The following is a 57,671-nucleotide window of genomic DNA, read 5'->3' as shown; positions in this document are numbered from 1 at the left end:
TGTCAACGCCGGCACCGTCGAGTTCCTGCTCGACACCGTGGGCGAACGCGCCGGGCAGCACGTATTCATCGAGATGAACCCCCGCATCCAGGTGGAGCACACCGTGACCGAAGAGGTCACCGATGTCGACCTCGTGCAGGCGCAGATTCGCATTGCTGCGGGGGATACGCTCGCTGAGATCGGCCTCACCCAGGGCGAGATCCGCCTGCGCGGCGCAGCCCTGCAGTGCCGCATCACGACCGAAGACCCCGCGGCGGGGTTCCGCCCCGACACCGGCAAGATCACCACCTATCGCTCACCCGGTGGCGCCGGCATCCGCCTGGACGGTGGAACCATCAACACGGGCGCGCAGATCAGCCCACACTTCGACTCGATGCTCGCCAAGCTCACCTGTCGCGGCCGGGACTACGCCGCCGCCGTTGTGCGCTCCAAGCGAGCGCTGGCCGAATTCCGCATTCGCGGCGTGTCCACCAACATCTCCTTTTTGCAGGCCGTGCTCGACGACCCCGACTTCGCTGCCGGCGACCTCAGTACCTCGTTCATCGACGAGCGCCCGGAGCTGCTGCGCGGCCGCGAATCCAAGGACCGCGGCACCAAGATTCTCAACTGGCTCGCCGAGGTCACCGTCAACCAGCCCAACGGCGCCCCGCCGACCATGGTGCACCCGCGTGACAAGCTGCCACAGCTCGACATCACCCAGCCCGCCCCCGACGGCTCGCGGCAGAAGCTGCAGCTGCTCGGCCCCACCAAGTTCGCCGCCTCCTTACGTGCCCAGACCGCGCTGGCCGTGACCGACACGACGTTCCGGGATGCGCACCAGTCGCTGCTGGCGACGCGGGTACGCACCAAAGACCTCGTCGCCGTTGCACCCTATGTGGCCCGGCTGACGCCGCAGCTGCTCTCGGTCGAGGCCTGGGGCGGCGCCACCTACGACGTGGCGCTGCGTTTTCTCGGTGAAGACCCGTGGGAGCGCCTCGCGAGCCTGCGCGAGGCCCTGCCGAACATCAACCTGCAGATGCTGCTGCGCGGCCGCAACACAGTGGGCTACACCCCCTACCCGACCGAGGTCACCGACGCGTTCGTGCGCGAGGCGACCGACACCGGCGTGGACATCTTTCGCATCTTCGACGCACTGAACGACGTGTCGCAGATGCGGCCGGCTATCGACGCGGTGCTGAATACCGGCACTGCCCTGGCCGAGGTCGCCGTCTGCTACACCGGAGATTTGCTCGACCCGGCCGAGAACCTCTACACGCTCGACTACTACCTGCGCCTGGCCGATCAGATCGTTGAAAGCGGCGCGCACGTGATCGGCATCAAGGACATGGCGGGGTTGCTCCGCCCGAGCGCCGCCGAGAAGCTCGTGGCCGCGTTCCGGGAACGCTTCGACCTGCCCGTCCACGTGCACACCCACGACACCCCGGGCGGCCAGCTCGCCACGCTGCTGGCCGCAGCTCGGGCCGGCGCCGACGCCGTCGACGTCGCATCCGCTCCGATGGCCGGCACGACCAGCCAGCCGTCGGCATCCTCTCTCGTGGCCGCCCTCGCCCACACCGAACGCGACACCGGCATTTCGCTCAAGGCAACGACCGACCTCGAGCCGTACTGGGAAGCCGTGCGCACCCTGTACTCCCCGTTCGAATCGGGCCTGTCCGCACCGACCGGCCGGGTGTATTCGCACGAGATCCCCGGCGGGCAGCTGTCGAACCTGCGCACCCAGGCCGTCGCGCTCGGCCTGGCCGACCATTTTGAACTGATCGAAGACATGTACACCGCCGCGAACACGATTCTTGGACGGGTTCCCAAGGTCACTCCCTCGTCCAAGGTGGTCGGCGACCTCGCCCTCTACCTCGCCGCGGTGAAGGCCGATCCGGCCGACTTCGAGCGAAACCCGGGCAACTACGATGTCCCTGACTCGGTCATCGGCTTCATGGCGGGCGAGCTCGGCGACCTGCCCGGTGGCTGGCCCGAGCCGTTTCGCACCAAGGTGCTCGCGGGACGTGACGTGCGCGTCGGCGTCACCGAGATCACCGCGGGGGAGCGCGCCGCGCTCGGCGCCTCGAGCGTCGAACGTCGTGCCATGCTCAATCAGCTGCTGTTCCCCGCGCCGACCCGCCAATTCGAACAGGTCAGAGAAAGCTACGGCGACCTCTCGGTTGTCGACACCGTCGACTACCTCTACGGCCTTCAGCAGGGCCAGGAGCACGCCGTCGAAATTGCCAAGGGTGTGCGGCTCTACGTGGGTCTTGAAGCGATTGGTGAGGCCGACGACAAGGGCATGCGCACCGTCATGACCATTCTCAACGGCCAGCTGCGCCCGGTGTTCGTGCGTGACACGAGCATCACCGTGCAAACCAAGGTCGCCGAGAAAGCGGATGCCAACCAGCCCGGCCAGATCGCTGCCCCGTTCTCCGGCGTGGTCACCCTGCAGGTCGAAGAGGGTACGCACGTCGAAGCCGGCCAGAGCGTCGCGTCGATCGAAGCCATGAAGATGGAAGCGGCGATCACCTCGCCGATCGCCGGGACCATCGAACGCGTCGCCATCCCGCTCACCCAGCAGGTCGATGCGGGCGATCTGCTCGTCACGGTGCGTCCACGCTAAGATTAGTGCCGTTATCGACCAGTTGAGGATGTACCGTGCCAGACAAACGTATTGACGACCAGAGCGCGCCCGCCCGCCCGGTGTCTGCTGCAAAGCGAACCCGCGACGAGCGCGACAGTTTGGACACGCGCGGTGACGATTACCACAGTGAGCTGCCACCGCACACCATCGACAACCTCGCCGCGTCGTTGCCCGAAAGCCTGAGCGTTCCGATCGAGGTGACGGTCGGGCCCCGCCGCTCGGTGGCCGCCGCCGTTCGGCCAGCATCCCTCCCGAGCAACGGGATCGAGACAACGCGGATCATGTCGACCCCGGCCACCCACACCGTCGAAATCTCAACGCCAGCACCGGCCAGGACAGCCGGCGCCAGTTCCGCCATCGAATCACTTTCGAGAGCGGATGCCGCCTCCTCCGTCCGGCGCGACCGCATCCGCACCGAAAACAGCACGGCCCCCGAGTCTGCAGCCATGCTCACGTCTGATCGCCTGCTCGCGGTCAACCGCAAGACCCGCAAGGCGCCGCAGGGAGTCTGGCCTGAATTCGTCTATGCGCTGACCCTGCACCTGGTCAACCTCGGCGACTCGGCCAAGGTATGCGCGTATAAAGAAATGGACGAACGCATTCGTCGCCAGTTTGAAGGCGGCACCCGATTCGTGCCGATCCTCACCCGCAAGGGCGGCGTGGGCAAGACCACTGTCACGACCCTGCTCGGCATGGCCCTGGCCGATGCTCGCGATGACCGTATTATTGCCATCGACGCCAACCCCGACCGCGGTACCCTGTCTGAGCGCGTCAGCAAGCAGACACGCTCGACCGTGCGCGACGTCGTCTCCAAGGCCGCATCGATCGGCAACTTCACCGACTTCTCCGCGTTGGTCTCCCGCGACGAGACCCGCCTGGACATTCTCGCCTCCGACACCGACCCGCTTCTCTCCGAAGCATTCGATGAGAACGACTACAACGTCGTCGCCGACCTCGCCGCCCGGTACTACTCGATCGCGTTGACCGACTGCGGCACCGGTATCGTGCACTCGGTTATGCGAGCGACGCTGCAGCGTGCCGATTCCATCGTGATCGTCTCCGGCGGCAGCGTCGACGAGGCCCGATTGGCGTCGGAAACGCTGACCTGGCTCGAAGCGAACGGCTACGGTGAGCTGGTACGCAACGCGATCGTCGCGCTCAACACCGCTACCCAGGGCACCAATCTGGTTCGGCTTGAAGAGATCGAGTCGCACTTCCGCTCCCGTGTGCGCGAAATCGTGCGGATTCCCTACGACCCGCAACTCGCTGCCGGCAGCGTCGTGTCGTACAAGGACCTGAAGCCGATCACCCGGTTGGCCGCACGCACCCTCGCCGAGCTGGTCGTCGAGGGCCTCCCCGCCGACCGCAACCTGTAGCCAGGCGAGCCCCGAGCCGCCGACTCACTCGCCTGTCACCATCCGCCCTACCGAGGAGCTTCCCCGTGCCCGAACGCCAGATCCGTCTCTTCGGAGATCCGGTGCTGAAAACCGTCTCCGATCCCATCGACGGGATTGACGACCGGGTGCGTGGTCTCGTACAGGACCTGGTCGACAGCGTGCAACTGCCCGGTCGGGCCGGCGTTGCCGCCTCGCAGATCGGCGTCAACCTGCGCGCCTTCAGCTACAACGTCGACGGTGTCATCGGCTACATTTTGAATCCGACGGTCGTTGAACTCTCCGGCGAGCCCGACCTCGTCGACGAGGGCTGCCTCTCTGTTCCCGGCCTCTGGTACCCCACGAAGCGCTACCCTTTCGCTCGGGTCACCGGCATCGACCTCGACAACAATCCGGTCGAACTCTTCGGCACCGGCATCATGGCGCAGGCCCTCCAACACGAAACCGACCACCTCGACGGCTTTCTTTACATCGACCGCCTCGACACCGTCAACCGCAAGGCCGCGATGAAGGAAATCCGCGAGTCCACCTGGTTCTGACCGGCGGCCCACTGGCCCTTCCCCCTGAGGGCGCAAGCGCAGTCCGACACGCCCATTACCTGTGGACATGGGCGGAGTGTCCTTTACGTACGGGCGCGGGCGGAGTGTTTCGCGGGGTGGCGAGTTTCGAGGTCTTCTGGGGAGATCCGAACGCACTTCTCGGATCTCCCCAGAAGACCTCGATGTCTGAGCGAGGAGCGGAATGCTCTGCCCGGGCCCGCCTCACCTCGCTCGGTGCGGCCGATCATCCAACTACTCGCGCAGCGAAATCCCCTCGGTGATTGGCGCCCCCGAATACATGTCCTCGATCTCGCCGGCGAAGTCCCGCATAATAATGTTGCGCTTGATGCTCATTTTCGGTGTCAGATGCCCGCTGTCTTCGGTGAACTCAATAGCGAGCACCGAGAATTTGCGAATCGACTCCGCCCGCGACACGCTCTCATTGGCGTGGTCAACCGCGCGCTGGACTTCGGCGAGCACGGCTTTATTGACGGATGCCTGCGCGAGCGACATCCCGGCGTCCTCGTGGTTGTTGTTGAGCCAGACCGGCAGCATGTCGGGGTCGAGGGTGATGAGCGCGCCGATGAACGGCTTTTGGTCGCCCACAACGACGACCTGGCTGATGAGCGGATTCGCACGGATGGGGTCTTCGAGGGCGGCCGGTGCCACGTTCTTGCCGCCGGCCGTGACGATGATCTCCTTTTTACGCCCGGTGATGGTGAGATAACCGTCGGAATCAAAGTCCCCGATATCGCCGGTCTTCAACCAGCCGTCGTCAAAGGTGTCTGCGGTGGCCTGTGCGTTGTTCCAGTACTCCTTGAAAATGTTGACGCCCCTGACCTCAATCTCACCATCGTCCATCACGCGCACCGAGACGCCGGGCAGGGGAGGGCCGACGGTGCCGATCTTGGCCCGCGTGGCCAGGCCCACATTGGCGGGGGCAGTCGTTTCGGTAAGGCCGTAGCCTTCCAAAATGACGATGCCCAGGCTCTTGAAGAAGTGACCGAGGTGGGCGCCGAGCGGAGCGGAACCGGAGACCGCCCAGACGACCTTGCCGCCCATGGCGGCACGCAGTTTGCTGTAAACCAGCTTGTCGAACAGAGCGAATTTGATCTTCATCCCGAACGGAATCGATGTTCCCGCCTGCACCAGCTTGGAATGCTCCACCGCCACATGTGTGGCGGCATCAAAGATTTTGCCTTTGCCCCCGGCAACCGCCTTCTGCTGGGCCGAGTTGTAGACCTTTTCGAATACCCGCGGTACCGCCAGCAGAAAAGTCGGTTGAAAGCTGCCCAGCGCGGCGAGGAGGGTCTTGGTGTCGGCCTGATGACCGACGCGCACACCCGCGTGCACGCACAGCACCGAGATGAAACGAGCGAAGACATGGGCGGTGGTGATGAACAACAGGGTCGAGGCGCCTTCGGGGTGAATCAGCACTTCCTTGAGCGCGACCGCGGCATTTCGACTGGTCTCGAGAAAATTCGCGTGGGTGAGCACGCAGCCTTTGGGTTTGCCCGTCGAACCGGAGGTGTAGATGAGGGTAGCCATGTCATCGCCCACGGCGAGATTACGGCGACGTTCGATCTCAGCGTCTGTCACGACGGCGCCCCCGGCGACGAGCTTGTCGAGGTCGCCCAGATCAATCTGCCAGACCGAACGGATTGCGGCCAGCTCCGGATGCACTTCATCGAAGCGGGCGAAATGATCGGCGGTTTCGACGATGACCGCCATGGCGCCGGAGTCGCTGAGGTTCCACTGCACCTGCTTGGGCGAGCTGGTCTCGTAAACGGGCACCAGAATTGCTCCGGCGAACCATACGGCGAAGTCGATCAGGGTCCACTCGTAGCGGGTTTTGCAGATGAGCCCGATCTTGTCGCCGGGCTCAATGCCAGCGGCAACGAACCCCTTGGCCAGCGCTACGACCTGCGCGTGGAACTCCCGAGTGGTGACGGGAAGCCATTGGCCGCCACGCGGCAGCGAAAAAAGTACAAGATCAGGAGTCGCGGTCAGGCGGTCCATCAGCAGGTCGGTGATATTGGCGCCTGGATCGGCGGGAACGACGGCGGGCATATCAAACTGTTTCACGGCAACTCCTTCGGTACCGGCTGAACGTGCCAACTGCGCAATCGCAAGGGAATTCAGCGGTGAGCGGGTGTTTCGTCCAGCGGCAAACTGGTTTACTACACTCTAGAGGGTGTCCTGCGTGGCCGTCCGGCTGACGGACGCGACTTTTCCCAGGCCGAGAAAGAAAGGTGGCCCGTGCACGCCATAGGTATCGATATCGGGGGCACCAAGATTGCCGGAGCGCTGGTCGACGAGGCGGGCACCATCATCCGCTCTGATCGACAGCCAACGACGCCGGGCAACCCGGACGCGATCGAGGATGCCGTTGTTGCGATGATTCGCGGCCTCTCCGAGGGCGAAGAGGTTGTCGCGGCCGGGGTCGCTGCGGCTGGTTTCATCGACTCCGCCCAGTCGACCGTGTACTACGCACCGAATATCAGCTGGCGCAACGAGCCGTTCCGCGACAAGCTCGAGGCTCGACTCGACCTGCCCATCGTGATCGAAAACGATGCCAACGCGGCCGGTTGGGCGGAGTTTCGCTTCGGTGCTGGTCGCCCGTACACCGACATGGTCACCCTGACCGTCGGCACCGGCGTGGGCGGCGCGATCGTGACGGGCAATGCCCTGTTCCGCGGTGGCTTTGGCGCCGGCGCTGAACTGGGTCATCTCCGGCTCGTGCCCGACGGGCTTCCCTGTGGCTGCGGAGCCCATGGCTGCCTGGAACAGTACGGCTCAGGTCGGGCACTGCTGCGTATCGCCAACGAATTCGCGGATGCCGGCGGTATCGGCCTGGGCCTGGCCGCCGTCCGTGAGCGGCGCGGCAAACTCACCGGTAAGGAAGTGGGGCGGCTGATCCAAGACGGTGACGGCGGCGCTCGCGCGGCGCTGCGCCAGCTGGGCAGCTCCCTCGGGCAGGGCTGCGCGAGCCTCGGTGCCGTGCTCGACCCGCAGGTGTTCGTGTTCGGCGGGGGAGTGGCGGCAGCCGGAGACCTGCTGCTCGAACCGATTCGTGCCGCCTACCTCGAATATTTGCCGGCGCGCGGCTACCACCCGGAAGCGGAGTTCGCCATTGCCCAGCTCGTCAACGATGCCGGTGTCGTGGGAGCGGCCGACCTGGCCCGAATACACGCGGTGCGCTGAGCGGATGCCGTGGGCGCCGGCCGCGCGCGGCATCCGCTTTGCCGGGGCAGGCGGACTAAGCTTTCGTAGTCGGATAAGGGAGTGCGAATGTTCTATTGGTTCATGAAGAACATCGTCATCGGCCCGCTGTTGCTCACGCTGTTTCGACCGTGGATCATCGGCCTGGAGAACATTCCGAAGACCGGCCCGGTCATTCTCGCCAGCAACCACCTCTCGTTCATCGATTCGGTTTTTCTGCCGCTTGTCGTGCCGCGTCGCGTGGCGTTTCTCGCCAAGAGCGACTATTTCACCGGCAAGGGTCTCAAAGGCTGGGCCACACGGCAGTTTCTCACCGCGGCGGGACAGCTCCCCATCGATCGCTCAGGCGGTCAGGCCTCGGAGGATTCGCTGAACACCGGCCTTCGAGTGCTCGGCGAGGGCCGCATCCTCGGCATCTATCCCGAGGGGACGCGCAGCCCTGACGCCCGCCTGTATCGCGGACGTACCGGTGTGGCCCGTATGGTGCTGGAATCGGGAGTGACGGTCATTCCCGTCGCCATGATCGACACCGAGAAGGCCATGCCCACCGGCACCAGGATTCCGCAGGTGCGTCGGATCGGCATTGTGATCGGCACACCGCTTGACTTCACCCGGTTCACGGGCATGGAGGGGGACCGGTTCGTACTGCGCAGCGTCACCGATGAACTCATGTACGAGTTGCAGCGACTCAGCACGCAGGAGTACGTCGACGTCTACGCTTCCTCGGTCAAGGAGAAGCGGGCCAGCCTTTCGCGATAAGCTGCTGGAAGTGCTGTCTGCGCGTGTGACGGTGCAGCACCTCATCCATTTCGGGTCGGTACGCCTTGTACAGCCCAGCAGAGAAAACAGGAATCATCCCGTGGTAGACCCCACCGAGCCCATTGTTGCCGCAGAAGCCTCTGTCATCACGGGTCTCGACCACTGGCGCACGCTGCCGATCAAGCAGCAGCCGACCTGGCCCGACGCCGCCAAGGTGGCGGCGGCATCCGCTGAGCTGGCGACCCAGCCGCCGCTGGTCTTCGCCGGTGAGGTCGATATTCTGCGCGACCGGCTGGCTCAGGCCGCCGGTGGGCAGGGTTTTCTGTTGCAGGGCGGCGACTGCGCCGAGACGTTCAGCGGCGCTACGGCCGATCAGATTCGCAACCGGGTCAAGACCGTGCTGCAGATGGCCGTTGTGCTCACCTACGGTGCGTCGATGCCGGTGATCAAGATGGGGCGCATGGCCGGCCAGTTCGCCAAGCCCCGCTCGAGCGATTTCGAGACCCGCGACGGTGTAACGCTTCCGGCGTACCGCGGCGATATCGTCAACGGTTACCCGTTCACGCCCGAGTCGCGCGAGGCCGACCCTGACCGGCTCGTCAAGGCCTACCACACTTCTGCCTCAACCCTCAATCTCATTCGTGCGTTTACGCAGGGTGGCTTCGCCGACCTGCGCCAGGTGCACAGCTGGAACCAGGGCTTCGCCGCCAACCCGGCCAACCAGCAGTATGAGAAGGTGGCCAAGGAGATCGACCGCGCGATCAAGTTCATGATCGCCTGCGGTGCTGACTTCGAAGCGATGCGGCGCACCGAGTTCTACACCAGCCACGAGGGCCTGCTGATGGACTACGAGCGCCCAATGACCCGCATCGACTCCCGCACCGGAACGCCGTACAACACCTCAGCCCACTTCATCTGGATCGGAGAGCGCACCCGTGACCTCGACGGCGCTCACGTGGACTTCTTGTCGCGGGTACGCAACCCGATCGGCGTCAAGCTCGGCCCGACCACCTCGACGGACGACATGCTGCGACTCGTTGACAAGCTCGACCCGAACCGCGAACCCGGCCGCCTCACTTTCATCACCCGCATGGGCGCCGGCAAGGTGCGCGACGCCCTGCCCCCGTTGCTCGAGGCCATCAAGGCCAGCGAAGCCACGCCGCTGTGGGTCAGCGACCCAATGCACGGCAATGGCGTCACCACCCCGACCGGGTACAAGACGCGTCGTTTCGACGACGTCGTCGACGAGGTCAAGGGCTTCTTCGAGGCACACCGTGCCGTGGGAACGCACCCCGGTGGAATCCACGTCGAGCTCACCGGAGACGATGTCACCGAGTGCCTCGGCGGCTCTGAGCACATCGACGAGGCCGCCCTCGCGACCCGGTACGAGTCCCTCTGCGACCCGCGCCTGAACCATATGCAGTCCCTTGAGCTGGCGTTCCTGGTGGCCGAGGAGCTAGCCGCCCGCTAGCCCCCTCGTCGACGGGGCCCGGGCCCGGGCTCTGGGCCCAGTTTATAAACTGGGCCCAGAGTCGTAAGGTGGGCCCGAGATGCTGGGGGTGCTTTTCTGCCAAGTTCTGGCCAGTTAGGGTCAGGAGGAGCGGAGGCCGCGGGCATCCGTTCGGCCACGGCGTGCTTCGCGGTACTTGCGCCAGTGCGCCGGAGTCGCGGACTGGCCAGAAGTCCCGCGTAACTCGTTGCGCGGGACCTACGCCAGTGCGCGGGAGTTGGACCTCCCGCGCACTGGCGCAGCTCCCGCGCGTCGTGAATTGCTACGGACAATGAGCTGAGACTCGCACTGCGGTGAACGACATTTACGACCCAATGCACGGCAACGGCGTCACCACCCCGACCGGGTACAAGACGCGTCGTTTCGACGATGTCGTCGACGAGGTCAAGGGCTTCTTCGAGGCACACCGTGCCGTGGGGACGCACCCCGGTGGAATCCACGTCGAGCTCACCGGAGACGATGTCACCGAGTGCCTCGGCGGCTCTGAGCACATCGACGAGGCCGCCCTCGCGACCCGGTACGAGTCCCTCTGCGACCCGCGCCTGAACCATATGCAGTCCCTTGAGCTGGCGTTCCTGGTCGCCGAGGAGCTAGCCGCACGCTAGCCCCCTCGTCGACGGGGCCCGGGCCCGGGCCCGGGCTCTGGGCCCAGTTTATAAACTGGGCCCAGAGTCGTAAGGTGGGCCCGATATTAGCCGAACGGGTTCGTCGGCTTGAGCGTGATCGTGCTGCCCTTGGCTGCTGCCGTACCAGCGACAGGGTTCGTGGATGCAACGTCGAGGAGCGCGGCGATCGCGTCAGCGCCAAGGTTGTAACTCAAAACGAAACCGAGCGCGGTCAGGGTGTCTTTGCCCTCGTTCCAGGACATGCCAACGACATTGGGCACTGTGACCGGCTCGGGCCCGCGGGAGATGACCAGGGTGAGGGTGGCACCCTCGCGAATTGTGCCATCAGGCACCTGCGCAGTGATGACGTCGCCCTCTGCGACCGTGTCGCTGTACGACTGCTCGCCCGAGACCACGACCAGGTTCTTGCCGACCAGAATGTCGGTGGCCTCGGCCACGGTCTTGCCGTCGACGTTTGGAATGGAGCCGAGCGACACGACGAGATTCACGGTGAGGCCTTCGAAGTACTCGCCGCCAGCCGAGACGTCGGCGCCGTCGGATTCCTTGCTGGCAGAGATGACAGAGCCTGCGGCCACGTCACCGTTGAAGATTGGGTCGACGCTGCCCAAGACGGCCTTCAAATCGGTGATGGCAGCGGATGCCGCCTCCTGCGCCAAACCGGCCAGGGCCGGCAGCGTGATGGGCTGCAGGCCTTGGGAGACGATGATCGTGACCGTGCTGTCCTGCGGAACCCGGCTGCCGGCATCCGGATCAGTGCCGATGACGAGCCCCTCGGCGATCGTGGCGCTGAAGGCACCACCAAGCTCGGGCGTGAGGCCGAGCTTGGTCAGTTGTGTCGACGCGGCCTCGGGGGAGGCCGACGCGACGTCGGGCACAGACACGTCTGACCCGGGGCCGGAGCCGAAATACCAACCGGTACCGCCGAGGGCAGCAGCGATGAGGAGAACGAGGGCGAAAAGCCAGAATCCACGGCCCTTGCGCTTGTCCACTTTTTTGCTCAGTAGATCACCGTTGTCGACCGGACCGACCGGACCGGTACCGATCGGGTGAATTCCGAGCAGGGTTGCGGCGGGAGGTTTTGTGGGAGCGAGCTTGGCACCGAGAACCTGCGTTTCGGCATCCGCGACCGGGTTCGCGCCGGTGCGCAGGCTGACGGGTAGCACCATGGTCGACTGCAGAGCCAATTCCTGAGTACCGCCGCGCACCAGGGCGCTTACGTCATGCAGTTGATCGAGCATGACTCTGGCGTCACGGGGGCGGTCTTCCGGGTCGCGCGCAGTGGCCCAGAGCACGAGTTCGTCGAGTTCGTGGGGAACGGAGGCGACCTTGCTGCTCGGCATCGGCACAGTGTCGTTGGCGTGCTGGTAAGCAATTTGCATCGGTGCCTCGCCCACATAGGGTTGCTCACCGGTAAGCATTTCGAAGGTCATGATGCCGAGGGCATAGATATCGCTGCGTGCATCGGCGATACCGCGGGTGACGAGCTCGGGGGAAAGGTACGCGATGGTTCCCAGCAGGGCCTGGCCGGTCGCTGTGTTGTTGTTGACCGCGCGCGCCAGGCCGAAGTCGCTGATCTTGATGCGGCCGTCATCGGCGAGCAGCACGTTCTCCGGCTTGACATCGCGGTGCACGATGCCCGCCTTGTGGGCGGCCGCCAGCCCGCTGAGCACGGCCTCGAGAATATCGAGTGTCTGCTCGGGGGTGAGGCGACCGTAGTCCTTGAGCAAGTCACGCAGGGTGATCCCGGGAAGATATTCCATCACGAGGTAAGCCATGTCCGCGTCCTGGCCCTGGTCGAAGACGTTCACGACGTTCGGGTGGGCGAGTCGGGCAGCCGACCTGGCCTCCTGAATGAACCGGACCTTGAACGCGCTGTCGTCGGCGAGGTGGCCGTGCATGATCTTGATGGCGACCCGGCGTTCGAGGCGCAGGTCAGTGGCAAGATAGACCGTGGCCATGCCGCCGCGCGCAATGCGCGAGCGCACTTGATACCGGCCGTCGATAAGACGGCCTATCGTCGGGTCGGTCGAAGGAACGGTCACTCCTAGATTCTACGGAATTCGGCGGCGGCACCGGCGCGCGGCGCGCAGACGGGGACCATCCAGGTCGGGGCCCAGGGACTCAACTGCCGGGCTAGCCGATTTCGCTCAGCCAAGATTGCGCTGACGTTTCCCACTTTGCGTAATAGTCGGGGTAGGCCGAGATTTGCACGGCCTGGGCAGCCTGGGTCACAGTCATCGACTCCCAGCCCGCGATATCGAGCAGACCGCGGGTCACGTTGAGGTTCGGGTTGCTCGCGCCGCCGAAGAAGGCGAGGCTGGCCCGCACGGGATCCATCACCTGCTCCGGCGTTCCCCAGCCGGCACTCGGGCGCTGCTGGAACAGGCCGAGGGAATCCCGATCGCCGTAGTTCACATTGCGCAGCCCGGATTCCTGGGCGGCCGCGGCCAGCGCGATGACGAGACCGGCATTGCTCACACCGGCGCCCCGGCCGACGGCCACGATCGTCTGGGCGTTCTGTCGCATTTCCTCCGACATCGGAGTTACCACACCCGCTGTCGCCACTGGAATAATTGCGGCTAGAGAAACGGAGGCCGGTGCCGGGGGGGTCGGCAGGGTCAAGACCTGTCCGGGGTAGATGATGCTCGACCAGCCAAGGCCATTGGCGTCGAGCACGGCCTGCACGCTCACCCCGGCCGCGTTGGCCACGGCGGTGATGGTCTCGCCGCTGGCGATGGTGTGGGTGGCTGCAGCAGCGATCTCGGCGACCGGCACGACGTATGCCGCCGACTCCAGTGCTGGGGACGCCGACAAGAGGATGACCTGTCCGGGGTGGATAACACTGTCCCCGGTAAGTCCGTTGGCAGTGAGAATGTCGACGGTCTTCAGCGTGTGAGCAGCAGCGATGCCACTGATGGTGTCGCCGCTCTGCACCGAATACGAAGCGGATGCCGCCGGCGCGGCCACGACGGTCGCCGCTGTTGCCGCTGTCAGGGTTAGAGTCTGGCCCGGAAAGATCAGAGCCCGGGAATCGAGACCGTTCAATGCCAGCACGGCCGCCGTCGACAAACCGAACCGGGCAGCGATACCACTGACGGTGTCACCGTCCACGACCGGGTACTGGGCTGGCGCAACTTGGACGGCCGCCGCGGCCACCGTCGCGACGGGAGTGGTCTCGACGAGCTTCGACTTGAGCGGCTTCTTCGCCAGAACTTGAGCCTGGGCCGGAACAGCCAGATTGAGGCTGATCGCGAGGGTGCTGACCAGCACGATTGGCACGGTCAGCGATGCCGGCAGGGAACGCAGATCACTGGGCTTCTTCGCACGCCGCTTCGCCGCGGTGCTGATACCGGAGAAACCAGCACCAGAAAAAGCGACGCTGACCGCCTCGTCAACGGTCGTATTTCGAGCGGCGGACGCCGCAGCATCCGCCGTATTCGTTTTCACCCTGATCGACATGGTGCTCCGTTCATTGTGCGCACACGCGCGATCCAGCCAGCAGGGTCGTTCAGTATCGGGTCGAATGCAGCAATCCCCACTGCGAGGTTTCCACAATTAGGACACGGAGTCAATTGATCAGGCGCGCTGAGTTGGTCCGATCACGCGTGCAAAGTGCCGGGAAGTTTTGTCGCGGCACCAAATTATGGGAGGCTACAGGAGTGAGTGATGTGTCTTCAGAGCCCGAGTGGCTTACTATCCCTGCCCTAGTCAACCTGCTCGGAATGAGCCAGAGCCGCGTTCGACACCTGATCGACGACAAATACCTCCTGGCCATCCGGCGCGACAATGTCGTGTCGGTTCCGTCCCTGTTTCTGCGTGACGGCGCTCCCGTCCCCGAACTTCGCGGCACGCTGTTCGTGCTGGCCGACGACGGCTTCACGGACATGCAGGCCATGACCTGGCTGCTCGAAGTCGATGACAGCCTGGGGGTACCCCCGATCGAAGCCCTTCGGGCCGGTCGCAAGGCCGAAGTACGACGGGTCGCACAAGCCCTAGCCTGAACAGGCGTTCGCCGAAGCAGGCGATCGCCTAAATCGGCCGAATCGCCGTCGATCAAAACGCTCGACGTGTCACCCGATCGGTCAGGTCCAGCAACTTTTGCCGGGCAACGACGCTGATCGGCGCGCTGTGCAGAGCCGTCAGTGCCTCGGCAACCTGGGATGCGATGAGCGCCTCAACCCGGTCGACGGCGCCACTGGCTGTGAGGAGCTGCTGGAGGGCACGAATCTGTGCGGCATCGAGCGTTGCGTCACCGAGCTGCGCATCGAGCGATGCTCGGTCGGTGGTGCTCAGGCGTTCCCGCGCTAGTGCGATCAACACCGTTCGCTTGCCCTCCGTCAGGTCGTCGCCGCTCGGCTTGCCGGTCACGGCGGCGTCGCCGAACACTCCAAGCAGGTCGTCGCGCAGCTGATACGCCATACCGAGCGGCAGGCCAAATGCCCGCAGCGAATCCAGCTGAGCGGTCGAGGCGCCTGCCAGCGCCGCCCCAATCACGAGCGGAGCCTGAACGCTGTACTTCGCCGACTTGTAGACGATCACGCGCAGGGCCCGATCGAGTAGTTCCGCCTCCGGCTGGGCCAGCCAGGCTCGTTCCTCGAGAATGTCGAGGTATTGGCCAGCGGTGACCTCGGTGCGCATGAAGTTGAATTCGAGCCTGGCACGCCGGGCCGAGGATCGATCGGTGAGTTCATCGAGCCCCTCATCGAGCAGCTCATCGCTCCAGCCCAGCAGCAGATCGCCGAGCAGAATGGCCGACGCGCGGCCGTACGAGACGGGGTCACCAGCCCAGCCTTCACGCTCGTGTAAGCGTTCGAACAGCTTGTGGGCGCTCGGCGCACCTCGACGGGTATCGGAATTGTCGATGATGTCGTCGTGTACGAGTGCCGCCGCGTGAAAAATTTCGAGAGCGCTGGCGGCTGATACGACCGCGGCCAACCCTGCTGGGGCTGGCAAGCCCGTCGTTTGCATAACCGATTCCAGGCCGGAATCAGGCGGTAAAACACTCTGCGCCCCCCAGTAACAAAATTGGGCGCGGAACCGTTTTCCACCGCTGAGAAACTGCCGTGAGTAGTCGATGAGAGCAGTCAAATCGGAGCTGATCAGAGTCACAATTGGTTCGCGGGACATGAGGTACGCGTCGATGCGAGATTGAACCAAGTCGACCAGGCGTTTGCTTTCAGGCACGCGTATAGCCTAGCCATCCCGGCGGGGCTAGACTGAGGCTAGACGAGCTTGCCCGGTCCGACTTTGTCAAACCACCCGCTCGATCCCGAAACTGGAGGGAATGAGATGCCGCTTTCGGAACAAGAGCAGCGACTCCTTGAAGAGATGGAGCGCAGCCTCTATCACAACGATGCCGATTTTGTGGCCAGCGTTGGAGCGTCGAGGCTTCGCCCGAATTATCGTTCCATAGCGATTGGTGTGTTGCTCGCCGTCGCTGGCATCGTTGCACTCATCGCCGGTGTAGCGATTGCGCAATTGTGGCTCGGCATTCTCGGCTTCGTCGTCATGTTTGGCGGCGTACTCATTGCCGTGACGCCCGGCAGGGCCATTCGTTCGGTACCCGGACCGTCGTCGCCCGGTCGTCGCCCGGCCCAAGCTAAGTCCAACCAGGGCTTCATGGACCGATTGAATGATCGTTGGGACCGCCGGCAAGACGGGCAGTAACTCGACCGATTTCGAGCCCTCTACCGGGCGGTTATAACTCAAGAATTCGTAGTTCCGCAGGGCCGATCATTTGATCGGCCCTTTTTTGTACCCAAAAACGCACCGGCAAACTGCATTCTTAGAAATATTGCTCCATTTTCCTCCACCGTGATTGTTCAATAGCGTGCTGCATTCTTGGCGCCTAATTTAGAACATTCGCCGAAAAAACTTAGGTTGGTGGTTGAAGGTGGAGTAAAGTGGAGCTACACCTGAATCTGGCCGGAAGAAAGGGGTGAGCGTGTTCCTTGGCACCTACGCCCCTCGGCTCGACGAAAAAGGTCGCATTATTCTTCCCGCGAAGTTTCGGGATGAGCTCTCCACCGGTGTGGTGATGACGCGGGGGCAGGAACACTGCATCTACGTGTTCAGTACCCGCGAATTTGAAACCCTGCACGACAAAATCCGCCAGGCACCCGTCACGAGCAAGCAAGCTCGGGACTACCTCCGAGTGTTTTTGTCGGGCGCGAGTTCAGAAACACCGGACAAACAAAACCGCGTCACCATCCCCGGCAACCTCCGCAGTTATGCGGGGCTTGACCGGGAATTGACCGTCATCGGTGCTGGCAGCCGAGTCGAGATTTGGGACAGCGAAGCGTGGGCCACGTACCTCGCCGAGCAGGAAACCTCGTACGCCAACACGACGGAGGAGGTGATTCCGGGACTCTTCTAGCCCCTGGTGCCTGACTCCCAGCCGTTTTTGCCCTGACACACTTCCCCCGTGCCAGGTCAAAATGGAGGGGAATCAGGCCTCAGGGCCTAGCCCGGTATTATGGTCAGCAACGAAATTCACACCCCGGTACTGCTGGAACGCTGCGTTGAGCTGCTCGCTCCGGCCCTCACCAAGCCCGGTGCCGTTCTCGTCGACGCGACACTCGGCATGGGTGGCCACGCTGAAGCTATCCTGAAGCGTTTTCCCGAACTCATCCTGGTTGGCCTGGACCGCGACACCGAGGCTCTCGCCATCGCCGAGGATCGCCTCAAGAGCTTCGCAGACCGGGTACACCTGGTGCACACCGTCTATGACGGCATCGGCGAAGCCCTCGACGACCTCGGCATCAGCGAGGTTGCCGGCGTACTCTTCGACCTCGGCGTCTCCAGCCTGCAGATCGACCGCGTCGAGCGGGGCTTCTCCTATTCAAAAGATGCGCCGCTCGACATGCGCATGGACGGCACCGCTGGCCTGACCGCTGAGAGCATTCTCGCCGATTACAGCGAACGCGACCTCAAACGCATCTTTCAGGACTACGGCGAAGAGAAACTTTCCGCCCGCTACGCCAAGGCCATCGTCGAAGCCCGCGAAGCGACTCCCTTCGTTCGGTCAGCGCAACTGGTCGACGTCATCACCAAGGCCACCCCGGTCGCCGTCCAGCGCCTCGGTCACCCGGCCAAGCGCGTGTTCCAGGCCCTGCGCATCGAGGTCAACCAGGAACTGGCCGTACTGGAACGGGCCATCCCGGCCGCGCTCGAGCGCGTGCAAGTCGGCGGCCGCATCGTTGTCATGGCGTACCAGTCCCTCGAGGACCGCATCGTCAAGCGGGCCTTCGCCGCGGCATCCGGCTCAACAGCCCCCGCCGGTCTTCCAGTGGAACTGCCCGAACATAAACCGCTCTTCACCCTTCTGCTGCGTGGCGCCGAATTGGCCTCGGACGAAGAAAAAGCACTCAACCCCCGCGCGACGCCGGTTCGGCTGCGCGCTGCTGTTCGACTGAGAAGGGCCGCCGCATGAGCGACAACCTGGCACGCGTATCATTTTCCATCGAACGCGAACCTGTCGAGGCGCCGGCGCGGCGTGGATTTCGCCTTGTCTCAGCAGCTCCGAACCGCCGGGCGCGCCCGCGCATCTTCTACGCCCTCACCGCGGTGGCCGGCATGGCAGCCATCATCCTGGCCCAGCTGTTGCTCAGCGTCGGCATCTCCCAGGGTGCCTATGAAATCTCCAGCCTGCAGTCCAGCCGGTCTGAGCTTGGCCGCACGGCCGCCAGCGTCAGTGAAGACCTCGTGCGGCTATCCTCCCCACAGAGCCTCGCCTCCAATGCCGAGGGCCTGGGCATGGTCAGCAATGCCAACCCCGTCTTCCTCCGCCTGTCCGACGGCGCTGTTTTGGGCGCTCCGGCGTCAGCGTCTGGCTCGCAGGCCGGAGCGGCCAGTCTTGTTCCCAACGCCTTGCTGGCCGGTAGCACCCCGCTCTCGGCGCTTCCGGATGATGCGGCGAGGACCGGCGGAACCGTGGCGATTACGAGCGCACCGATAGTTCCGGCGGGACTCGCGGCGCCCACTACCCGATAGTTACCTCGAGTCGACAATGATGGGCAGATGAGCGTGCGCAACAGTAGTGCCCGAACCAGCAGTGCCCGAAGCAATCCGACCAACTCTCGGTCCAGCCGCCAGCGTACTGTTTTCACCATCCTTGTGCTGTTCGCTGTGATCGCAGTATTCCTGGTGCGCTTGGTGGATATCCAGGTCGTACAGGCCGATTCGCTCACCAAAGACTCCGTGGGAAACCGCTCGGTCGGCCAGGTGGTCTACGGTTCGCGCGGCGAGATCATCGATGCCGACGGCGTCGTGCTCGCTGCAACGGTTATGCGCTATAACATCACGATGTCCCCGGTGAATGCGACGCCTTTCAAGCGCACCGTCGACGGCAAAACGATTGAGATTTCGGTGGCTGACGCCGCTGCCGAAATCGGCGCAGTAACCGGTCAAACCGGTGATGCCATCCTGCAGACAATTGGGGCCGCCCTGACGGCCAATGCTGAGGCGAACTTTGCCTATATCGCCCAGAAGGTCGACGTCGATGTGCTGCGTGCCGTGCAAGACCTGCACATTCCCTGGACCTACTCCGAGAACAGCCCGAGCCGGGTGTACCCGAACGGCGCCGTAGCCGGCAACATGCTTGGATACCTGTCGGGGGAGGGTGTTCCGCAGGCTGGGCTCGAATCCGGGCAGGACGCCTGCCTCGCGTCCACCGACGGCTCGGAAACCTACGAAAAGGGCGCCGACGGCGTACGTATTCCCGGCAGCAGCGTCACGAGCACCGCCGCCACCGATGGCGGAGACGTCGTCACCACCATCGACTCCGACCTGAATTGGTTCGTGCAACAGACTCTCGCGGCCCGGGCGCAGGAAACGGGCGCCGCTTGGGCGACCGCGGTGGTGCAGGACGCCAAGACCGGCAAGCTCCTCGCCGTGGCCGACTACCCCTCGGTCGACCCGAACAACGTCGGTGGTACCGAGAACCCGGATGATCGCGGCTCCCGCGCCTTCACCCAGTCCTTCGAACCCGGCTCGACTTTCAAGGCGCTCACCGCGGCATCCGTTCTCGATGCCGGCGTGGCCACCCTGGAAACCGGGATTGTCGCGCCCTACCGATACCTGCCGGCCAACGGCGCCAATATCAACGACAGTCACTCCCACCCCGACCAAAACATGACCATGACCGGTGTGCTGATCGACTCCAGCAACACCGGCATGTCCAAGTTTGGAGAGATGCTCACCGACCAGCAGCGCTACGACTACATGAAAGCGTTCGGTGTTGGCACACCTACCGAGACCGGCTTTCCCCGTGAAGACGGCGGCATTCTGCATCCGTTCGACGAGTGGGACAACCAGACCAGCTATGCGACCATGTTCGGGCAGGGCCTGACCACGACCGCGCTGCAGGTCGCGAGCATCTACCAGACCATCGCCAATGATGGCGTGCGCATGCCGGTGCAGCTGGTCGCGGGCTGCAGGCAGGCCGACGGCACCATGACGAACGTGCCGGACCAGGTCGGCACGCGGGTGCTGTCAGAGAAGGCAGCAAACGAGACCAGCGATGTACTCGAAATGGTTTATCAAAAAAGTTGGGTGCATAGCAAGTGGAACATCCCCGGTTATCGGGTCGCCGCCAAGACCGGAACAGCGCAGATGCCCGACGGTCAGGGTGGGTACTCCGACGGGTATCTGGTGTCGGTGTCGGGCTACGCTCCGGCCGACGATCCGCAGTACGTCGTTTCGGTGAGCATCGCCGACCCTGTTAAACTGAACACATCTGCCGCACCGGCTCCGGTCTTCCAGGAGATCATGAGCCAGGTGTTGAAAAAGTACCGGGCGGTTCCCTCAGGCGCGACTGCGCCTGACCTCCCTTCCACCTGGTAAGAAAGCGAGCCCTGCGTGTCTGAATTGGCGCCGTCGGCTCTCCGTCCCGAGCATCCCGTTCCGCGGTCGTTGTCGGGATTGGTTGCCGAATTTGATCTAGAACTTCGTGGAGACATCGACGGTCTCGAAGTCACCGGAGTGAGCCTGAGCTCGCGCACGGTGCAACCCGGCGACCTCTATGTCGGCGTTCCCGGTGCGCACCTGCACGGCGCGACTTTTGCTGCCGCCGCCTCCGAGGCCGGGGCGGTGGCCATTTTGACCGACGAGGCCGGAGCAGTGCTCGCTGCGGCCAGTGGTCTGCCGGTTTTGGTCACACCGGATGCCCGCGCCGCGCTCGGCGCCGTCTCCGCCTGGATTTATCGCACCGACGACAACCCGGCGACCCTGTTCGCCGTCACCGGCACCAACGGCAAAACCAGCGTCGTTTACCTTTTGTTCGGCATCCTGAACCAACTCGGCGTCGTCTCGGGGCTCACCTCGACCGCCGAACGCCGCATCGGTGATCTCGCCGTCACGAGTTCGCTGACCACGCCAGAGGCCAGCGAACTGCACGCCCTGTTGGCCCGTATGAACGAGGCCGAGGTGCGCGCCGTCGGCATCGAGGTATCGGCGCAAGCCCTCAGCCGCTACCGGGTCGACGGCCTCGTCTTCGATATCGCTGCGTTTACCAACCTCAGCCACGACCACCTCGACGACTACCCGGCGATGGACGACTACTTTCAGGCCAAGCTCGAATTGTTCCAACCCGACCGCTCGCACCGTGGCGTCGTAACCGTCGACACCGACTGGGGGCGCCGACTCGCCGACGAATGCCGCATCCCGGTGACGACCATCAGCAATCGGGCAGACGTCGATGCCGACTGGCACATGACCGTTGTGGGGGAGTCCGCCACGCACACCGACTTCGTGCTCGACGGCCCCGATGGCCGTCGCCTGCACACCCGGGTGCCGCTGCTCGGCTGGTACATGGCCGCCAACGCCGCTCTGGCCATCGTGATGCTTGTGGAAAGCGGATTCGACCTCGGTGCCATTCAGCACACGCTGACCCGCGACGGCGGCATTGTCGCGTTCATCCCCGGTCGCGCTGAGCGCATCTCCGGTGATCGAGGGCCGCTCGTCTACATCGATTACGGGCACAGCCCGGATGCCTTCCTCAATACGCTCGCGGCCCTGCGCAAATTCACCCCGGGTAAATTGATCATGCTCTTCGGCGCCGACGGCGACCGCGACACCACGAAACGCGCCGATATGGGTCGGATCGCCGCCCAGGGCAGCGATATCGTGGTCGTGACCGACTTTCACCCGCGGTTTGAAGACGCTGCGAGCATCCGTGCCGTTCTATTGAAAGCAGCGCGCGAAGCCGTGCCGGACGGCGAGTTCTACGAGGTGGCCAACCCGCGTGCGGCATTCCGCACGGCGTTGTCACTCGCACACGAAGGAGACACCATTTTGTACGCGGGCCCCGGTCACGAGGACTACCACGAGGTACAGGGCGTGAAGCTGCCGTATTCGGCCAGGGACGACTCCCGCCAGGCGCTGCGCGAAGCGGGGTGGCTGTAAATGATCGCACTCTCCCTGGCCGAAATCAGCCAGGTCGTCGATGGTGCCCTGCACCTCGCCGGCGCGTGCGCGCCATCGGATCTCGTCAACGGATCAGTGCAGACCGATTCGCGCCTGATCGAACCCGGCTCGATCTTCGTCGCCAAGCCCGGCGCGGTCACCGACGGGCACCTGTTCGCGCCGGTCGCTGCAGCCCAGGGCGCCGCGGTGCTCGTCGTGGAACGACTGCTTGACCTGCCGGTCACCCAAATCGTCGTCGTCGACGCCGTCGCAGCGCTCGGCGCCCTGGCATCCACCGTTGTCGCCAGGGTGCGCGCCGCCGGGACGCTCAAGATTGTGGCCGTCACCGGGTCCAATGGCAAAACCACGACCAAGAACCTGCTGCGCAGCATGCTTGAACGGGTTGGCCCCACCGTCGCTCCTCGAGGATCCTTCAACAACCAGGTCGGGGCGCCGATGACGATGCTCGAGGTCACCGACGACACCCGTTTCCTGGTGATCGAGATGGGCGCCAGCAGCGAGGGCGCCATCGCTAACCTCGTGCGCCTGGCCCGACCCGACGTTGGCATCGTGCTCACCATCGGCCTCGCCCACGCCGGTGAGTTCGGCGATCTTGATGGCACCGTGCGGGCTAAGTCCGAAATGGTCACCGACCTGCTTCCCACGGATGTCGCGGTGCTGAATGCCGACGACCCGCGCGTCGCGCAGATGGCCGCGATCACCCCGGCACGCGTCGTGCGGTTCGGCCAGTATGGCCAGGTCGACGTGCGCGCCAGCGATGTGCATTCTGGGCGCACCGGAACGACGTTCACCCTGCACCTCGCCGACGGGCAGAGCGCCCCGGTCGTGTTCCCGGTGCTCGGTGAGCACCATGTCATGAACGCCCTCGCCGCCGCCGCGGCCGCGGAAGTCCTCGGGGTGTCGCTTCGCGATATCGTCGCTGCACTGCAAGCTACTACCAGGGCTGAACGCTGGCGCATGGAGGTGCTCGGCGGAAAAGACGACGTCACGATCATCAATGACGCCTACAACGCGAGCCCCGACTCGATGAGCGCAGCCCTCAAGACGCTCGCCCAGATCGGCATTCCCGGCCGGAGAACCATCGCAGTTCTCGGGGAGATGGCCGAACTCGGCGAACTGGCCGGTGAAGAGCATGATCGCATCGGGCTACTCGCTGTGCGGCTGAACATCTCCCAGATGATCGTGGTGGGCCAGCGGGCCCGCCGCATGCACATCAGCACCATCAATGAGGGATCCTGGGACGGCGAGTCGGCCTATGTCGACACGCCGGACGAAGCCTTCGAACTGGTGCGCAACAGCGTGAATCCGGGGGACACCGTGCTCGTGAAGTCATCCAACTCCGCGGGTCTGCGATTCCTCGGCGATCGACTGGGAGACTTGTTCTCGTGAGAGTCCTGCTGCTGTCCGGAGCGTTTTCGCTCGCGTTCACCCTGTTTCTGACGCCGCTGTTTATTCGACTGTTCAAAAAGCTCGGCTGGGGCCAGTTCATTCGTGACGACGGCCCCAAGAGTCACCATGCCAAGCGCGGTACCGCCACCATGGGTGGAATCATCATCATTCTGGGCGTGCTGATCAGCTATTTCACAGCCATGCTGATCGAGCAACGGCCATTCACCCCGTCACCGTTGCTTGTCTTGTTCATGATGGTGGGCCTCGGGCTGGTTGGTTTTCTCGACGACTTCCTGAAGACGCGTCACCAGCGCAGTCTCGGGCTTGGTGGCTGGTCCAAGGTTCTCGGGCAGGTCATCGTCGCGGGCGCTTTCGGTGTCCTGTCGTTGCAATTCGTCGACCGCAACGGCCAGACACCCGCCTCGACCAGCATCTCGTTCATTCGCGATCTACCCCTCGACTTTCTCAAATTGGGCACGTTCATCGGCATCGCCGTGTTCCTGCTCTGGATCTGCCTGATTGTGGCCGCGACGTCGAACGGCGTCAACGTCGCGGATGGCCTTGATGGCCTCGCCACCGGGGCATCCATTTTTGCCATCGGGTCTTTCGTGGTGATCGGCTTCTGGCAGTCCAACCAGAGCTGCTTCGGCGGATCGGATGCCGCCGACCAGTACAAGTGCTACCTCGGCCCCGACTCCTTCGACCTCGCCATCGTCGCGGCGACCATCGTCGGTGGCCTGATCGGCTTTCTCTGGTGGAATACCTCGCCGGCCAAGATCTTCCTCGGTGATACCGGTTCGCTCGCCCTCGGTGGGGCGCTGGCTGCCCTCGCCATTCTCAGCCGCACCGAACTGCTCCTGGTGCTCATCGGCGGACTGTTCGTCATGGAAGCCGGATCGGTGATCGTGCAGCGTGCCTACTTCAAAATCACCCACGGTAAACGCATCTTCCTAATGAGTCCGATCCACCACCACTTTGAGCTCAAGGGCTGGGCCGAAGTCACGGTCGTCGTGCGGTTCTGGATCATCGGCGGACTGCTCGTCGCGGCCGGTGTCGGCTCGTTCTACCTCGAATGGCTGAGCCGCTAATGAGCGATGACGCCGCTACGAACAACCGCCTGGATGACCTCACCAGCTGGCACGCGGACTGGAAGGGCCTGCGCGTTGCCGTGCTCGGCCTCGGAGTGACCGGTTTCGCCGCCGCCGACACCCTCGCCGAACTCGGCGCCGACGTGCTTGTTCTGGCGTCTGTCGGCCCCGACGAACGCTTCGACCTGCTCACGGTGCTTGGAGTGCCGTTCGTGCAGGCTGACCTGCGGGAGGTGCCCGCGGAACTCGCAGCGCAGATCCCGGAATTGATCATCGTGTCGCCCGGCTTCCATCCCGACCATCCGCTGCTCAATTGGGCGGCGGAGAATCGGATTCCGGTCTGGGGTGACATCGAACTTGCCTGGCGGCTGCGCGACAAGGTCGGTGTTCCTGCCGAGTGGATGCTCGTCACCGGCACCAACGGCAAAACCACCACCGTGCAACTCACCGCCACCATGCTCGCCGCCCACGGCAGCCGCGTTGCCCCCTGCGGCAACATCGGCGTGCCCGTGCTCGACGCCATCCGCGATCCTGCCGGGTGGGACGTGCTCGTCGTCGAACTCTCCAGCTACCAACTGCACCACCTGCCAAAGAGCGGTCCGGGCGCGCTGGCGCCGTGGGCGAGCCTCTGCCTCAATGTCGCTGACGACCACCTGGACTGGCACGGTTCGGCCGCCGCCTACCGCGCTGCCAAAGCCAAGGTCTATCTGAACACCGCCGTTGCCTGCGTCTACAACACAGCGGATGCCGCCACCCGGGAAATGGTGCAGGAAGCCGACGTACAGGACGGTGCGCGGGCGATCGGTTTCGGCCTCGGCGTGCCAGGACCGAGCGAATTGGGTATCGTCGACGGCATCGTCTGCGACCGCGCCTTCCTTCCGGACCGGTTCGAACGCGCCCTCGAACTGACCACCGTTCCGCACCTCGTATCGGCCGGCCTCGGCGCCCCGCACGTGATCATGGATGTGCTCGCCGCGAGTGCCCTCGCGCGGTCGTTCGGCGTGGCGCCGGCCACCATCCACACGGCGCTGGAGACCTTCCACCTCGACGCGCACCGCATCGAGACGGTCGCTATCGGGGACGGCGTGGAGTGGGTCGACGATTCCAAGGCGACTAATCCGCATGCGGCCGATGCTTCCCTGGCCGCCTATGAGTCGGTCGTCTGGCTGGTCGGCGGGTTGCTCAAGGGGGTCGACATCGATCAGCTCGTGCGCAAGCACGTGGGCCGCCTGCGCGGCGCGATCATCATCGGCGTCGATCGCCTGGCATTACGCCAGGCATTCGCGCGACACGCCCCCGACTTGACCGTGTTCGAGATCGACCCGGACGACACTGTATCCAACGGCGCCGAACAGGTGATGACGGTGGCGGTCCGGCTCGCTGCCGAAATCGCCAAGGCTGGGGATACGGTGCTGCTCGCTCCGGCGGCCGCGTCCATGGACCAATTCGAGAGCTATGCCGAACGGGGCCGGCTTTTCAATCAGGCAGTACACGATCTACTAGGCAGGTGACGCGGATGGTACAGGTGCCGCGTAACCCCGCTTCCCGCACCACGTCACGCCCCGTCACCCGCACCGCGCCTGTTTCCGGGCGCCCGACGCTGGCATCCGTGCAGCGGCCCGAGGCGCAAACGCCGGGCGGACCACAGGTTCGAATCCACCTCGGTCGGGTGTTCAAGGCTGAGGGCGGCAACTACTTTCTACTGCTGGGCACCACCCTGTTTCTGGTCATCTTCGGCCTCGTCATGGTGCTGTCGTCGTCGTCGGTCGACTCCTTTCTGGCCGACATGGGATTCTTTGGCGGGCTGCTCCGTCAGGGCATGTTCGCGCTGATCGGCATTCCCCTCATGCTCGTCGCCAGCCGGCTGCCGCTCGCGTTTTGGCGGCGCATGGCCTGGCCGTCACTGCTGCTCACCTGTTTCTTTCAGTTTCTGGTGGTGGCCACCGGACTCGGCCGCGGCACCGGAGGCAACACCAACTGGCTGAACATCTTTGGCATCCAGTTTCAGCCGTCTGAGGGCATCAAGGTGGCACTGGTCATCTGGCTCGGCATGATCCTGTCGAAAAAACAGCATCAACTCGACAACTGGAGGCACGTATTCATCCCGGTGTTCGGGGTGGGCGGCGGCGCCACGATGCTCGTCATGATCGGCGGCGACCTCGGAACCACCATGATCATGGCCGGCATTTTGTTCGGCGCCCTGTTCTTCGCCGGAGTCAAACTGCGTCTGCTCGCCGTCCCCCTGTTGGTCGGTGTCGCTGGCGCTATCGTGCTCGCCGTCGCGAGCCCCAATCGTCTGACTCGCATCATGAGCTTTCTCAAGGAGGGTTGCACCGAGCTGAGCGGGGAAATCTCCGCCAGCTGCTGGCAACCACTGCATGGCACCTGGGCGCTGGCTAACGGTGGAGTCTTCGGCGTGGGCCTTGGCAATTCGAAGGCCAAATGGTCTTGGTTGCCGGCCGCCGACAATGACTACATCTTCGCCATCATCGGCGAAGAGCTCGGATTGATCGGCTGCATCGTCGTGCTCGGCATGTTCATTCTGTTGGCCTTCGCCTTTTTGCGCATCATGCGAACGGCCACGACCGTGCAGGCCAAAGTCTCCACGGCCGCCGCCATGGTCTGGATCATCGGCCAGGCCTTCGTCAACATCGGCGTGGTGCTCGGAGTGTTCCCCGTGCTGGGCGTACCGCTGCCGCTGATTTCGGCCGGTGGCACCGCTTTGCTCACTACCCTCGTGGCGATCGGCATCGTGCTCTCTTTTGCGCGCGGCGACCGCTCAAGCCAAGCAGAGAATGATTTCGACGACAACGAGGCTGACCGGGCATGACCACGTACTTACTCGCGGGCGGCGGAACCGCCGGCCACGTCAACCCCCTACTCGCCGTCGCCGACCGCATCCGCAGTGTCGAAGCGGATGCCACGGTGCTGGTTCTCGGCACGGCTGAGGGTCTCGAGGCACGCCTGGTTCCGGCCCGTGGTTACGAACTTATCGTCGTGCCCAAGGTGCCGTTTCCGCGCCGCCCAAATCGGGCAGCCCTCGATTTTCTGCCGCAGTTCAACGCCGCCGTCCGCAGGGTGGCCACAATCATTCGGTCTCGAAAGGTCGATGTCGTCGTTGGTTTTGGCGGCTACGTTTCGACGCCGGCGTACCTCGCCGCCCGCCGTGTCGGTGTGCCGATCGTTATCCACGAGGCGAACGCCAAGCCGGGCCTGGCCAACAAGCTGGGCGCACGCCTGACTCGGCACGTCGGGGTCGCGTTCGCCGGCACCCCGATCCGGCATGCGCGGTTCGTGGGCATGCCGCTGCGCCCCGAGATCGAACACCTCGACCGCGCGGCGACCCGGTCAGAGGCCCTGGCCTTTTTCTCGCTCGCCCCTGAGCGTTCCGTACTGCTCGTCACCGGCGGGTCACTTGGTGCACGCAAGCTCAACGCCACCATGGTGGCTGCCGCGCGGGACCTCGTCGCGGCGGGTTGGCAGGTACTGCACATTACCGGGTCGACGGCCGAGGTCACCGACCCGCACCTGCCGAACTATCACCTGGTCGCGTACTGCGACCGCATGGATCTCGCCCTCGCGGCGGCTGATTTCGCCGTGACGCGGGCCGGATCGGCGACGGTGAGCGAGCTGTGTGCGCTCGGTATTGCGGCCGTGTACGTGCCCTACCCGGTCGGCAATGGCGAACAGCGTTTTAACGCTGGGCCGGTGCTGGCGGCCGGTGGGGGCATCCTGGTCGACGACGAGGACTTCGTGCCGGCCTTCGTTCAGGGTGAGTTGGTGACCCTGTTGGGTGACCGGGCAAGGCTGGCGGCAATGGGGAGAGCTGCGGCATCCGTTGGCGTGTTGGACGGCACCGCGCAGATGGTCGATCTTATTCACGAGGCGCTCACGACCTGAACGCCGGTTGGCACGCGTAACGTAGTGCCCGCACGAACTGTTTTTTTAGCTTCAATCGAGAAGAGCGCACCACGGTGATCAAACCAGACCTCAACCTGACCATTCCCGACAAGCTCGGAAGTGTGCACTTCGTGGGCGTCGGCGGATCCGGCATGAGTGGCATTGCTCGGCTGTTCCTGAACCGGGGCTACACGGTCACCGGGTCGGACGCGAAGGATTCACCGAACGTGAAGGCCCTGCGGGAACTCGGCGCGACCGTGTACATCGGGCATGCTGCCGCCAACGTCGGCACCGCCGACTCGCTCGTCGTCACCGGCGCCCTCTGGCAGGACAACCCCGAGTACGTGCTCGCGAATGAACGCGGCCTGCCGGTGCTGCACCGGGCGCAGGCCCTGGCCTGGCTCATCCGCCAGCACCGCCTGGTATCGGTCGCCGGCGCACACGGCAAGACCACCTCCACCGGCATGATCGTCACCGGTCTGCTCGGCCTCGGCCAGGACCCGAGCTTTGTCAACGGTGGCGTGATCGAATCGCTCGGGGTGAGCTCCGCGAGTGGCGCCGACGACCTGTTCGTGGTCGAAGCCGACGAATCCGATGGTTCTTTTCTGCTGTACCACACGGCAGTTGCCCTGGTCACAAACGTTGACCCCGACCATCTCGACCACTACGGCTCGCTCGAAGCTTTTGAGGCCGCTTTCGTCGAATTCAGTCGGAATGCCAGCGAACTCGTCGTCATCTCCTCCGACGACGTCGGCGCGGTGAGGGTCACCGCGGCCATCATTGCCGGCCTGAGCGACGCGGATGCCGCTGCCCGCGTGGTCACGTTCGGCGAGCACCCCGATTCCACAGTGCGCGTGCACTCCATCACCACGACCGGTCCGGTCAGCTTCAGCGTTGCCTGGCGAGGCCAGGATTACAGCGCCACTCTGCGCATCCCCGGCAAACACAACGCGATCAATGCGGCCGGCGCCTTCGCTGTGCTGGTCGGCCTCGGCTTCGATCCCGCCGCCAGCCTCGACGCGATCGCCGGCTTCGGTGGCACCCAGCGTCGGTTCGAACTACACGGTACGGTCGGCGGCGTCAGCGTCTACGACGACTACGCCCACCACCCGACCGAGGTCGCCGCCGCTCTCGCCGCAGCCCGCACCGTCGTCGGTACTGGCCGCATCATCGCCGTGCACCAGCCGCACCTGTACAGCCGCACCCGCCTGTTCGCCCAGGAATTCGCCGAGACCCTCGAGACCTTCGCCGACCAGACCATCGTGCTCGGCGTTTACGGCGCCCGCGAAGACCCAGAACCCGGTGTCACCGGTGCGCTTGTCTCCGAACGGTTCCGCGACCCGTCGCACGTGGCCTACGTGCCCGACTGGCAGGATGCCGCCGACTACCTCGCCAGTATCGCCCGCGACGGTGACTTCGTCGTGACCCTCGGCTGCGGCGACGTGAACCGTATCGTGCCCCAGCTGCTCGCCTCGCTCGAAAAAGTACGCGGATGAGGCGGCGGTGAGGCGACCGGCCAGCTTCGATCGGCCGGGCCAGCCGCCTACCGAGTCGGCTCGCCCGGCCGCTTCTGCCCCGAAACGGGCCGCGGACTCGCCGCGAGCTAAACCGACGTCCACGCCGCCGACGGATACTGACGCGGCGCGGGCGCCACGGAAGCAGCTTTTCTCGTCGAGAGCGCCGAAGGCTGCGCGCGGAGGGGGCGCCGCTCCAGCGCAGCGTGCGCCGAAGCCGTTCAACGTGTCCGACACGACGACGGAGCCGATCGTCCTCCCTGGGGGAGACGCATCCGCTTCGCCCGTCCCTGCGCCCGTGTCGGTTTTGCCTCACGCGGTGCCTGCTGTTTCGATGCAGGCAGGCGGGCCCCAGGAGCCCTCCGGCGGCAGTGCAGGTGCCCGCGCGGCCCGGTCGTTGCTGCGGGCGGCCCAGCGCGCTCGTAAACGGTTCGAACGGGCCGAAGTGCGGCGGTTCACCGGGCGCGCGCGTCGTCGGCGCACCGCGTGGATTCTCGGTGTCGGTTCAATTCTTCTCGCTTTCGCGCTCATCATCGGGGCGGCCTATTCACCCCTGATGGCTCTGCGCACCATAGAGGTTGTCGGCACGAGCCGCATTGCGGCAGCGGATGTGGTGGCAGCGCTTTCCGAGGAGCTCGGAACCCCGCTGCCCCTGATCGACAGCAACCTGGTCAAGCGTGAACTGTCTCAGTTCACGTTGATTCAGAGCTACGTCACCGAGAGTCGTCCGCCGGGCACACTCGTGGTGCGCATCGTCGAACGGGTACCCGTGGGTGTGCTCGCCGGTTCGACCGGGTTCGACCTCGTCGACGCCGCCGGGGTGATCATTGAAACGACGCCGGAGCGCACGGCGGGCTACCCGCTCATCGACGCGCCGGACGGAAGCTCCAGCGCCGGATTCAAGGCGGCCGCCGCGGTTCTCGCAGTGCTGCCCGAAAGTATCCGTACCCAGTTGGACGCGGTGACTGCCGTTACCACCGACGATGTCACACTGAGCCTGCTCGGTGGTGAGCGGGTGGTCTGGGGCAGCCCGGAGAAATCCGAGTACAAAGCCGTCGTGCTCGCCGCCCTGCTGGTCGGGCACCCCGCCGGCACGGTCAATGAGTACGACGTGTCGTCGCCCGACAGCGCGGTGTTGCGCTAGTTCGCCACGGATTCTCTGCGTTCTTCGCGACACGCGGGCGCGCCTCCCCAGCGACAAGCCGCGCCCGCATACTTTCGTAATCAGGAATTGCATACTCAGCATAACTTTAAACCTCGACTAGAGGTTTAGAGTTCCACCCGGAGGCCGGACGTGTCAAACAATCAAAATTATCTAGCCGTCATCAAGGTTGTCGGTATCGGCGGTGGCGGTGTCAACGCCGTCAACCGCATGATCGAATTGGGCCTCCGCGGTGTCGAGTTCATCGCCATCAATACGGATGCTCAGGCCTTGCTCATGAGCGACGCTGACGTCAAGCTCGACGTCGGTCGTGACCTCACCCGCGGCCTCGGTGCCGGCGCAGACCCTGAGGTGGGTCGCCGCGCCGCCGAGGATCACGCCGAGGAGATCGAGGAAGCCCTCGCCGGGGCCGACATGGTCTTCGTCACCGCCGGCGAGGGTGGTGGCACCGGAACCGGTGGCGCCCCCGTCGTCGCCCGTATCGCCAAGTCGATCGGCGCGCTCACCATCGGTGTTGTCACCAAGCCGTTCGGCTTTGAGGGCAAGCGCCGCCAGGCACAGGCCGAAACCGGTGTGGCCTCGCTCAAGAACGAGGTCGACACCCTCATCGTCGTGCCCAACGATCGCCTGCTTGAAATCAGCGACCGCGGCATCAGTATGCTCGAGGCCTTCGCGACCGCTGACCAGGTGCTTCTCGCCGGTGTGCAGGGCATCACCGATCTGATCACCACTCCCGGCCTGATCAACCTCGACTTCGCCGACGTCAAGTCGGTCATGCAGGGCGCTGGCTCGGCCCTCATGGGCATCGGCTCGGCTCGCGGAGCCGACCGTGCGATCAAGGCAGCCGAACTCGCCGTCGCGTCGCCCCTGCTTGAAGCCTCGATCGACGGCGCACACGGCGTGCTCCTGTCAATCCAGGGCGGATCCAACCTGGGAATCTTCGAGATCAACGATGCGGCCCGCCTCGTGCAGGAAGCTGTGCACCCCGAAGCCAACATCATTTTCGGTGCTGTCATCGACGACACCCTGGGTGACGAGGTACGGGTCACCGTTATCGCTGCCGGCTTCGACGGTGGTGAGCCCGGCGCCAAAGCGGTCGAGGTGCGCCGTGCCGACCTGGTGGCCGCTGGAATTGCAGCCGGGGCCGGGTCTGCAACGGCCGGTGCGGCAGCATCCGCGCTCAGCGCCACGGGAGCCCCGGCGACCGACTCTGGCAGCTACAGCGACGGCGAGCTCGCGGCCTCTGTCTGGGGAGGGTCTGACGCTGGTAACGGCGTGACCGTTGCCGACCCGGCCTTTGAAGAAGAGGCCGACGACCTGGACATCCCCGACTTCCTCAAATAAGTCGACGTCAGGTACTCCCGGAGCCGAGCACGTCGGCTCCGGGATACACCTTTTTCTTCAACACTCGAACCCCACGCATCGGCCGCACGCAACGGACAGAGCAGTATGAGCCTGGAATTTCCTAACGGAGCACCCTTGGAACCGGCATCGAACACGTCAGCACTGAGCGATCTGGCAACCCGTTTGGACACAGTGCGCGTTGGTGTCGTCGAGGCTGCCCGAACAGCGGGCCGCGAGCCGGCGGACATCACCACGATCGTTGTCACCAAATTCCACCCGGTTTCACTGCTCGAAGAGCTCTACGCGCTCGGTGTGCGCAACATGGGGGAGAACCGGCACCAGGAGGCGCAGTCCAAGGCCGCGTCGCTTTTTGATCTCGACCTTGTCTGGCATTTTGTCGGGCAGGTACAGGGTAAGAAGGCGCGCCAGGTGCGCGCGTACGCCAACGTCATCCACTCGGTCGATCGCGAGTCTCTCGTGACCGCACTGGCCTCTGAAGAATCGACGATTGATTGCTTCATCCAGGTGAATTTGACGGATGACGCGGCGCGCGGAGGCGTTCCTCCCACGAACCTGTCGGCCCTGGTAGACAGCGCTCTGGCCGCCCCCGGCGTGCGTCTGCTCGGGCTCATGGCCGTCGCTCCGTTGGGCGAAGAGCCGCGGCGTGCTTTCGCCCACGTTCGCGAACTCAGCGAACAGATCCGTAAGCAGGCCCCGTCGGCCACCGCGCTGTCGATGGGCATGAGCCAGGACTACGCGGCTGCCGTGCTCGAAGGGGCGACACACCTAAGAATTGGCACGGCAATCACCGGCAATCGCCCGGTGCTCTAATAATCTCGAAGTAGCAAACCAACACGGAGGTCGACATGTCCAACCCGCTCAAGAAAACCATGGTCTACCTGGGTCTGGCAGACGAAGAGCTGGAGTACCAAGCGCCCGCCAGCGCCCAGAGTGCTGCCGCTACCAACCACGTGAGCGCCGTTCCATCCCGCGGCCACGACAACGCGCCGCACGGCAACGGCGCACCCTCCAACGCGAGCCAGAACTCTGCCGGTCGTGCACCGGTCACCCCCCTGCGCAAAACTTCGACCCCCCAGAATGTGGCTGCGTCTGAAATGAACGAAATTCTCACGGTTCACCCGCGCGCCTACAAAGACGCCCAGATCATCGCTGAATCCTTCCGTGAAGGCATACCCGTCATCATCAACCTGTCACAGATGAGCGATGGTGACGCTCGCCGCCTCATCGACTTCGCCAGCGGTCTGTCGCAGGGCCTCTATGGCAAAATCGAGCGCGTCACGGCCAAGGTCTTCTTGCTCTCGCCGTCCCACGTCGTCGTCTCCGGCGACAGCACCACCGAAGAGGGCGCTGAGGATAGCTCCTTCTTCGCGCAAGGCTAGACTTCAGCGTGGCTGGTTTATCAATTCTGGGGAATCTTCTCTATTTCCTCTTCTTCATGTACTTTCTCGTGCTCTGGGGCCGATTCATCATCGACCTCGTGCGCGGTGTTAATCGGGCCTGGCGTCCTCAGGGATTCCTGCTCGTTCTGATCGAACTCGTCTACACGCTGACGGACCCGCCGGTACGTTTCTTCCGTCGCTTGGTCCCCCCACTTCGCATCGGGCCAATCGCGCTGGATTTCGGCTTCACGCTGACGATGCTTTGCTGCATCGTCGGCATGACCGTGGCCGGAATAATACAACGGGCCTAGGGAGGCATGTATCCTTGTCGGATGACTGGTTCGCCCCGAGCCTGCACTCGCTCGTCGGTAGCCCGTAGTCAAGCCAACACTTGAGGCACTCATCGCCTCGAGTCAGTCAAATGTTCACAATAAATACAAGTTTTGAGGGTGGAAAGCCATGGCGCTAACTCCGGAAGATGTAGTCAACAAAAGGTTTCAGTCGACCAAGTTTCGTGAGGGATACGACCAGGACGAAGTCGATGACTTCCTCGATGAGGTCGTTGTCGAACTGCGTCGTCTGACCAAGGAAAACGAGGAACTGCGCGGCCAGGTCGGCTCCGGTGCTGCTCCCGCAGCCGAGTCGGCTCCAGCGCCTGCCGTATCGAACGAACCCGCTGTCGTCGAACCCGTTGTCGTCGAACCCGCAGCCGCTCCGGTTGCCGCTGTCGCCGCGACGCCGATCGACGAGACGGCCGGCACGACCAATCTGCTGCAGTTGGCTCGCCGCCTACACGAAGAGCACGTCAAGGAAGGTGCTGAGAAGCGCGACGCCCTGATCGCTGAAGGCCACGCCACCGCGGCACGCGTCATCGCCGAGGCCGAGACCCAGCAGCGCGTTCAGCTGCAGAAGCTCGATCAGGAGCGTTCGACGCTCGAAGGCAAGATCGACGACCTGCGCACGTTCGAGCGCGAATACCGTCTGAAGCTCAAGAGCTACATCGAGGGTCAGCTGCACGACCTCGACGCGAGCTCGGTCGGCTCTGCGGCTGACGCCGGCAACGCGCCGAAGCCCAGCTTCCAGGGCTTTGGAGCCTAGCGCCGGAACGAAGAAGCGTTCGCGAGCGCTCATCGTTCTAGCCCTCGTCGCGCTGGGCGTTTACGCGCTCGATCAAATCAGTAAGTACCTCGTCGTCGCCTCGATGCCCGAGGGTTCCGTGATCCGGGTTCTAAACGATCTGCTGCAATTGCACTTCGTTCGGAACCCGGGGGCGGCGTTCTCCCTCGCGAGCGGGTCCACCTGGATCTTCTCCATCATCGCCGCCGCCGTTGTGGTATTCATCCTGTGGTTCGCCCGCCGAATCCACTCATTCGCCTGGGGGCTCGTCTTCGGGCTTCTGCTCGGCGGAGTGCTCGGCAACCTGACCGACCGGCTGCTGCGCGAACCCGGCTTCGGGGTCGGGCACGTCGTCGATTTCATTTCCACACCGTGGCTGTTGCCGGCGATCTACAACGTCGCCGACATGGGCATCGTGAGCAGCATGGTCATCTTCATGATTTTGACCATCCGCGGCATCGGCCTCGACGGACGTAAGGTCGTGGCCGAAAGCAAGACCGCCACCACCCCAACACTGAAACAAGCCGATGCTGTGACTCCCGATTCCTCTACCAGCGACTCCGTTACTCCCGATTCATCGACCAGTGACCGTCCAACCCCCGGGGCCGAGGCCCGGCCGTGACCGGTTCCCCGGAGCTGTCCAGCCCTCCGGAGCGGCGATCGCTGCCCCTCCCGGACGGGTTGGAAGGTGTGCGCGTTGACGCCGGTCTGGCCAAGCTGTTCGGGTTCTCCCGCAGCTTCGCCGCCGAGGTGTCCGAGGCAGGCGGCGTCGTGCTTGACGGCACCGTCGTCGGTAAATCGGATCGCCTGCGGGCGGGCAGTTGGATCGAAGTCACCTGGCAGCCCAAGCAGCCGGTGCGCATCATCCCCATCGCTGTTCCCGATCTCACGGTGGTGCACGACGATGAAAGCATCGTCGTCATCAATAAGCCGGCCGGCGTCGCCGCCCATCCGAGCGTCGGCTGGACCGGTCCAACCGTTCCGGGCGCCCTGGCGGCGGCGGGGTATCGCATCGCGACGTCCGGCGCTGCTGAACGGGCGGGCATCGTGCACCGCCTCGACGTTGGTACCAGCGGGCTCATGGTCGTTGCCAAGTCGGAGACAGCCTACGTCGCGCTAAAAAAAGCGTTCCACGACCGCGAGGTGGAGAAGATCTACCACACGGTCGTGCAGGGCCACCCCGACCCGCTCGCCGGCACCATCGACGCGCCCATCGGACGCCACCCGCGGTCGGACTGGAAGTTCGCGGTACGGGCCGACGGCAAGCACTCGATCACCCACTACGAGACCCTCGAAGCCTTTCCGTCGGCCTCGCTGCTCGAGGTGCACCTGGAGACAGGGCGCACCCACCAGATCCGCGTGCACATGAGCGCCCAGCGGCATCCGTGTGTCGGCGACGCCATGTACGGCGCCGATCCATCGATCACCGCGCGGCTCGGACTTAAACGCCAGTGGCTGCACGCCAAGCAGCTGGCTTTTACTCACCCGGACAGTCACGAGTGGGTCACCTACAACGCCGATTACCCGGCCGATCTCATCCACGCCCTTGCGGTGCTGCGCGGAGACTGATCGCGGCCGACTTTTTTATAACCGTTTCATCAACTCGTCGGAGTCATTGTGAGTAACCCGGAAACCGCCACCGATTCGTTCGTGCACCTGCACGTGCACAGCGAATATTCCATGCTTGACGGAGCGGCCCGGGTGAAACCCCTGATCAAAGCCGCCGTCGAGCAGGGGATGCCGGCGGTGGCCATCACCGACCACGGCAACGTGTTCGGTGCCTTTGATTTCTGGAAGAGCGCGACCGACGCCGGCATCAAGCCGATCATCGGCACCGAGGCGTACATCACCCCCGGCACCGACCGCCGCGACAAGACCAGGGTGCGCTGGGGGACCAGCGGGCAGAACCGGGATGACGTCGGTGGCGCCGGCTCGTACACCCATATGACGCTGCTCTCCGAGAACACCGCGGGCATGCACAACCTGTTCCGGCTGTCGTCGAAGGCGAGCCTCGAGGGCTACTACTTCAAACCGCGCATGGACCGCGAGCTGCTCAGCCAGTATTCGACGGGTCTGATTGGCACGACCGGCTGCGTCGGCGGGGAAGTACAAACCCGTCTTCGGCTCGGCCAGTATGAGGAAGCCAAGAAGGCTGCCGGAGATTTTCAGGACATCTTCGGCAAGGAGAACTTTTTCTGCGAAATCATGGATCACGGCATCGACATCGAGCGCCGCACCATGACCGACCTGCTCAAGCTCGCTAAAGAGCTTGATCTGCCCCTGCTGGCCACGAACGACCTGCACTACACGCACGCCCACGACGCTACCGCCCACGCCGCTCTGCTCTGCGTACAATCGGCGTCCACCCTCGACGACCCCAATCGGTTCAAGTTCGACTCCAGCGAGTTCTATCTCAAAACGGCCGCGCAGATGCGCCACCTGTTTCGCGACCACCCGGAAGCCTGCGACAACACACTGCTCATCGCCGAGCGGTGTGAGGTGGAATTTAACACCAAAGCCAACTACATGCCCCGCTTTCCCTGCCCGGAGGGCGAGAACGAGGAAAGCTGGTTCATCAAGGAGAACGAGATCGGGCTGGCCAAACGCTACCCGAAAGGCATTCCGGACGACGTGCGGAAGCGCGCCGACTACGAAGTCGGCATCATCGTGCAGATGGGGTTTCCCGGCTATTTTCTGGTCGTCGCCGACTTCATCATGTGGTCCAAGCAGCAGGGCATCCGCGTGGGCCCTGGCCGTGGCTCGGGGGCCGGCTCCATGGTCGCTTACGCCATGGGCATCACCGACCTCGACCCGCTCGTGCACGGACTCATCTTCGAGCGGTTCCTCAACCCCGACCGCGTCTCCATGCCCGACTTCGACGTCGACTTCGACGAGCGTCGCCGCGGAGAGGTCATCAAATACGTCACCGAAAAATACGGTGCGGAACGCGTCGCGCAGATCGTTACCTACGGCACAATCAAGGCCAAACAGGCACTGAAAGATGCCTCCCGTGTGCTGGGCTTCCCCTTCGGAATGGGTGACAAACTCACCAAAGCCATGCCGCCGGCCATCATGGGTAAGGACGTGCCCCTCACCGGCATGTTCGATAAAGACCACCCGCGCTACCGCGAAGCGGCCGACTTTCGCGCGGTGATCGAAAGCGACCCCGAAGCACGCACGGTCTTCGACACCGCCCTCGGCCTGGAGAACCTCAAGCGTCAGTGGGGCGTGCACGCCGCCGGCGTGATCATGTCGAGCGACCCCCTGATCGACATCATTCCGATCATGAAGCGTGAAGCGGATGGCCAGATCGTCACGCAATTCGACTACCCGGCTTCCGAAGCCCTCGGGCTGATCAAGATGGACTTCCTGGGGCTGCGCAACCTCACCATCATCGACGACACCCTCGACAACATCGCGGTGAACCGCGGCCACCGGCCCGTACTCGAAGACCTCGGCCTCGAAGACCCCGCCGCCTACGAACTACTGGCGCGCGGAGACACCCTCGGCGTGTTCCAGCTCGACGGCGGCCCCATGCGAGCGCTCCTGCGCCTCATGAAGCCCGACAACTTCGAAGACATCTCGGCCGTGATCGCCCTCTACCGCCCGGGCCCCATGGGCGCCAACTCGCACACCAACTATGCGCTGCGTAAGACCGGGCAGCAGGAGATCATCCCTATCCACAAGGAGCTCGAAGAGCCCCTCAAAGATGTTATCGGCAACACCTACGGCCTGATCGTTTATCAGGAGCAGGTCATGTCGATCGCCCAGGTGCTCGCCGGCTTCACGCTCGGTGAAGCCGACCTGCTGCGCCGAGCCATGGGTAAGAAGAAGAAGTCCGAGTTGGACAAGCAGTTCGAAGGCTTCTCAAAGGGCATGCAGGACCGCGGCTACTCCATGGATGCCGTCACCACGGTCTGGAACATCCTGCTGCCGTTCTCCGACTACGCCTTCAACAAGGCGCACTCCGCCGCGTACGGGGTGCTCTCCTATTGGACCGCCTACCTCAAGGCGGTCTACCCGGCTGAGTACATGGCCGCCCTGCTCACGAGCGTCGGCGACTCCCGCGACAAGCTGGCGCTTTACCTTAACGAGTGCCGCCGCATGGGCATTCAGGTGCTGGCGCCCGACGTGAACGAGTCGATCGGGTTTTTTGCGGCCGTGGGTACGGACATCCGATTCGGCCTCGGCGCTGTGCGCAACGTCGGCTTTAACGTTGTCGAAGCTATTCGCGGCGCCCGCGAGGAAAAGGGACGCTTCGAGTCGTTCCACGACTTTCTGCGCAAGGTGCCGCTGCCGGTGGCGAACAAGCGCACCATCGAGTCGCTGGTCAAGGCCGGGGCATTCGATTCGCTGGGCGCCACCCGGCGCGGCATGGTCGAAATTCACGAGTCGGCCGTTGAATCGGCCGTCAAGATCAAGCGTGAAGAGAGCAACGGCAATATCGGGTTCGACTTCGACAGCCTGTTCGACGAACCGCAGGACACCGAGCAGGTGCCTGACCGCCCCGAGTGGAGCAAGAAAGAGAAGCTCGCCTACGAACGGGACATGCTCGGACTCTACGTGTCTGACCATCCGCTCGCCGGGCTCGAGATTCCGCTCGCCAAGCACGCCAGCACCACCATTGCCGACCTGATCGCCTCGGAATCAACCGAAGACGGTGACACGGTAACCGTGGCGGGTCTGATCACGAGCGTGCAACATCGCATTGCCAAGAAGTCGGGCAACCAGTACGGCATGATCCAGGTCGAAGACTTCGGCGGTGAGATCACCGCGATGTTCATGGGTAAGGCTTACCTCGAGTTTGCACCCGAGTTGATCAGCGACTCGGTCGTCGTCGTGCGCGGCCGGGTCAGCCTGCGTGATGACGGAATGAACCTGCACGCGTTCAGCGTGTTTCAGCCGGAGCTCGGCCAGGGCTCAGACCAGAGCATGGTCTCGATCACGGTGGGGGAGGCCCGCGCGACAACGGACACGGTCGGTGCGCTGGGCGAGATCCTCCAGCGCCACGCCGGGGACGCCGAGGTACGACTAAAACTGGTCAAGGGTGATGTGGCGCGGGTGTTCGAGCTGCCGCACCGCGTGAAGGTGAGCGCGGATCTGTTTGGCGAGCTCAAGAGTATCCTCGGCCCGAACTGCCTGACCTGATTACCGGCGCGCGAGCTGCGAAAGATTGACAGCTCGCCAGCCTAGGCTGGTTACATGCACAAACCAGAGCCGATTTATTCGACCGCTATCGGCGCCGGACGCGCCCTGTTTGGACTGCTCCGGGTGCGCCCGACCGTGACCGGCCTCGAACATCTGCCGGCCACCGGCGGCGCGGTGCTCGCAATCACCCATTTCGGCTACCTCGACTTCGCTCTGGTCGAGTGGATCACCTGGCGGCACAATCATCGCCACATTCGCTTTATGGTCAAGAAGGGCGCCTTCGACCAGCCACTGGTCGGACCGCTGCTGCGCGGCATGAAGCACATCTCGGTCGACATGGAGAGCGGCGGGGAAGCCTACGCGCAGGCTGTCGGTGCCCTCCGTGACGGCGAACTGCTCGGTGTTTTTCCCGAGGGCGGCGTGAATGCTTCATTTACGGTGCGGGAGCTCAAAACCGGCGCGGTGCGCATGGCGCAAGCCGCGAACGTGCCGATCATTCCGGTCGCTGTGTGGGGCGGGCATCGGCTGATGACCAAGAACCACCGGTCGACACTCCGAGAGCGGGTCGGCGTGCCGGTCAGCATCCGCTTCGGCCAGCCGATCGCAACGGATGCTGCAGCCCCGGCCGGCAGCAACGTCGCGGTGCACACGGCGGAGCTCCACAACACCCTGCAGTCCCTGGTCGACGCAGTGCAGACGGAATACCCGGTGCCCGGCGCCGGAGCCTGGTGGCAGCCCGCGCACCTCGGCGGGACCGCGCCGACACCGGCCGAGGCTGCAGTCGTCGAGGCTGAACGCCGTCGTCGCAAGGCCGCCAGCAAGAAGCAGAGAGCCTGACAACGCCGGCGTCGTCTCCAAAGTGGGCGCCGACAGGCCAGATCCGAGCGCCCCTATCAGCGGCGCTCTGCGGCACGAAGGTGGCGGATGAGGGGGATCGTGACATCTTTCTGTTCGACGGTGAGTAACGTATGCCCAGCGCCGGGAAGCATCACGAATGCGGCATCGGGTATCAAACGCGCGACGGCCTCGCCGTGGGCCACCGGCAAAATTGAGTCCATTTCGCCGTGCATGACGAGGGACGGGACCGACACGGTGCCAAGGTCGCCGTGTCGCGGGTGTGTGAACTCCATGGCAGGAGGATTGGAGATTGTGGCGGCGATATCGTCGGCTCGATCCACGTCGCTGGTGATGAACCGGCGGATTCGATCCTCGTCGAATCGGGGCGATAGGCCATCGCAGGCGCGAGTGTCCTCGAGCAGGTAATCGATAGCGGCCACTCTCGAATCGAGATCATCAGGGAGAACGGGGAAGGTGCCGGTTCCGGAAGGAAGGTCTGGCGCCCCGGTGGTTGCCCCCATCAATGTCATAGAGCGCAACCGGTCGGGGTGGTCAACCGCCAGAATGGTCGCGATCCCTGACCCCAGGGAGTGGCCGACGATGTGCGCGGAACGCAAACCGAGCGAGTCGCAGATACGCAAGGCATCGGCCGCCAGGTCGTGGGTCGAGTAGCCGGGACGCCCGCGTGGAAAACTCGTCGAACGACCGGTGTCCCGCTGGTCGTAACGGATCACGAAGAACCCCGAGGCTGCGATCTCCTCGCAAACCTCGCCCGCCCACCACAACATAGACGCTGACATCCCGGCGATCAGAAGCACGGGAGGGTCATGTTGCTCTCCGAACATCTCGACGCAGAGCTCAACGTCGTCGAGGGTCACAATACAGTCGGTCCGGGTCGTCATGGGACAAGCCTACGAACAGTTCGCCGAGACGTTCTGTGACCTATAGAGCTGCCAGCCCGGAGAGTCGGTCTAGACGGCGGCGCCCGGAACCCGGTAGGTGCGCTCGTGGTAGAGCAGGGCCTCATCGTCGGGGCCCATGCCGCCACCCTCGATCTGTACGACCACGACGGCATTGTTGTGCACCGACACCCGTTCCACGATGCGACCGACCATCCAGCTGGTCACGCCCTCCAACACCGGTAGCCCGTAGGGACCGGGCTGCCAGTGCTCACCGATGAAGCGATCGCCGTGCGGCCCCGCCAGTTTCTCGGCGACGCCTCGGTTGTGCGCGCCGAGCATGTGAATGACGACGCGTTCGGCGGCGGCGATCGAGGTCCATGAGCTGGCCGACCGGGCCATGTTGAACGTCGCGAGCGGTGGCACCGCGGACAACGACGCGAGAGAGGTGGCGGTGAAGCCGACCGGGCTTCCGTCGGGGGCGAGGGTCGTGATGGCGGCGACCCCGGCAGCATGACGGCGGAACGCGTGTTTGAACGCGGCAAGGTCGTCGGGGGCATTGGGATCGGCGGCGAGCGGGGGGGCGACTGGCAGAGTCACGGAGGATTTAACGTTGTTTTGCATACTCAACCAACAATCTGTTTCACCCCCAGCCTATTCCCGTGCGCTGATGGTCACCCCTCGTGCCGGATAGGCTGGGACACGATGATTCAGACTATTGACCTTCGCGGGACCGAGCCGACACCGGCCTCCCTCCTGGCTGCTGTACCGCGCGCCGCCACGAGCGTCGCCGTCGCCTCCGACATTGCAGCCGAGCTCATCGCCGATGTGCGCGAGCGTGGCGAGGTCGCCCTGCTCGACCAGGCCGAACGCCTCGACCGGGTGCGCCCGGGCCAGGTGCGGGTTCCCGCGAGCCATATCGCCGACGCCGTCGCTGGACTCGACCCGGCCGTGCGCACCGCCATTACCGAGACCATCCGCCGGGTGCGCCTGGCCAGTGCGGCGCAGGTACCGCCGCGTCTGACGACCACGATCGAGGCTGGAGCCACCGTCACCCAGCGCTGGCAGCCGGTGAACCGGGTCGGCCTCTACGTACCGGGCGGCAAGGCCGTCTACCCCTCGAGCGTTGTGATGAACGTAGTCCCCGCGCAGGTATCGGGTGTGCGGTCGATCGCCCTCGCTTCGCCGGCGCAGAGCCACTTCGACGGCCGGGTGCACCCGACCATCCTCGCCGTTGCAGGATTGCTCGGTGTCGATGAGATCTACGCCATGGGCGGCGCCGGCGCGATCGGTGCCCTCGCCTATGGGGTGGCTGGCATCGGTCTCGAGCCCGTGCAGATCGTCACCGGCCCCGGCAACGTCTACGTCGCCGCCGCCAAGCGGCTTATTCGTGGGCAGGCCGGCATCGACTCCGAGGCCGGTCCCACCGACATCCTGGTGATAGCGGATGCCGCTGCCGACCCGCTGCTCGTCGCCGCCGACCTGGTCAGCCAGGCCGAGCACGATGAACTCGCCGCCGCCGTGCTCGTGACCGATTCGCCCGAACTCGCCGACGCGGTGGCGGCGCGCCTCACCGAGCTGGCGGCATCAACGACCCACAGCCAACGGGTGACCGCAGCGCTCGACGGTCGCCAGTCGGCGATCGTGCTCGTCGACAGCCTGCAGGTCGCCGCAGGGTTCAGCAACGCCTTTGGACCGGAGCACCTCGAGATTCAGACGAGTGACCCCGATGCTGTGCTGGCCGACATTGAAAACGCCGGCGCCATTTTTCTCGGCCCCTATTCGCCGGTGAGCCTCGGAGACTACGTTGCGGGTTCCAACCACGTGTTGCCAACCGGAGGACAAGCGCGGTTCTCGTCGGGACTCGGCGCGTACACCTTCCTTCGACCGCAGCAGGTCGTGCGATACAGCCGCGAGGCCCTCGAAGCGGTCGCTGATCACATTGCGGCGTTGTCCAGCGCCGAAGCGCTGCCGGCACACGGCGACGCCGTGGCTGCCCGTTTTTCGGCCGACCGCTAAGCTGATAGAACTATGTTCTGCCCGTTCTGTCGCCACCCCGATTCCCGCGTCGTCGACTCGCGCACGAGCGACGACGGACTATCGATTCGCCGCCGCCGGCAGTGCCCGGAATGCGGCCGCCGCTTCAGCACCACCGAGACAGCGAGTCTGAACATCATCAAACGCAGCGGGGTGGTCGAGCCGTTCAGCCGCGAGAAGATTGTCTCCGGGGTGCGCAAAGCGTGTCAGGGACGACCGGTCACCGACTCCGATCTGGCAATGCTGGCCCAGAAAGTTGAAGAAGCCATCCGTCAGACGGGCGTCTCCCAGGTCGATGCCAACGACATAGGCTTGGCCATTCTGCCGCCGCTTCGCGACCTCGACGAGGTCGCGTATCTGCGATTCGCGAGCGTCTACCAGGGCTTCGACTCGCTCGATGACTTCGAGAGCGCCATCGCCGCGCTGCGCACCGAGCACTCAGGACCATCGAAAATCGCGAGGGCAGCATCGTCCGCTGCTACGCCCGTGGTCGACGCTGTCACCAAACGGTAGGGCCAGATGTATCCGCTGTTATTCAAGCTCGTGCTCACCCGGATGGATCCCGAGCGCGCTCATCACCTTGCTTTCACCGTCATTCGGCTGCTGCCGGCGCTGGGCATCGGCCGTCTTGTGCACCGATGGACGCGTCCGCGCACCGACCTTGGCGTGAATACCCTTGGCCTGCACTTTGCGTCACCGTTCGGCGTCGCGGCTGGCTTCGACAAAGACGGCGAGGCCGTGATCGGCCTTGGCCAGCTCGGGTTTGGTCACGTCGAGGTCGGAACTCTGACCGCCGTAGCCCAGCCCGGAAACCCGAAACCGCGCCTGTTTCGACTCGTGTCTGACCGCGCGGTGATCAACCGTATGGGTTTCAATAACCACGGCGCCGCCGCTGCCGTTGCCCGACTGACCCGGGTGCGGGCACGTGCCGGGCGCCCGGTGCTCGGCGTCAACATTGGCAAGAGCCGCGTGACCGCCGTCGAGAACGCCACGGCCGACTACCTGCAGAGCGCCGAAACCCTCGCCGCTCTCGCCGACTACCTCGTGGTCAACGTGAGCTCCCCGAACACCCCCGGGCTGCGCGGACTTCAGGAGCTGGACCAGCTCGCCCCGTTGCTCACCGCGGTCAAGCGAGCTGCCGGCGCCACCCCGCTGCTCGTCAAGATCGCGCCAGACCTGGCGGACGCCGAGGTCGCGCGCATCGCGACCCTCGCCGTCGAACTCGGCCTCGACGGCATTATCGCCACCAACACCACAATCTCGCGCGCCGGCCTGAAAACGGATGCCGCCACCATCGTCGCTGCCGGAGCCGGCGGCCTGTCCGGCGCTCCATTGCATACCCGGTCGCTCACCGTTTTGAAACAGATCCGTGCTGTCGTACCCGCCTCCTGGTGCGTCATCTCCGTTGGCGGGGTGGACACGGCCGCTCAGGTCGCCGAGCGACTCGCTGCGGGAGCCACCCTGGTGCAGGGCTACACGGCGTTTTTGTACCGCGGTCCGCTCTGGGCGCGCCAGATCAATCGCGGACTCGACCGTATCCTGGCCGGAACCAACCATTAAGCGCAGGCACTCGCGCCGGCCGCGCATCAAACTTGTTCGACAAAACCACAGCGGCTGTATCTCCACAGCGCCCTTGCACCCGACAGGAACCCCGCAATGACAGCATCCAGAGGCACGTTCATTCATCGATCGGCAACCCGGGTGGCGCGCGGAGTCGCGGTCGTTGCTCTACTCGCGCTCTCCCTCTCTGCGTGCGCGGGCGGCGACGCGAACGTAGCAGGGGCAGACGGCGCGACAGCATCCTTCGGCGACGCGAGTATTCAGTTCAGCTGGATCAAGAACGCTGAGTTTATGGGCGAGTATCTCGCCGACGAGAATGGCTACTTCACCGACGCCGGGTTCGACACGGTCGACATGATCGAAGGCCCCGCGTCCATCGAAGCTGCCGTCCTCTCCGGAAATGCTGACATGGGCATCGGAAACGCGATCTCTACCGGCACCATCGTCGCCAACGAGGGCGCACCGCTCAAGATCATCGGCGCCACGTACCAAAAGAACCCCTACACGATTTTGTCCCTCGCCGACAAGGGGAACATTGCCACCCTCGACGACCTGCAAGGCAAAACCATCGGCGTGCAGGCGAGCAACCTGAGCCTGTGGGAAGCCTTCCTCAAGGTCAATAACATCGACGAGAGCTCATTGACGACCCTGCCGGTGCAGTATGACCCGACCGCGCTGTTCACCGGCGAGGTCGACGGTTGGTTTTCCTATCTCACCAACGAATCCATTGACGCGGAACTCAACGGACTCAACCCGGTAAACCTGCCGCTGGCCGACTTCGGCCTGCCGTTCGTCTCCGAAACCTTCACGGTCACCGACGACGCGATCAGGAATGACCGCGAAAAGCTCAAAGCCCTTCTCGTCGCCGAGATTCGCGGCTGGACCGACGCGATCAACGACCCTGCTGCCGCTGCGAAACTGACCGTCGACACCTACGGGCCGACCTTCGACCTCTCCATCGAGAAGGAAACCCGGCAGGCTGAAATTCAGTCCAGAGACCTCGTTGTGAGCTCGGAGACCCTCGCCAACGGCCTGTTCTCGATCAGCACAGATTTGCAGGAGCAGAGTATTGACACGCTCGCTGCGACCGGCCTGACGATCACGGCGAATCAGCTGTTCGACCTGAGCCTGCTGGCAGAGGTCTACGCCGAGAACCCGGACCTGCTCGCCTACGGCAACCAGCCGTAGCACGCAGCAGCCTGACGCACACCAGTGGAGCGCGTCAGCGTTCCAATGGTGCGGCGCCAGGACGTGCGCTAGGCATCTGACCCTGCACTCCACACCACCCCAGTCTTGCCATCACCAAGGAGCGAAGCACGTGAACAGTACTGATGCTGGAGTTCGTGATTCGGTGACCCGCCCGAGTTCCGGGAACGAATCCGCGGGCACCGGCCTGCACATCTCCCAGCTGCACAAGGTCTTCGCGGTCGGTCGCAAAGAAGTCGTGGCCCTGGACAACGCCAACCTGCACACCGACAAGGGCAGTTTTCTCTCGCTGCTCGGGCCGTCCGGTTGTGGAAAATCCACCATTCTGCGCATCCTGGCCGGCCTGGAACAACCCACGAGCGGCACTACGAGGGTCGACGGCAAGAGCCCGCAGCAACTCCGGAAGGGGCACCAACTCGGGATTGCCTTCCAGGATTCCGCCCTGCTGCCTTGGCGCAGCGTACGTTCGAACATTCGCCTACCGTTCGAGGTGGCCCGCATTCCCGTAGACGATGCCTACATTGACGAACTGGTTGCACTCGTTGGCCTGAAGGGGTTTGAGAATGCCAAGCCGGCGCAGCTTTCCGGCGGCATGAAGCAGCGCGTGTCGATCGCCCGGTCGCTCGTGCTCAAGCCCTCGGTGCTGCTGCTCGATGAACCCTTTGGCGCTCTCGATGACATGACCCGGCAACGGCTCAACCTCGAATTGCTGCGTATCTGGACCCAGAAGCCGGCCACGACCCTCATGGTCACCCACGGCATCGCCGAAGCCATCTTCCTCTCTGACCACGTCGCGGTCATGAGCGCACGTCCCGGCCGGGTGAAGGAAGTCATCGACGTCGACCTTCCGCGGCCCCGGTTGCCCGAGATGATGCGATCGCCCGAATTTCACGCTCTGCACGACCGCGCTTCCGACCTGCTCTTCAGCGATGCCGCCGTGGCGGGCGACGACCAATGATCCGAGCTTCACTGCGCGCGCTGCCCACCTGGGCGACCGGCCTGGTTGGCGGAGGGATCATCATCGCCCTGTGGTGGATCAGTGCCGTCACTGTTTTCGCCGGGGTCGGCTCCCTGCCCGGTGGAGCCGTGCCGACCCCGCTCGATGTGCTCGTGCAACTCGTACGCGATGGTCCAGGGTTCTATCTGCCCCACGTGAGCGTCACCGTTCTTGAAGCACTCCTCGGCTTTGCCTGGGGAAACGGACTGGCCCTGGCCCTGGCGGCTCTCGTTCTGCTCCTGCCGCGCATCGAGAAAATCGCGCTCCAGATCGCCGTGATCACATACTGCGTTCCGATCGTCGCGATCGGCCCGATCGCGTACATCGTGATCGGGGCACCCGGCCCGGGCGAGCCAGCGGGCACGGCGGTCTTTCTGGCCGCGATGTCGGTGTTTTTCACCACCGTGATCGGTTCGCTCGTCGGCCTCAGGGCAGCGGATGCCGCGAGCCTTGATCTCATCACTGTCTACGGCGGCGGCAAGTTCACCCAACTCCTCAAAGTGCGACTGATCGCCGGACTGCCCGGCGTGCTGACTGCGCTGCAGATCGCCGCGCCGGCCGCCTTCATCGGGGCCATTCTGGGGGAGTACCTCGGTGGCGTCAGTCGCGGGCTGGGAATCGCCATGCTCGTGGCCGGTTCAACGGCCAACGTCGACCGGGTGTGGAGCCTCGCGCTCGTCGCCGGCGTCACGGCCGGGCTTGGCTACGCGATTTTCGCGTTGGTCCTGCGTTTCGCGACGCCGTGGGCGACCGGACGGAGCAGCCGATGAGCTTTGCCCGGATAGCGCTCTCGACGGTGTGGCGTGGTCTTCTGACCGGACTCATCACGCTGGTTTTGGTTCTGCTCGCCTGGCAGGGACTGCTGCTGCTGCTAAACATTTCGCCGTTCCTGGCCAAGGGGCCCTTCGACGTGTGGACCTGGCTCGTGATCGCACCCGATGCCGCCGACAATCGCGCTTTGATTCTCGGCAACCTTGTGGTCACCCTCGGCGACGCCTTTCTCGGCTTCGTCGCTGGCCTCACCTCTGCCCTGCTGCTCGCTGTGATCTTCACCCTGTCGCGGGGGATCGAGCATGCCCTCATGCCCATAGCTCTGCTGCTGCGCTCGGTGCCGCTCGTGGCTCTCGCGCCGATCATCAGTCTCATTACCGGTCGCGGGCTGACCACCGCCGTGGTGATGGGCGCCATCGTGGTGCTGTTTCCGGCGCTGGTCAACATTGCTTTCGGGCTGCGCTCATCGTCACCGCAGATCAGCGACGTGATCACCGTCTACGGCGGCAGCGCATTCACGAGCCTGCGCATGGTGGCGCTGCCCAGCTCATTGCCGGCCTTCTTCGCGGCGGTGAAGATCTCGGTACCCGGAGCTATCACCGGCGCGCTGCTGGCCGAATGGCTCACGACCGGTCAGGGGCTCGGCAACTCGATTGTCGCTGCGGTCGCCAAGGTGCAGAATTCCGAGGTGTGGGCATCCGTCGTGGTGATCACCATTGTGTCCCTCGTTCTCTACGGCCTGGCCCAGGTCGTCGAGAACCTGGTACTGCGTCGTATGAGCATGGAGGTGAGCACAGCAAACTGACGCGCTGTACTGTCGAAGATTTTTTAGCGTGGCTACATCAGCCCGTGCTCGGCGAGCTGATTGGAGAGGCTGGAGCCGTCCGGGCCGTAGACCCAGGGGCCCTCAGGGCCGCCCTCGATGAGCACGGCATCGCGCGAGCGACCGCCGGCGAGTACTGCTTCGCTCGGGGAGAGTTGACGGATGGCCACGGCCGCTACGCTGCCTGGATAGTCGCGTTGAAAGTCGCTGTAGATGGCCTCATCGTGCTGGCCGTCGTCGCCGATCAAAATCCAGCGCATCTGCGGAAACTGCTCGGCGAGTCGGCGGAGGTTGTCGCGCTTGTGGGCACTGCCGCTGCGGAACCAGCGGTCGTGCGTTGGTCCCCAGTCGGTCAATAACAGCGCCCCGGCGGGATACAGGTTACGGGAAAGAAAACGTGACAGTGTGGGTGCCACATTCCAGGCTCCGGTAGAGAGGTAGATGACCGGGGCACCGGGGGTGAACGACGCCAGACGCTCCAGAAACACTGCCATGCCGGGGGTCGGCACCCGGGCGTGCTCGTCGAGCACAAACGTGTTCCAGGCGGCCAGCAGGGGGCGGGGGAGGGTGGTGACCATCACGGTGTCATCGACGTCGGAGACGATGCCGATGCCGACCGTGGGTGCCACGATGAAGATCGGGGCTTCCACCACGTGCGAGGACTCGGTGTGCAGTCGGGCAACGTGCCAGCCCGCGGGCAGTGACACCGGAACCACGGTATCGACGACCCCGCCGCGATCGGCCTGAACGCGATGCGTCTGCCCGTCGATCTCAATCGTGACGGTGACATCGTTGACGGGCACACTCGTGAAGCTCCGCCAGCCGCGAATGCCGGCGTCGCGGCCATCTGCCCGGGGGCGTTTTTGACGTTTCGCGGGCTTTTCCGGTTTGGTCAGGAGCACGCGGCAGAGGATGCGTGCCCACGCGGTCGAGCCATAACCGGTATACGGGATGACGGTGGGTTGGTAGCCGCGGCGGCGGGCGGAATGCTCACGATGTTCGTGGAGCCAGTCTTCCACGCGCGCTGCACGGTGCATCATTCGCTCGGGACTGGGCGCACGCGGAGTGGCGTCTGGGGACTCTGACACTCCTTCATTCTGCCATGTTTGCTGTGCATCCCCCGATCAGGCCTGTGTAAAAGGGGTTTTACCCCGTAGGATGGTGATTTATCTTCAAGGGGGATAAATGTCGCTTGGTGGCCTATTAGGTGAAGGAGCCGGTGCAGCACTACAACAGGTGCGCACCGAGCCGATTCAGCAGCGCAGTGCTGCACGTCTGTCCGGTTTGCTCGATGCGGCCGCCGCCGTCGTGGACGAGGTCGGTTTTGACCGCATCACGACCGCGATGGTCGCGGAACGCGCCGGTGCCTCCATCGGCACCGTGTACCGCTACTACCCCGACAGGGTGGCTGTTTTACACGCCCTGCACGAGCGTGCCGTTGTGCGCTTTCGGCAGCGGGTCGTCGACGAACTCAGTGCCAGCACCCTCACCTCCTGGTGGGACGCCGTGGACTGCGTCGTCACCGCCTTTGTCGGCCTGTACCGCACGGAGCCCGGCTTTCGCATCGTGAACTTCGACGACCGCGACGGCGCTCCCGCCGCCGACGCCGCTGCGGACGCTGACTTCTTCGCCCGCCGCCTCGCCGACGTTCTCGTGAACGAGTTCGATCTGCCAGCCGGCGATGATTTGATCTTCCGACTCGGAGTCGCCGTCGAGATGGCAGACGCGCTGCTCGCCCGCGCCTTCCACAGCGATCCGGTCGGTGACGAGCGGTTCATCGCCGAGTGCCGCTTGGTGATGCGCGACTATCTCGACCGCTTCTACAGCCCGCAGGCGCTGGATCTCCTCGCCACCGCACCCTGATACCCGCTGAACTGCCGGGCGCCCCACTGGGGTGCCCGGTTTTTTCGTACCCGGGGGCCGTGCCTGTTCGCTCATAGATAAATCTTTGTTTACGGTGTGTTTTGCCTGTCGCTCTAAATAGTGATTGGGTTAGCATCTGGTTGTATTGACCCGAAAAAACGAGGAGCGAGCCACCAGGATGATTGAATTCCACTCGGTGACCAAACGGTTCCCCGACGGCACCCTTGCCGTCGAAGACTTCAGCCTCGTGCTGCCTTCCCGCAAGACGACCGTCTTCGTCGGCTCGTCAGGCTGTGGCAAGACCACACTGCTGCGCATGATCAACCGCATGATCGATCCCTCGAGCGGCTCGATCGAGATCGACGGAGTCGATATCGCCAGTGGCTCGGCCGTCGCCCTGCGCCGCAGTATTGGCTATGTCATGCAGAATTCCGGACTTCTGCCGCACCGTCGCGTGATCGACAACATAGCGACCGTGCCATTACTCAAGGGCGTCAAGAAAGCAGATGCCCACACGCAGGCCATGGAATTGCTCGACACCGTCGGGCTCGATCGTGCACTGGCCTACCGGTATCCCAGCCAATTGTCCGGCGGGCAACAGCAGCGCGTAGGCGTCGCCCGCGGCCTGGCGGTGAACCCGAACATTCTCCTCATGGATGAACCGTTCGGTGCGGTGGATCCGATCGTGCGCGACGATCTCCAGCGGGAGCTGCTTCGCCTGCAACACGACCTGGACAAGACAGTCGTGTTCGTGACGCACGATATCGACGAGGCGTTCCTGCTTGGCGATCAAGTCGTGATCCTGGAGAAGGGTGCACAGATCGCCCAGGTCGGAACCCCGAAAGAGATCCTGGCCAACCCGGCAAGCGATTTTGTCGCCTCGTTCATCGGAGCAGACCGCGGAAAGCGACGACTGGCCGTTGATTCGACTGTCGCTCGTTCCGGCGACGATGTTGTGCTCGTAGACGGCGCCGGCTACGTTGCCGGTGTAATCGAGGCACCGGGGGGCGTTCTGCCCGCCTCCGGTGTTGGAGTGAGCACAAATTCCCGGGCGCGCAGCGTATCGAACAAGACGGACCAGGCGGGCGATGCCTGATGCTCTGGCTGTGGGACAACCTCGATCTGGTACTCAGGCTGACCGCCGATCATGTGCGTCTGAGCATCATCCCGATTGTGGTTGGTTTCATTGTCTGTATCCCGTTCGGTTGGCTCGCGAACCGCTACACGGTTGCGCGTACCATCCTGCTGACCTTGGGCGGAGTCCTCTTCAGTATTCCGTCGCTGGCCCTGTTCGTGACCCTCCCGGCTCTTCTTGGCACTCGCATCCTCGACGAGGCCAACGTTGTCGTGGCGCTCAGCATCTACGCGATTGCGGTGATGGTACGCGGGGCAGCGGATGCGTTCTCCTCGGTGTCGAGAGACGTCATCTCCTCGTCCACCGCCGTCGGGTTCTCGGCCGTGTCACGGTTCTGGACCGTCGAATTCCCACTCGCTGGTCCGGTGTTGCTTGCGAGTCTCCGTGTTGTCTCGGTCAGCACGGTCAGCCTGCTCAGCGTCGGATCTCTGATCGGAGTCCAGAGCCTGGGCTATCTATTCATCAACGGCTACCAGCGTGACTTTCCTGAAGAAATCCTGATCGGTATTGCATTCACCGTTATTGTTGCCGTGCTCTTTGACACGATTCTGGTACTGGTCGGCCGTCTGTTGATGCCCTGGACGCGCGCGACGCCACGCCGCCGTTCGGTGACTTCGGCCGCGGCTCCGGTGACCGCATGAACCTTTTTCTGGACGCTCTCAATTTTCTGTTTGATCCGGCCAACCTGACCGGTGCCAATGGCATTCTGTCGCGCCTTGTCGACCACCTCTGGTACACCGGCCTGAGCATGGCCGTCGCCATCGTCATCGGCATCCCACTCGGGCTGCTCGTCGGACACACCGGGCGCGGGCGCAACGCGGTCGTCGCGCTCAGCAGCGCAGCTCGTGCACTTCCCACGCTCGGACTGATCTTCCTCATTATTCTCTACACCGGTCTGGGCGTCGGGCCGCTCATCGTGGTGCTCGTCATCCTTGCCGTTCCGCCGCTTCTGGCCGGTGCCTATTCCGGGCTCGAAGCCGTGAATCGCGCGACAATCGACGCGGCTCGAGCGATCGGCATGACCGAGTGGCAGATTCTGCTCAAGGTCGAGATGCCCCTGGCCATGCCGCTCATTTTCGGCGGCATTCGTTCAGCGACACTTCAGGTGATCGCGACCGCCACAATCGCCGGCTACGTGGGCCTGACCGGCCTCGGCCGTTTCCTCATTGAGGGTCTCGCGCTGCGCGATTACAAGCTCGGCCTCGCCGGTGCAATACTCGTCATTGCCCTGGCGCTTTGCGTCGATGCGATTCTCGCACTCGCCCAACGACTCGTCGTTCCGCACGGGGTTGCCCGCGGACTGACGCGACACCCCGATGAATCCGCCGCGCCAACTCCAAGGCAGCACGGGCGCGTCTCAACAGCACCATCCAACCCTTAAGGATATGTCGCATGTTCACACAGCACCGAACATTTACCCCGCGTCGTGGTCGCCTCGTTCTGGGCGCAGCGCTCGCACTGTCCGTCACGGTAGCCCTCGCTGGATGCAGCTCGGGCGACCCTCTCGGCGCCGATTCCGCCGCCCCCGCCGATGCCACGACCATCACGATCGGTTCGCAGGCGTTTCCGGAGAGTGAAATTCTCGCGCAGATCTATGGCCAGGTCCTCGCCGCTAACGGTTACACGGTCGACTACAGTCCGGGAATCGGTTCGCGGGAAGCGTTTATCCCCGGCTTGAAAGATGGCTCCATTGACATGATCCCGGACTACTCGGGCAACCTCCTGCAGTCTTTCGATCCCACAGCAGCGGCGTCCACGTCGGAAGTCATCAGTGCAGCCCTGCCGGCAATCCTTGAACCTGAAGGTCTCACCGTGCTCGACGCCGCACCGGCCGAAAACGCAGACTCACTCGTTGTGACACCCGAATTTGCCGCGGCGAACAATCTCGTCACCATCGCCGATCTGGCTCCGATTGCTTCAACGATTACCCTCGGGGCCAACACCGAGTTTAAGATTCGTCCTTACGGCCCGAGCGGACTTGAGTCCGTCTACGGCGTGACCGGCTACACCTTCAAGGCAATCGACGATGGCGGTGGAGAGGGCACGCTCAAAGACCTGTTGGACGGAAAAATTCAGGTAGCCGACATTTATACGACGACCCCATCGATCAAGCAGAACAACCTCGTCATCCTCGAAGACCCGGAGAATCTTATTGCGGCCCAAAACGTGGTGCCACTGCTGAACACCTCGGTCTATTCAGATGAGCTGGCCGCGCTGCTGAACCCGGTATCGGCCAAATTGACGACGGCGGGGGTGCTCGACCTGAACGAAAAGAGCAACTCCGACGCCAAGCCGTCGCCCGAGAAGCTCGCAAACGAGTGGCTCACCACCAACGGTTTTCTGGAGTGAGGAGCTGCTCTAGGCAGCGAACAGAATGAGAACCGGCGCGGCTAGGAGCACCGCCGACACGGCGAGTGCTCCGGCCGTAGCCAAGTAGCCCAGCGGCTGGGTCGGATTCACCAGCCGCGCCACCCGTGGTGCGACCTGGTATGCCGGATGTTCGGGGTCTGCAGCGTGCGATCGTGCGGACAACGGAGCGGATGCGGCGGCTCGCGCCGCAGCATCCGCTTCGCGCTCTGACAGGGGAGCAGGCCCAACGAGTGCGAATGCGACGAGGGCGATCGCGCGCGCCAAAGTGTAGTCATCCACGATTCGGCGGGCGTGATCGTCGGCGAGCATCTCGACCAGCAGGGCGACGGCGTTCTCGGCGCGGTTGGCGATGGGAAACCACGGCAGTGCGCTGTGCCAGCTTTTGAAGGCGAGCAGCACCAGGTGGTGCTGCTGTACGAGGTGCGCTTGCTCGTGGGCGATCACGGCACGTACCTGATCGGCATCGAGCAGCCGGAGCAATCCGTTCGAAAGTACCGTCGCCGAGTGCCCGACTCGGGGCAGGCAATAGGCGACCGGGGCGGGATGGTCGATGACCCGCATTCCCGGCTGACCGTGCAGGGGATCGCTGAGCAGGGTGATGAGGGCGTCGTGACGCCGGCGCTGCCGCTCGGCCCGTACGAAGGTCGCGAGCAGGTTCAACAGGAGGTGCGTGCCAAGCAGAATGGCTGCGCCGAGCGCGAGCACGTGGGTAAAGGTCGTGCCGGCGGGAAGGATGCCTGCGCGCAGGTCATTGCCCAGGGCGGCGATGCCCTGCGGCAGTGCATCGCCGAACGGAACGAGGCCATAGACGAGCAGCGATCCAATCATGGACATGCCGCCGGACAGTGCAATGGCTTGCCAGAGCACGAGTGCCACGGCCGGGGAACGCTCCGACCATGCTGAGCGGGCGAGTACGAGCGGTACCGGCCAGGCAAGCAGCACGGCGATGGCGCCGAGCAGTACGGCAGCGGTGATCACAAGAGTCGGTGGGTCGGCAAACGGGTCAGGCGTTGTGACTGGGCGCGACGCCGAGTAGTTGCCGCAGGGTCTCTGCCTCCTGCGGGGTGACACCGCCGATGAACCGGGCCAGCGCCGCCTCGCGGTCGGGTACTTGGCCGAGAACCTCGTGCATCAGACCCGCGGTGTGTGCGGCGCGAGTCATGACCGCGGTGTAAGCGTGCGGGCGAACGCCACGGTCACGAGTGACGAAGCCCTTTGTTTCCAGGCGGGACAATACGGTCAAAACTGTCGTTGTCGCCACTTGCTTCGTTGGGGTAACCGACAGATCTGGCCGCATCAGGGATTCTTTGAGTTCATTGGCCGTCAGCGGGACCGAAGCATCCCACAGGACGTCCATCATCAACCTCTCAAGTACACCTAAGGATCCCATGACCACTATGTTACGCCGCGAAACTGATATTTCTACGAGTCGTAGAAGTCAAGGTTCTACACAGCGTAGAAGCGTATTCTTCTACACAGCGTAGAAAAGTGTGCGCGGGTAGTAACAATGCTGGAGGGCATATGAACGAGTGGTTGGATCCTTTACTCCTCTCACGATGGCAGTTCGGTCTCACGACCATGTACCATTTCATTTTCGTCCCACTCACGATCGGTATGGCGCTCACGGTCGCGATCTTCCAGACGGCGTGGGTGCGCACGGATAAAGCGAAATACCTGCAGCTGACGCACTTCTTCGGCAAAATCTTTCTCATCAACGTCGCCATGGGCGTGGTGACCGGAATCGTTCAGGAATTTCAGTTCGGCATGAACTGGTCGGACTACTCGCGTTTCGTCGGTGACGTCTTCGGCGCTCCGCTCGCCTTCGAGGGCATTGTCGCGTTCTTTCTAGAGGCGACGTTCATCGGATTGTGGATCTTCGGCTGGGACAAACTGCCCAAAAAGATTCACCTGGGCACGATCTGGATGACCGTGGTCGGCTCGATCGCGTCGGCCTATTTCATTCTTGCCGCGAACGCGTTCATGCAAAACCCGATCGCCTACACGATCAACGAGGAGAAGGGACGTGCCGAACTCACGAGCATCTGGGAACTGCTCACCAACCCCATTGCCCTCGCCGCGTTCCCGCACACGATTTTTGCCTGCTTCATGGTGTCTGCCGGACTCATCATCTCGGTCGCTGCCTGGCACCTCTATCGCAACCAGCACCTCGAAACGATGCGTCCAGCCCTCAAGTTCGGTCTTTGGATGATGGTCATCGCCGGAGTGCTCACCACGCTCGCCGGTGACCAGCTCGGCCTGGCCATGGTCGACGCCCAGCCGATGAAGATGGCGGCGGCCGAGGCCCTCTATCACACTGCGACCGGTGCCAACGCAAGCTTCTCAGTTTTCACTCTGGGGACGCCGGACGGCGTCCAAGAGTTGTTCTCCGTACGCATTCCGTACCTGCTCTCCTTTCTGTCGACCCATACCTTTGACGGCACGGTCGAGGGCATCAACAACCTGCAGGCGCAGTACGTCACCCTCTACGGTCCTGGCGACTACACCCCGACGATCTGGATCACCTACTGGGCATTCCGCTGGATGATCGGCCTCGGCCTCGCGCACATGCTCGTCGCCGTCGTCGGCCTGTGGCTGACCCGTGGCGGGCGCAGCCCGAAGCGCACCTGGGTGTGGAAGGTCGCCATCTTGAGCTTCCCGATGTCGCTTCTGGCGATGAGTGTCGGTTGGGTCTTCACGGAGATGGGTCGTCAGCCCTGGCTCGTATTCGGACTCATGCGCACCGCGGACGGTGTCTCGCCCGGCGTGACCGGTGTGGAGATTCTGATCTCGTTGATCGTCTTCACCCTGCTCTACGGAATCCTCGCAGTGGTCGAGTTCAAGCTCATCCTGAAGGCCGTCCAGACGGGCCCGGACGATGCGCCGGTTCAAGACGCCGAATCCGGCGCACACCAGCACGCTGTCACGGTCTACTAGAACGGGGTTATGGAAAACACACAATGGATCTGACAATTCTTTGGTTTTGGATCATCGCTTTCATGTTCATCGGGTACTTCG

52 protein-coding genes and 1 pseudogene (2 of these 53 cut by a window edge) are annotated in these 57,671 nt (G+C 64.1%); 44 read left to right on the top strand and 9 right to left on the bottom strand.

The genetic code is table 11. The features are described 5' to 3' along the window. The 3 genes from E3T51_RS16060 to E3T51_RS16050 form a co-directional block, all read left to right on the top strand. Positions 1 to 2,602: the 3' portion of a pyruvate carboxylase gene (locus E3T51_RS16060; RefSeq protein WP_134530734.1), read on the top strand. The gene continues 803 nt to the left of window position 1, outside the view; 2,602 of the gene's 3,405 nt are visible here — the last part of the coding sequence; the start codon falls outside the window, past its left edge; the stop codon is at positions 2,600 to 2,602. A gap of 35 nt (positions 2,603 to 2,637) precedes the next feature. Further along, positions 2,638 to 3,999 carry a MinD/ParA family ATP-binding protein gene (locus E3T51_RS16055; protein ID WP_134530733.1) on the top strand — a complete coding sequence of 454 codons (1,362 nt, stop codon included), beginning with the start codon at positions 2,638 to 2,640 and terminating at the stop codon, positions 3,997 to 3,999. Between the two features lie 65 nt (positions 4,000 to 4,064). Further along, positions 4,065 to 4,556, top strand: a complete 492-nt coding sequence (locus E3T51_RS16050; RefSeq protein ID WP_134530732.1) for a peptide deformylase — start codon at positions 4,065 to 4,067, stop codon at positions 4,554 to 4,556. A gap of 252 nt (positions 4,557 to 4,808) precedes the next feature. On the opposite strand, the gene E3T51_RS16045 is transcribed toward E3T51_RS16050, so the two are convergent. Next, the gene (locus E3T51_RS16045) at positions 4,809 to 6,641 is read right to left on the bottom strand and encodes an AMP-dependent synthetase/ligase (RefSeq protein WP_134530731.1); all 1,833 of its coding nucleotides are present in this window, start codon (positions 6,639 to 6,641) and stop codon (positions 4,809 to 4,811) included. 174 nt (positions 6,642 to 6,815) lie between these two features. Between E3T51_RS16045 and E3T51_RS16040 the strand changes: the two genes are divergently transcribed. The 4 genes and pseudogenes from E3T51_RS16040 to E3T51_RS16025 all read left to right on the top strand — a co-directional run. Next, positions 6,816 to 7,760: an ROK family glucokinase gene (locus tag E3T51_RS16040; protein WP_134530730.1), complete on the top strand. Its 945-nt coding sequence runs from the start codon at positions 6,816 to 6,818 to the stop codon at positions 7,758 to 7,760. Between the two features lie 87 nt (positions 7,761 to 7,847). Then, positions 7,848 to 8,537 (top strand): lysophospholipid acyltransferase family protein, encoded by a 690-nt coding sequence (locus E3T51_RS16035; RefSeq protein WP_134530729.1) that lies wholly within the window; start codon positions 7,848 to 7,850, stop codon positions 8,535 to 8,537. 100 nt (positions 8,538 to 8,637) lie between these two features. After that, positions 8,638 to 10,008 (top strand): class II 3-deoxy-7-phosphoheptulonate synthase, encoded by a 1,371-nt coding sequence (locus tag E3T51_RS16030; protein ID WP_104191896.1) that lies wholly within the window; start codon positions 8,638 to 8,640, stop codon positions 10,006 to 10,008. Between the two features lie 341 nt (positions 10,009 to 10,349). After that, positions 10,350 to 10,652, top strand: a pseudogene (locus E3T51_RS16025) (3-deoxy-7-phosphoheptulonate synthase); the annotation flags it as partial. 86 nt (positions 10,653 to 10,738) lie between these two features. Here the strand turns inward: E3T51_RS16025 and pknB are convergent. Together pknB and E3T51_RS16015 are read right to left on the bottom strand one after the other, a co-directional pair. Next, complete coding sequence (gene pknB / locus E3T51_RS16020) at positions 10,739 to 12,715, bottom strand: Stk1 family PASTA domain-containing Ser/Thr kinase (RefSeq protein WP_134530728.1); 1,977 nt, start codon at positions 12,713 to 12,715, stop codon at positions 10,739 to 10,741. Positions 12,716 to 12,806: 91 nt separating this feature from the next. After that, positions 12,807 to 14,132, bottom strand: coding sequence for a LysM peptidoglycan-binding domain-containing protein (locus tag E3T51_RS16015; RefSeq protein WP_134530727.1), 1,326 nt, complete (start codon positions 14,130 to 14,132; stop codon positions 12,807 to 12,809). Positions 14,133 to 14,341: 209 nt separating this feature from the next. Between E3T51_RS16015 and E3T51_RS16010 the strand changes: the two genes are divergently transcribed. Further along, complete coding sequence (locus tag E3T51_RS16010) at positions 14,342 to 14,674, top strand: Rv2175c family DNA-binding protein (protein ID WP_369827365.1); 333 nt, start codon at positions 14,342 to 14,344, stop codon at positions 14,672 to 14,674. A gap of 52 nt (positions 14,675 to 14,726) precedes the next feature. Here E3T51_RS16010 and E3T51_RS16005 read toward each other — a convergent pair whose 3' ends face one another. Continuing rightward, positions 14,727 to 15,857 carry a polyprenyl synthetase family protein gene (locus tag E3T51_RS16005; protein ID WP_104191894.1) on the bottom strand — a complete coding sequence of 377 codons (1,131 nt, stop codon included), beginning with the start codon at positions 15,855 to 15,857 and terminating at the stop codon, positions 14,727 to 14,729. 105 nt (positions 15,858 to 15,962) lie between these two features. Between E3T51_RS16005 and E3T51_RS16000 the strand changes: the two genes are divergently transcribed. The 22 genes from E3T51_RS16000 (at position 15,963) to E3T51_RS15895 (ending at position 40,995) form a co-directional block, all read left to right on the top strand. Beyond that, a complete protein-coding gene (locus E3T51_RS16000) occupies positions 15,963 to 16,340 on the top strand; it encodes a DUF3040 domain-containing protein (RefSeq protein WP_104191893.1) in 378 nt (125 codons plus the stop codon). A gap of 277 nt (positions 16,341 to 16,617) precedes the next feature. After that, the gene (gene mraZ, locus E3T51_RS15995) at positions 16,618 to 17,049 is read left to right on the top strand and encodes a division/cell wall cluster transcriptional repressor MraZ (RefSeq protein ID WP_092110083.1); all 432 of its coding nucleotides are present in this window, start codon (positions 16,618 to 16,620) and stop codon (positions 17,047 to 17,049) included. A gap of 99 nt (positions 17,050 to 17,148) precedes the next feature. Further along, positions 17,149 to 18,105 carry a 16S rRNA (cytosine(1402)-N(4))-methyltransferase RsmH gene (gene rsmH / locus E3T51_RS15990; protein WP_104191892.1) on the top strand — a complete coding sequence of 319 codons (957 nt, stop codon included), beginning with the start codon at positions 17,149 to 17,151 and terminating at the stop codon, positions 18,103 to 18,105. Then, positions 18,102 to 18,665, top strand: a complete 564-nt coding sequence (gene ftsL / locus E3T51_RS15985) for a cell division protein FtsL (protein ID WP_104191891.1) — start codon at positions 18,102 to 18,104, stop codon at positions 18,663 to 18,665. Before rsmH ends, ftsL begins: the two co-directional genes overlap by 4 nt. Before the next feature lie 27 nt (positions 18,666 to 18,692). Beyond that, positions 18,693 to 20,516, top strand: coding sequence for a peptidoglycan D,D-transpeptidase FtsI family protein (locus E3T51_RS15980; RefSeq protein WP_134530726.1), 1,824 nt, complete (start codon positions 18,693 to 18,695; stop codon positions 20,514 to 20,516). A gap of 15 nt (positions 20,517 to 20,531) precedes the next feature. Further along, positions 20,532 to 22,076, top strand: a complete 1,545-nt coding sequence (locus E3T51_RS15975; RefSeq protein ID WP_134530725.1) for a Mur ligase family protein — start codon at positions 20,532 to 20,534, stop codon at positions 22,074 to 22,076. Further along, the gene (locus E3T51_RS15970) at positions 22,077 to 23,486 is read left to right on the top strand and encodes a UDP-N-acetylmuramoyl-tripeptide--D-alanyl-D-alanine ligase (RefSeq protein ID WP_134530724.1); all 1,410 of its coding nucleotides are present in this window, start codon (positions 22,077 to 22,079) and stop codon (positions 23,484 to 23,486) included. Next, positions 23,483 to 24,574 carry a phospho-N-acetylmuramoyl-pentapeptide-transferase gene (gene mraY / locus E3T51_RS15965; protein ID WP_104191887.1) on the top strand — a complete coding sequence of 364 codons (1,092 nt, stop codon included), beginning with the start codon at positions 23,483 to 23,485 and terminating at the stop codon, positions 24,572 to 24,574. The genes E3T51_RS15970 and mraY overlap by 4 nt, the downstream gene beginning before the upstream one ends. After that, positions 24,574 to 26,085, top strand: coding sequence for a UDP-N-acetylmuramoyl-L-alanine--D-glutamate ligase (gene murD / locus E3T51_RS15960; RefSeq protein ID WP_134530723.1), 1,512 nt, complete (start codon positions 24,574 to 24,576; stop codon positions 26,083 to 26,085). Before mraY ends, murD begins: the two co-directional genes overlap by 1 nt. A 5-nt stretch (positions 26,086 to 26,090) precedes the next feature. Continuing rightward, positions 26,091 to 27,404 carry a putative lipid II flippase FtsW gene (gene ftsW, locus E3T51_RS15955; RefSeq protein WP_134530835.1) on the top strand — a complete coding sequence of 438 codons (1,314 nt, stop codon included), beginning with the start codon at positions 26,091 to 26,093 and terminating at the stop codon, positions 27,402 to 27,404. Next, complete coding sequence (locus tag E3T51_RS15950; RefSeq protein WP_134530722.1) at positions 27,401 to 28,474, top strand: UDP-N-acetylglucosamine--N-acetylmuramyl-(pentapeptide) pyrophosphoryl-undecaprenol N-acetylglucosamine transferase; 1,074 nt, start codon at positions 27,401 to 27,403, stop codon at positions 28,472 to 28,474. Before ftsW ends, E3T51_RS15950 begins: the two co-directional genes overlap by 4 nt. A gap of 74 nt (positions 28,475 to 28,548) precedes the next feature. Then, complete coding sequence (gene murC, locus E3T51_RS15945; RefSeq protein ID WP_134530721.1) at positions 28,549 to 29,970, top strand: UDP-N-acetylmuramate--L-alanine ligase; 1,422 nt, start codon at positions 28,549 to 28,551, stop codon at positions 29,968 to 29,970. 337 nt (positions 29,971 to 30,307) lie between these two features. Further along, positions 30,308 to 31,132 carry a cell division protein FtsQ/DivIB gene (locus tag E3T51_RS15940; protein ID WP_166806518.1) on the top strand — a complete coding sequence of 275 codons (825 nt, stop codon included), beginning with the start codon at positions 30,308 to 30,310 and terminating at the stop codon, positions 31,130 to 31,132. A gap of 150 nt (positions 31,133 to 31,282) precedes the next feature. Next, on the top strand, positions 31,283 to 32,494 hold the full coding sequence (ftsZ, locus tag E3T51_RS15935) for a cell division protein FtsZ (RefSeq protein WP_104191881.1): 1,212 nt from the start codon (positions 31,283 to 31,285) through the stop codon (positions 32,492 to 32,494). 105 nt (positions 32,495 to 32,599) lie between these two features. Then, positions 32,600 to 33,325: a YggS family pyridoxal phosphate-dependent enzyme gene (locus E3T51_RS15930; protein ID WP_134530719.1), complete on the top strand. Its 726-nt coding sequence runs from the start codon at positions 32,600 to 32,602 to the stop codon at positions 33,323 to 33,325. Positions 33,326 to 33,360: 35 nt separating this feature from the next. Continuing rightward, positions 33,361 to 33,894, top strand: coding sequence for a cell division protein SepF (locus tag E3T51_RS15925; protein ID WP_134530718.1), 534 nt, complete (start codon positions 33,361 to 33,363; stop codon positions 33,892 to 33,894). Positions 33,895 to 33,902: 8 nt separating this feature from the next. Beyond that, complete coding sequence (locus tag E3T51_RS15920; protein ID WP_233205830.1) at positions 33,903 to 34,205, top strand: YggT family protein; 303 nt, start codon at positions 33,903 to 33,905, stop codon at positions 34,203 to 34,205. A gap of 148 nt (positions 34,206 to 34,353) precedes the next feature. Beyond that, a complete protein-coding gene (locus E3T51_RS15915; protein WP_134530717.1) occupies positions 34,354 to 34,992 on the top strand; it encodes a DivIVA domain-containing protein in 639 nt (212 codons plus the stop codon). Next, the gene (gene lspA / locus E3T51_RS15910; RefSeq protein WP_134530716.1) at positions 34,982 to 35,632 is read left to right on the top strand and encodes a signal peptidase II; all 651 of its coding nucleotides are present in this window, start codon (positions 34,982 to 34,984) and stop codon (positions 35,630 to 35,632) included. Before E3T51_RS15915 ends, lspA begins: the two co-directional genes overlap by 11 nt. Next, positions 35,629 to 36,579 carry an RluA family pseudouridine synthase gene (locus E3T51_RS15905; RefSeq protein ID WP_241989387.1) on the top strand — a complete coding sequence of 317 codons (951 nt, stop codon included), beginning with the start codon at positions 35,629 to 35,631 and terminating at the stop codon, positions 36,577 to 36,579. The genes lspA and E3T51_RS15905 overlap by 4 nt, the downstream gene beginning before the upstream one ends. A 111-nt stretch (positions 36,580 to 36,690) precedes the next feature. Continuing rightward, a complete protein-coding gene (dnaE, locus tag E3T51_RS15900; RefSeq protein WP_241989398.1) occupies positions 36,691 to 40,158 on the top strand; it encodes a DNA polymerase III subunit alpha in 3,468 nt (1,155 codons plus the stop codon). A 54-nt stretch (positions 40,159 to 40,212) separates the two neighbouring features. Next, complete coding sequence (locus tag E3T51_RS15895) at positions 40,213 to 40,995, top strand: lysophospholipid acyltransferase family protein (protein ID WP_134530714.1); 783 nt, start codon at positions 40,213 to 40,215, stop codon at positions 40,993 to 40,995. A 56-nt stretch (positions 40,996 to 41,051) separates the two neighbouring features. On the opposite strand, the gene E3T51_RS15890 is transcribed toward E3T51_RS15895, so the two are convergent. Together E3T51_RS15890 and E3T51_RS15885 are read right to left on the bottom strand one after the other, a co-directional pair. After that, positions 41,052 to 41,897, bottom strand: a complete 846-nt coding sequence (locus E3T51_RS15890; RefSeq protein WP_134530713.1) for an alpha/beta fold hydrolase — start codon at positions 41,895 to 41,897, stop codon at positions 41,052 to 41,054. Positions 41,898 to 41,966: 69 nt separating this feature from the next. Then, entirely contained in the window at positions 41,967 to 42,488 is a 522-nt protein-coding gene (locus E3T51_RS15885) for a flavin reductase family protein (protein ID WP_241989397.1), read from the bottom strand. A gap of 111 nt (positions 42,489 to 42,599) precedes the next feature. Here E3T51_RS15885 and hisD point away from each other — a divergent pair, with 111 nt between their 5' ends. The 7 genes from hisD (at position 42,600) to E3T51_RS15850 (ending at position 49,270) form a co-directional block, all read left to right on the top strand. Then, positions 42,600 to 43,913 carry a histidinol dehydrogenase gene (gene hisD / locus E3T51_RS15880; protein ID WP_134530711.1) on the top strand — a complete coding sequence of 438 codons (1,314 nt, stop codon included), beginning with the start codon at positions 42,600 to 42,602 and terminating at the stop codon, positions 43,911 to 43,913. A gap of 12 nt (positions 43,914 to 43,925) precedes the next feature. Then, positions 43,926 to 44,444 carry a transcriptional regulator NrdR gene (gene nrdR, locus E3T51_RS15875; RefSeq protein WP_134530710.1) on the top strand — a complete coding sequence of 173 codons (519 nt, stop codon included), beginning with the start codon at positions 43,926 to 43,928 and terminating at the stop codon, positions 44,442 to 44,444. A 6-nt stretch (positions 44,445 to 44,450) separates the two neighbouring features. Further along, complete coding sequence (locus E3T51_RS15870; RefSeq protein WP_134530709.1) at positions 44,451 to 45,491, top strand: quinone-dependent dihydroorotate dehydrogenase; 1,041 nt, start codon at positions 44,451 to 44,453, stop codon at positions 45,489 to 45,491. Positions 45,492 to 45,587: 96 nt separating this feature from the next. Next, positions 45,588 to 46,679 (top strand): ABC transporter substrate-binding protein, encoded by a 1,092-nt coding sequence (locus E3T51_RS15865; RefSeq protein WP_241989386.1) that lies wholly within the window; start codon positions 45,588 to 45,590, stop codon positions 46,677 to 46,679. A 130-nt stretch (positions 46,680 to 46,809) separates the two neighbouring features. After that, positions 46,810 to 47,655, top strand: coding sequence for an ABC transporter ATP-binding protein (locus tag E3T51_RS15860; RefSeq protein ID WP_420898449.1), 846 nt, complete (start codon positions 46,810 to 46,812; stop codon positions 47,653 to 47,655). Beyond that, complete coding sequence (locus E3T51_RS15855) at positions 47,652 to 48,464, top strand: ABC transporter permease (protein ID WP_134530708.1); 813 nt, start codon at positions 47,652 to 47,654, stop codon at positions 48,462 to 48,464. The genes E3T51_RS15860 and E3T51_RS15855 overlap by 4 nt, the downstream gene beginning before the upstream one ends. Then, on the top strand, positions 48,461 to 49,270 hold the full coding sequence (locus E3T51_RS15850) for an ABC transporter permease (RefSeq protein WP_134530707.1): 810 nt from the start codon (positions 48,461 to 48,463) through the stop codon (positions 49,268 to 49,270). The genes E3T51_RS15855 and E3T51_RS15850 overlap by 4 nt, the downstream gene beginning before the upstream one ends. A 32-nt stretch (positions 49,271 to 49,302) precedes the next feature. Here the strand turns inward: E3T51_RS15850 and E3T51_RS15845 are convergent, their stop codons facing one another. Further along, the gene (locus E3T51_RS15845) at positions 49,303 to 50,328 is read right to left on the bottom strand and encodes an App1 family protein (protein WP_241989396.1); all 1,026 of its coding nucleotides are present in this window, start codon (positions 50,326 to 50,328) and stop codon (positions 49,303 to 49,305) included. A gap of 145 nt (positions 50,329 to 50,473) precedes the next feature. On the opposite strand from E3T51_RS15845, the gene E3T51_RS15840 reads away from it, so the two are divergent. The 5 genes from E3T51_RS15840 (at position 50,474) to E3T51_RS15820 (ending at position 54,635) form a co-directional block, all read left to right on the top strand. Next, positions 50,474 to 51,151 carry a TetR/AcrR family transcriptional regulator gene (locus tag E3T51_RS15840; protein WP_134530706.1) on the top strand — a complete coding sequence of 226 codons (678 nt, stop codon included), beginning with the start codon at positions 50,474 to 50,476 and terminating at the stop codon, positions 51,149 to 51,151. 178 nt (positions 51,152 to 51,329) lie between these two features. Continuing rightward, on the top strand, positions 51,330 to 52,247 hold the full coding sequence (locus tag E3T51_RS15835) for an ABC transporter ATP-binding protein (protein WP_134530705.1): 918 nt from the start codon (positions 51,330 to 51,332) through the stop codon (positions 52,245 to 52,247). Continuing rightward, complete coding sequence (locus E3T51_RS15830; RefSeq protein WP_134530704.1) at positions 52,247 to 52,927, top strand: ABC transporter permease; 681 nt, start codon at positions 52,247 to 52,249, stop codon at positions 52,925 to 52,927. The genes E3T51_RS15835 and E3T51_RS15830 overlap by 1 nt, the downstream gene beginning before the upstream one ends. After that, positions 52,924 to 53,667 carry an ABC transporter permease gene (locus E3T51_RS15825; protein WP_134530703.1) on the top strand — a complete coding sequence of 248 codons (744 nt, stop codon included), beginning with the start codon at positions 52,924 to 52,926 and terminating at the stop codon, positions 53,665 to 53,667. The genes E3T51_RS15830 and E3T51_RS15825 overlap by 4 nt, the downstream gene beginning before the upstream one ends. 11 nt (positions 53,668 to 53,678) lie before the next feature. After that, a complete protein-coding gene (locus E3T51_RS15820; protein WP_134530702.1) occupies positions 53,679 to 54,635 on the top strand; it encodes a glycine betaine ABC transporter substrate-binding protein in 957 nt (318 codons plus the stop codon). Between the two features lie 9 nt (positions 54,636 to 54,644). Here E3T51_RS15820 and E3T51_RS15815 read toward each other — a convergent pair whose 3' ends face one another. Together E3T51_RS15815 and E3T51_RS15810 are read right to left on the bottom strand one after the other, a co-directional pair. Further along, positions 54,645 to 55,634 carry a M56 family metallopeptidase gene (locus tag E3T51_RS15815; protein WP_134530701.1) on the bottom strand — a complete coding sequence of 330 codons (990 nt, stop codon included), beginning with the start codon at positions 55,632 to 55,634 and terminating at the stop codon, positions 54,645 to 54,647. A gap of 25 nt (positions 55,635 to 55,659) precedes the next feature. Next, the gene (locus E3T51_RS15810; RefSeq protein ID WP_134530700.1) at positions 55,660 to 56,046 is read right to left on the bottom strand and encodes a BlaI/MecI/CopY family transcriptional regulator; all 387 of its coding nucleotides are present in this window, start codon (positions 56,044 to 56,046) and stop codon (positions 55,660 to 55,662) included. Positions 56,047 to 56,177: 131 nt separating this feature from the next. Between E3T51_RS15810 and E3T51_RS15805 the strand changes: the two genes are divergently transcribed. Together E3T51_RS15805 and cydB are read left to right on the top strand one after the other, a co-directional pair. Then, positions 56,178 to 57,590, top strand: coding sequence for a cytochrome ubiquinol oxidase subunit I (locus E3T51_RS15805; RefSeq protein ID WP_134530699.1), 1,413 nt, complete (start codon positions 56,178 to 56,180; stop codon positions 57,588 to 57,590). A gap of 23 nt (positions 57,591 to 57,613) precedes the next feature. Then, positions 57,614 to 57,671 carry the beginning of a cytochrome d ubiquinol oxidase subunit II gene (gene cydB, locus E3T51_RS15800; protein WP_104191861.1) on the top strand. The gene runs 947 nt beyond the window's last position, so 58 of the gene's 1,005 nt are visible here — the first part of the coding sequence; its start codon is at positions 57,614 to 57,616; the stop codon falls past the right edge of the window.

Source organism: Cryobacterium serini, from assembly GCF_004404025.1.
Lineage (GTDB): Bacteria > Actinomycetota > Actinomycetes > Actinomycetales > Microbacteriaceae > Cryobacterium > Cryobacterium serini.
This window is presented reverse-complemented; position numbering and strand designations above follow the sequence as displayed.

Coding starts and splice junctions, on each gene's coding strand:
- E3T51_RS16035 (WP_134530729.1), top strand. CDS start 7,848: ATGTTCTATTGGTTCATGAAGAACATCGTCATCGGCCCGCTGTTGCTC.
- E3T51_RS16015 (WP_134530727.1), bottom strand. CDS start 14,132: ATGTCGATCAGGGTGAAAACGAATACGGCGGATGCTGCGGCGTCCGCC.
- E3T51_RS16000 (WP_104191893.1), top strand. CDS start 15,963: ATGCCGCTTTCGGAACAAGAGCAGCGACTCCTTGAAGAGATGGAGCGC.
- rsmH (WP_104191892.1), top strand. CDS start 17,149: ATGGTCAGCAACGAAATTCACACCCCGGTACTGCTGGAACGCTGCGTT.
- ftsL (WP_104191891.1), top strand. CDS start 18,102: ATGAGCGACAACCTGGCACGCGTATCATTTTCCATCGAACGCGAACCT.
- E3T51_RS15980 (WP_134530726.1), top strand. CDS start 18,693: ATGAGCGTGCGCAACAGTAGTGCCCGAACCAGCAGTGCCCGAAGCAAT.
- E3T51_RS15970 (WP_134530724.1), top strand. CDS start 22,077: ATGATCGCACTCTCCCTGGCCGAAATCAGCCAGGTCGTCGATGGTGCC.
- murD (WP_134530723.1), top strand. CDS start 24,574: ATGAGCGATGACGCCGCTACGAACAACCGCCTGGATGACCTCACCAGC.
- ftsW (WP_134530835.1), top strand. CDS start 26,091: ATGGTACAGGTGCCGCGTAACCCCGCTTCCCGCACCACGTCACGCCCC.
- E3T51_RS15950 (WP_134530722.1), top strand. CDS start 27,401: ATGACCACGTACTTACTCGCGGGCGGCGGAACCGCCGGCCACGTCAAC.
- E3T51_RS15930 (WP_134530719.1), top strand. CDS start 32,600: ATGAGCCTGGAATTTCCTAACGGAGCACCCTTGGAACCGGCATCGAAC.
- E3T51_RS15925 (WP_134530718.1), top strand. CDS start 33,361: ATGTCCAACCCGCTCAAGAAAACCATGGTCTACCTGGGTCTGGCAGAC.
- E3T51_RS15915 (WP_134530717.1), top strand. CDS start 34,354: ATGGCGCTAACTCCGGAAGATGTAGTCAACAAAAGGTTTCAGTCGACC.
- dnaE (WP_241989398.1), top strand. CDS start 36,691: ATGCTTGACGGAGCGGCCCGGGTGAAACCCCTGATCAAAGCCGCCGTC.
- E3T51_RS15895 (WP_134530714.1), top strand. CDS start 40,213: ATGCACAAACCAGAGCCGATTTATTCGACCGCTATCGGCGCCGGACGC.
- E3T51_RS15890 (WP_134530713.1), bottom strand. CDS start 41,897: ATGACGACCCGGACCGACTGTATTGTGACCCTCGACGACGTTGAGCTC.
- hisD (WP_134530711.1), top strand. CDS start 42,600: ATGATTCAGACTATTGACCTTCGCGGGACCGAGCCGACACCGGCCTCC.
- nrdR (WP_134530710.1), top strand. CDS start 43,926: ATGTTCTGCCCGTTCTGTCGCCACCCCGATTCCCGCGTCGTCGACTCG.
- E3T51_RS15870 (WP_134530709.1), top strand. CDS start 44,451: ATGTATCCGCTGTTATTCAAGCTCGTGCTCACCCGGATGGATCCCGAG.
- E3T51_RS15865 (WP_241989386.1), top strand. CDS start 45,588: ATGACAGCATCCAGAGGCACGTTCATTCATCGATCGGCAACCCGGGTG.
- E3T51_RS15855 (WP_134530708.1), top strand. CDS start 47,652: ATGATCCGAGCTTCACTGCGCGCGCTGCCCACCTGGGCGACCGGCCTG.
- E3T51_RS15850 (WP_134530707.1), top strand. CDS start 48,461: ATGAGCTTTGCCCGGATAGCGCTCTCGACGGTGTGGCGTGGTCTTCTG.
- E3T51_RS15845 (WP_241989396.1), bottom strand. CDS start 50,328: ATGATGCACCGTGCAGCGCGCGTGGAAGACTGGCTCCACGAACATCGT.
- E3T51_RS15840 (WP_134530706.1), top strand. CDS start 50,474: ATGTCGCTTGGTGGCCTATTAGGTGAAGGAGCCGGTGCAGCACTACAA.
- E3T51_RS15835 (WP_134530705.1), top strand. CDS start 51,330: ATGATTGAATTCCACTCGGTGACCAAACGGTTCCCCGACGGCACCCTT.
- E3T51_RS15830 (WP_134530704.1), top strand. CDS start 52,247: ATGCTCTGGCTGTGGGACAACCTCGATCTGGTACTCAGGCTGACCGCC.
- E3T51_RS15825 (WP_134530703.1), top strand. CDS start 52,924: ATGAACCTTTTTCTGGACGCTCTCAATTTTCTGTTTGATCCGGCCAAC.
- E3T51_RS15820 (WP_134530702.1), top strand. CDS start 53,679: ATGTTCACACAGCACCGAACATTTACCCCGCGTCGTGGTCGCCTCGTT.
- E3T51_RS15810 (WP_134530700.1), bottom strand. CDS start 56,046: ATGGGATCCTTAGGTGTACTTGAGAGGTTGATGATGGACGTCCTGTGG.
- E3T51_RS15805 (WP_134530699.1), top strand. CDS start 56,178: ATGAACGAGTGGTTGGATCCTTTACTCCTCTCACGATGGCAGTTCGGT.